The organism is Vibrio sp. D404a, assembly GCF_030248535.1.
Classification (GTDB): Bacteria; Pseudomonadota; Gammaproteobacteria; order Enterobacterales; family Vibrionaceae; genus Vibrio.
Map to the genome: position 1 here is coordinate 57,672 of NZ_JAHGAJ010000008.1, position 57,671 is coordinate 115,342.

The window sequence follows — 57,671 nt, forward strand, 5'->3', positions numbered from 1 at the left end:
TCAAAACTTACCTTAAAATTATTGTCATACGCTCGCCAACGCGAACTAAGCCTGAAAGTATATCTCAATAGCGACTGCGATTTCTTGTCTCAAACACATATTTCAACTGACAGTTAAATCAATAAATTCCACTTAAAGTGGGACTCATCATTAACTTATTGTTTCATTTATAAATGCCCGCCTTATTTGTGATATTCCTCCCATAAAGTGTCATTCTCTAGTGCTATTTTTGAACAAATTTGCAACAGGTTGTTCACCAACAACTTGCTTATAGGTTATCGACGGTCAAGATTTGATGTCTTTTAGTTTCGAAATATTCTCCAAAGCACTTATTACTACTGGTCTGATTTTACTTGTCTTCATTGTTGATCCCTTGGGTATTCGTAATTCGGCCGAAGACCATTACGAAGACCACATCCTTAGGCTATGGTCACCCTTTTTTAGTGACACTGTTTCCGATGAAATCGTGGTGGTGTTAATCGATGACCAGTACATCGACCAAACCAACACGTACCCCGTCAGTTATCGAAACCTCGCTCGGTTGCTCAAGACCATTTCTCGGTTCGAACCGCAATCCATGTTCTATGACATTCTTCAACACCATGAACACTCAGATAGCCTAAACCGCTGGCTAACGACATTGGACCGACAAAAATTCCCCATATTTATGGCCAGTAACACCTATTACGACACAGAGGCTCGTCTCAATGACCCTGAATCACTGAGACACAAAATCGCCAATGTTTCTGAGCTTGCTGCTGTGTCATGGAGTGGAGAAGGTCGCTATTACCCTCTTTCTGTTCCTTGGAATGACAAAAAGATGAACACGGTCGCCGCAGCAATGTACAAAGATTGGTGTCAGCGCACCACTGAATGCGATGAGACCCAAATGGACAACCTTGATGATTCCGTGATCGTTCAGTGGAGCAATAAACACGCACCAGACCAAGAAAAGTTCTTTCCGCTAGGAATGAGTTGCGGCGATGCCACCCTCAGCCAATGGCAACAACTCAAAGAGCTGCTGGTTGTTAGCCTGACTCAAGGCATTCAAGATCAAGATGATGTGGATAGTGCTCTTCGAAAACGTTGCCCACCTTTTCTCACCATTGCCGCCTCTAAACTCAGCGCTCCGGGAGCAGCAGGTTCTCCAGAGCTAAAACAAGCCATTCAAGGGAAAATGGTATTGGTTGGCTATCACGTGACTGGCGGTGTTGACCTAGTCGTATCGCCCGTTCATGGCACGCTGCCTGGTGTCTACTTTCACGCTATGGCGCTCGATAACTTGGTTACACTCGATGGTGAATACTGGCGCTCTCCCGACGATGCTGGCCTATTCAATCTGAGTATCGCTGACATGGTCGAAATCTCAGTACAAACCATCGTGCTATTCCTTGTGATTTGGTTTCGCTTCAACTTTTTGGATCAGCAAGAGACGCAACATTTCGACGAGCGACAAAAACTGTGGGGCGCTTTTGTTCCCATGCTGATTATCATCGCGGTAATCGCCCTTTCCGTCGCGATATCCCACTTTGTCCTCAATGTTGGTGCACCTAATTGGTATGGATTAATCCTGATTATATTCATTGATTTACCCATCTTTTTCTTCTTCATTTTTGAAGCTTTCAGACCAAAACTCCAATCTTACAAAGAGAGGGTCTGTCTATTCGCAAAAACCACAAAACATAAATTAAGAAACACACAATAAACAGAAAACACTCAGTAAATAAGGAACATTTATGAAATCGTTATCAACGTTAGTTTTAGGCTTAAGTTTTGGTCTCGCATCCTCTGCTGTCATGGCACAAGATCAAGTCAAGGTTATCGATTTTTTGGTCGATAACGTTTGGGTGTGTGACAAGGACAACAGTTGTGCTGATGTGCCGAAGAGTACTCTACCGGATCCTAAAAAGAGCGGCTTGGTGGTAGAAAACTATGACCAAGAAGAACAAATGGTGATGGTGAAAATCGACGGCCAAGAAAAATGGTTTGACCAAATTGAAGTGCAATTAAACAAGACAGCCGTGGCTAGCGTGGTGTGTAGCACGCAAAAAATAAGCGCCAAAAGCGACAGCGGTACATACGCTACATTGGGTCTTGGTGAGGGGTGTAACTAATGAAAAAGCTACTTTGGATTGCCGCTCCCCTCTTGTTATCTGGCTGTGCGGTCGACAGTATCAACAACATCATGGGCAGCAAATATGAGTCCTTTGATGGGAAGTTTATCGACCAACACCTCGGTGAAACGAACTCCCCCGCCAGCGAGACAGCCTCTACCGATGCTGCCACCAGCCAAGAGTTTAAGAACATCGTCAATACTCGAGCTGCAGCCGATAAAGATCTGGTCGCCAACCCTTACGTCGACAAGTACCTTGATGGCCTGTTAACTAAGATCCTCAAGCAGTGGGACCAACCGATTGATAAAGAGATCTCTATCATGGTGTCGTCTGACCGTAACTATTCCGCCTATGCAACACCCGACAGCATTGTAATTACTCAAGGTGTACTAGCGGATGCAGAATCAGAAGATGAGCTCGCTTTCATTATTGCTCACGAACTTTCTCATATTCTGTTGGGGCACAATGCCACCAATGAGTACTTTGCTAAGCAAAGCGCGTTGGTCAGTAAAACAGCCAATATCGCAATGAGCACGGCATTGATTACCGATATGAAAACGGAGAAAACTGCCAACGGCTACAAAGTCACGAGTCAAAATAAAGACTCGACCAAGAGCTTAATTCAAGACTCTTATCGAGCAGGCTTGACCATCAACAGACTGAGCCGCGATGTCATTAGCTCTTCAATGAGCCGCAGCGATGAAGACGAAGCCGATCTGCTCGGTATGGATTTGTTGGTGAAAGCTGGCTACAGCCCACGTGCATTTTCTCCAGTATTGGAGCGCCTAGAGAGCAGTCAAAACTTCACAGAAGCGCAACTAAAAGCCAAGAAAAAAGAGTTTCAGAGCTTTGTCACGTTGGCGAGTGACGCAGGCAAACATCTATCAAGCGATAACAAATGGAGTAACTTAGGCTATTTAGCAGCTAATGAAGCGGGAACACAGCTGCTGCAAAGCTTCTCTGCTCGACACGCCTCTCCAATGGATCGTAAGAAAGACTTGTCCGCTTACGTGAAACGAGAGTATCGCAAAGAGCGTAAGAGAAAAATGTCTCCCGGTGATTTTGAGAAGGTGGTGAAAAAAGGCAAAGGACAACAGATCCAAGAAAACTACTGGCATGCGTCTGAAGCATTCAAGGCTTTAGAGTATGGTGATGTCAAAACCGCGGAAACGCTGGCTAGAAAAGCGGTATCGGGCCCAACGAAGCACCATGCTTACCCAAGGTTAGCGTTTTACGGTGTTCGTAAGATGCAGAACTTAGACTCAAAAGCGCTGCAAAACTTGGCTCTGATTAAAAACTGGGACTACGCCTCGATCCAAACCTTTACTCTTGCAGCACAATCTTATCGAGAGCAGAAAAAGCCACAAAACTCGCTCAAGCTTCTTGCAAAAGGCGAGCAAGTTATTGGCACCCAAGTACCCTTTTTACCTGAGTACATTGCCGCTCATAAGGCTCTAGGAAACGAAACCGAAGTGGATAACCTGCTTACTAAGTGTAAAGGGTTGAGTGAAAGTAATATCGTTGCTCAATGCCACAATAGCGCTGGGGTAGCGATTCCACAGAGTAAGGAGTCCGGGAATAGTCTGATGGACTCATTTAGCTCCCTCACCGACATGGTTGAGCTCTAAATCAGCTAGGCACCAGCACAAACCATTTGCTGGTGCCATCCTGCTCATGCAGCATTTTTCTGCAGTTCACCCACCAGCCGGGGCGAACCCTATTGTGATTACTCTGGCAGGAACCACCAATATTGATTGGATGTTTCTGTTAACGCCGGTTTTAAGTGGCAGTTTGGCGCTAGTTTGTATTGGCGCTCTACTCAACAACAGTAGCAAAAGTCAGGCTTGGCCACTCTATTGGGTTGGAAATAGATATAGTTAAGCGATTGATTCTAATTAAAAAATTATCGCAACCCCAAAAAACACACCATTCTAGACAAGATAAATTTGACCGTCTGATGAATTAAGCTTACTATTAATCGTCTTTTAACGATTAGTAGTAAGCGAAACACCACTATGACAGCACTATGCGAAGCGAAGGGTAACTGCGGTACGCTACCACCTGGTAACAGCGAAGCAGAACAAGAGATGGCCGCCCTAGCCAAAGCACTTGCTCATCCTGCAAGAGTACGTATTTTAAGTATTCTCTCTGCTCTAGAGAAGGCCGGTGGTTGTTTGAATAGTGACTTGGTTAGCGAGTTGGGTTTGGCTCAATCGACGGTTTCTGAGCACTTAAGAATTCTGAAAGCCAGCGGTTTTATTACAGCGGAATCCATCCCACCAAAGATGTGTTACCGAATTGACCGCAATAACATTCAGCGCTTCGAATCTATCTTTAACAACATTTTGAAATAGCAGCCTTTACAAGGCTAACAACGAACAGCACGCTGAGTGAGAACCCGATAGGTATATCGCAGACGCGTGTATTTTTTTGCTTTAATCAATCGCCTTTCGACGATTTGCGATAACAAACAAAGAGAAAATAGTATGAAACCGAAGTTGAGTTTTCTAGATCGCTACTTAACACTCTGGATCTTCATCGCCATGGGGCTGGGTGTCCTTCTGGGTATCATGTTCCCACAAATTGAACAGTGGAATGAATCGATGTCAGTAGGTAGCACGAATATTCCCTTGGCCATTGGCTTGATTCTGATGATGTACCCACCATTGGCTAAGGTCAATTACAGCCTGCTCGGTACAGTTGTTAAAGATAAGCAAGCGATCAAGCTGTCACTTATCATGAACTGGATTGTTGGTCCAATCTTGATGTTTGTACTGGCTATCACTTTCTTGGGTGATCACCCAGGTTACATGGTCGGCGTTATCCTAATCGGTCTTGCTCGCTGTGTGGCAATGGTATTGGTTTGGAATGATATCGGTGGCGGTAACAAAGAATACGGTGCGGCGTTGGTTGCTCTAAACAGCGCATTCCAAGTGGTTAGCTACAGCTTCATGGCTTGGTTATTCATTAGCGTACTACCACCTGTATTAGGCTACGAAGGCATGATTGTTGACATCTCTATGATCGACATCGCGCACAGTGTACTTATCTACCTTGGTATCCCATTCTTAGCGGGTTTCCTTAGCCGTAAGATCTTGGTGTCGACAAAAGGTGAACAGTGGTACAACGATGTGTTCATTCCACGCATCTCGCCTATGACTTTGATTGCCCTATTGGCAACCATCGTTCTGATGTTCAGCCTAAAAGGTGAGATGATTGTTGAACTGCCAATGGATGTATTGTTAATCGCGATTCCGCTGACCATTTACTTCACAGTAATGTTCTTTATCAGCTTCTTTGTTGGTAAAAAGATGGGCATTGATTACGACAAGAACGCATCGATTGCCTTTACTGCAACGGGTAATAACTTTGAGTTGGCGATTGCGGTCTCTATCGCGGTATTCGGCATTAACTCTGACCAAGCGTTTGCCGGCGTTATTGGTCCACTGATTGAAGTTCCGGTTCTGATTTACCTGGTAAATGTGGCACTGAAAATGAAAGACAAGTACTACTCAGGTCAAACAGTAAAATCAGTCAACTAAGATTAGATGATGATTTGCAGGGCTCACCCGATATGGCGTGAGCCCTTTTTGTATCTGCTAGAAGCTTTTTGTATCTGTAGAAGAAAACCTAATCAAGCAGGTTTTTCAGTCCTTGCTCTAGCCACTTTAGCGCAGGTCCCTTGTCCGGTTTTTTGGAAAGAATGAGATCCACCGGCGGTGACCAAGTTTTATGGTCAAAGGCGATATCTATCTCCACCAACTGCTTTTTGTTGATCTCCTCTTTCACCAAATGTTCCGGCAGATATGCCCAACCAATATCACTACCTAGCACCATTTCACGAATCGCGATAAAGCTGTTTGACCACCATACCTTTCCTGCAATCAGGGGAAATTGGTCCATCAGTTTTCCTTTATCTCCCCTAAGCATTACCTGTCGGTGAGGCAATAGTTCAGCCACCCGCGCCGTCCCGACCTGTGCCAATGGATGCTGTGGATGACAAACCGCCACAAAAGGCAGGTGACCGATAAAGCAAGGCTCAGAGCTGATATCAAAATTGAGATCCGTAAACATCAAGCCGACGTCCGCCTTTTCATCGGTCACGAACTGATTCACTTCCGTCGTCGTACAGGCTATCAACTCAATCTCTGTTGCAGGAAATCGCTCGCTAAATTCTCCCAGAATTTTCGGTAAATTCGGCATTAAAAGCGCATCATCAAGTGCAATTCGCAGCAACCCTTCTTGCTTATCGCCAATCGCATTCACTGTGATATTGAGGTCTTCGATCTGCAATACGATCGCTTTGACCTGTTTATAGATCTGTGTGCCTTCGGAGGTTAAGGTTGGCTTGCGCGTCGAGCGGTCAAACAGCTCGACATTAAAGTCGATCTCTAAATTACCAATACCTTGGCTCACCGCAGACTGAACCTTACCCAGCTTTCGAGCACTCGCTGAAAACGACCCTAGCTCCACCGCATAAACGAACATCTTGAGCTGTTCAATGTTGTACATGTCACCCTACCTATCATCACTATAAGTGATAGTTACTATCTTTTTATTATCATCATAAAAGATATTATTGCCAACATTGAAGGGCAATAAAGCCCAAAGGAACACGAAATAAAGAGAGAACAACATGTCACACAAAGAACGAATCTTACATATGGTGCTATTTGAATTGGTTGCCTTGGTTCTAATGGCCGGACTGGCGACTTACATTACTGGCAACGGTGCAGGGAAAATGGCGGGGCTTGCATTGGCAATGTCACTGATTGCGATGGCATGGAACTACGTATACAACTACGGCTATGACAAGGTATTTGGGGCAGACCGCAGCAAGCGCACCAAGAAAACCCGCCTCTTCCACGGCCTAGGCTTTGAGCTTGGACTCATGACCGTCACGCTGCCAGTCCTAATGTGGGTGCTTCAACTGGACTTCCTAACCGTGCTTATCATGGATATCGGTCTGGTTATTTTCTTTGTTCTGTACGCAATTGGCTTCAACTGGGCGTATGACTCTGTCAGAGACATGCTAGTGAGCAAAGGTAAAGTGAAAGCGTTGGCTTAAACTGGAAGCGCAGAAGTATAGCGGAAGCGCTGAAGTAAAGCGGAAGCGCTGAAGTAAAGCGGAAGCGCTGAAGTAAAGCGGAAGCGCAGAAGTAAAGTGGAAGCGCTGACCTAAAGCGGAAGCGCTGGGCATACCTGGAGATAGTAACGCCACTTTGAAAAAGCACACTAAGAAGGGAAAAAGGGGCTAACTGAGAAAGAAGCAGTCGTAAAAAGGAGATAAATACGACTGTTTTACAACATAACTTGGACGGGTCAATATTCAGTTAGCCCATACACTTACTGTATCGAATGAAGCTGACAACCAGCTGTCACTCGCACAAATAAACACAACAAAATTCGCACGCTTGCGCCCTAGTGATTGAGGACGACAATTCGTTTAGCTCACCATAAACAAAGGCACAGTGGTTTTACCTAACAGCTTACGAGTCACCCCACCAAGTATTTGTTGATGCATCTTTTTATGGGCAAATGCCCCCGCTACAATCAAATCCGCGTTGAACTTCTCTGCATGCGCTAAGATCGCCTGTGGCGTTCGCGTTCTGCCCTCTTTGAAAGAGATGCACTCCGCATCAATATTATGCAGCCCAAGGTAGCGTTTGAGATCTTGCTGGCTCGGTTTCTTATCCAATGAGCGTTCGCTGGTCACTACAATAATATTCTTGGCTTGGCGCAATAATGGCATCGCTGCCTTCACTGCGCGAGCACCCGGATCATCTCCGTTCCAAGCAATCAAAACACATTCTGGGTTGAACTGTTTTTGCTCTCTTGGCATTAATAAAATCGGGCGACTGCCATGTTCCAACGCTACATCAAAGCTGACGCTGGTTTTGCCATGAAGCGGCTTTGGAATAATGATCAGATCTGAAACTTTACCGCGCTCCGAGACCACATCAGCACGATAACCCGATAAGTTGTGCCATTGCGCACTCACTTTCAAATTCGCTTCGTTCATCACCAGATCGTCAGAATCGAGCATAGGCACTTGCAAATGATCGCACAGCGACACAAACGCTTGTTCGGATTCATTCATATCTTCCGCCACATAGTTGTTCACCAACTGGTCGATACGATTCAACCATTTGCTCGGCAGTAGCTGACGCTCTTCCGGCATAAGTTGCTGAGGGCTGATTTGTGCATGCAGCACATCGAGATGCGCACCAAAGTAACGCGCAACATTCAGTGCTCCTTCTAGCCTCTCGTTGGCATTCGCTGTTGAGGCGAACGGCATAATGATGGTTCGAATAGTCATAATTTGTTCTCCTCAATTATCCAAGTGGCCATGGTAGGTCAACCGACTCTTGCAGTAGACCTATCGGCAGGTCGAGTACCATGAGATGGGTTAACCCCAGAAGGAATCCAGTCGCAGCCACTGTTACTGATGCCGACCTCGCCAAACTCAGTCCAGCCTTACTCATCAGGAACAGACAGAAGAATGCACTGATAGCGATAACATAGCCAACAAAATAGCAGCCCAAGATTAGAGCGCCTAACCAGTAGAGGTAGTGCATCATACTGATGCTGTTGCTATCAAAGGCGTAGCCTTGCTCGTACTCATTATCAAAGTAAATCGCATCACCCTCTGGCTTAGTCAGCAGTTGGAATAGAACAATCGCAGACAGTAGCCACATAATGCTTGAAATGACAATGGTAAATACGCCACCCAAGAAGCTCTGCTGGTAGCCGTCGTAAACCCCATACATAAAGGCGATGTTCACTAGGGCTGCAAAGATAATCTGAGGTTGACGATTTGCCGTTGGCTTACGAGTATTAGCTGTCGGTGACGCTTCTTGAGCTTGTTTCGCTTGTTGATTCTTCTTGGCACTTTGACGCCACATAAAGAACAGAGAAAACAGCGTTAGACCACCAATGATCATCACACCCGGGCGCATTAGGAAGCCAATGCCGTCGAACTGCACAGCTTGGTACAGGTAAGTTTCCATGCCACTAGCCAGTACAAAACCAATCAAGAATGCCGGACGCGGCCAATCGAAGCGCTTCATCAGCACACCGAGGACACCAATCGCTAACAGTGTGATCAGGTCACCCAGATCGCGCGTTGCTTGGAATGCCGCAAAGCAGATAACCATCACCATGAAAGGTGCAAGCAACGTATAACGAACCGTGGTTAGACGAGCGACCCAAGGCGAAAGCAGCATACAAGCACCCGCACCGAACACGTTAGCTAATGCCAGAGACCAAACAATCGTGTAGGTGATATCGAGATCCGTACTGACCATCGCAGGGCCCGGCTCCAAACCCACCAGCACCATACCACCTAGGAAGACCGCCATGCTGCCTGAGCCCGGAATACCGAACAGCAAAGTAGGAACAAGGCCACCGCCCTCTTTTGCGTTGTTCGATGACTCCGGCGCAATCACACCGCGTACATCGCCTTTACCAAACTCAGGTTTTCCTTTGGTGGTTTGCACCGCATGACCATAAGCAATCCAGTCAACCACGCTGCCACCAAGACCCGGTAGAGCACCGACAACACAACCAATCACACTACAGCGTAGCGCTAGCCACTTGTTGGCAAAGAAGTCACGCACACCGGCAGACCAGCCCTTGCCGAGCTTGCTCGCATTGGCGATCGGCTTGTTTTGTCTCAGCAGATCGATAATTTCAGGCAGTGCAAAGATACCCAAACCGACGACGACCAGAGGAATGCCATCCATTAGGTAGAAGTTATCAAAGGTCATTCGGTACTCGCCTGTTGCAGGGGCACTGCCCACGCTGCCTAGCAGAACACCCATACCACATGCAGACAGGCCTTTAACTAGGCTTTTTCCTGCTAATGCGCCGACCATACTTAAACCAAGTAGAGTCAGCATAAAGAGCTCACCCGAGCCAAACGCGAGAATCACCGGACGCGCAATCAGCACAAAGCCAGTCAAAATCACCGCGCCAAATAGTCCACCAAAAAGCGACGAAGTGAAGGCCGCAGACAAAGCACGAGCCGCTTCTCCTTTCTTCGCCATTGGGAAGCCATCAAGCACCGTCGCTTGTGAGCCACTAGAGCCGGGGATCCCCATCAATACTGAAGTGAAGGTGTCTGAGGTTGGGATCACCGCCACCAAACCGATCAACATCGCAAGAGCTGAGATTGGGTCCATACCGTATAGGAATGGCAACAACAGAGATAAACCTGCAATGCCCCCTAATCCCGGGAAGATACCAATCGCCAAACCGAGCACAACGCCACCAAGCATAAAGGCAATATGCTGGACGCTGAGTATGGTTTCCAGTGCTGCAAAGAGTTCGTTTAACATCATTGAATCCTTTCTGTTCATTCACTCGCTTCACCTTGAAAGGCCTGTTCACTGCTGGCTGGCCGTTGAACCCTGATATCAAAACGTCTTGAGTTAAGAGAGTATGAGGGACACGACTTGCAGGAAGGTGAGCGATATAAAAAGGAGTGAGCCACAATCTAACGCTGTGGTCTCACTACCGTTGGGCACTAGCCGAATAGAGCCAGTATTTTCTTGGACTTAGATAGTCGTATCAGAAACGGGTGTTGTAATTTGTGGTGAGCCAATTTCTGACCCAAGACAAGTTACTTTCATCTAGTGATAACGCAGCGTCGAGTGCCAACTGAGCTTGTTCGCCAGTGAGCTGAGGGTAATCTCCCAACACCTCAACAGAACGTTTTTGGAAATCAGGTTGGTTAACGAGCTCAGTCGCCGATGCACGCCACGCCGCCACGGTCTCTTCAGGTGTCGACTTCGGTACAAAGATCATTTTCTGAGCAGCAAAGCCTGCCATAAAGAATGAACGCCACACAGCATAACCTTGTGTCTCGGCCGCGTCTGGGTTGAACATTTGGTAGACCTCAGCGAAGTGCGGTAAGTCTGGGAAGTTAGGATCACGTTGCAGTTTGCCGTCTTCGCCCAGCACACCGAAGCTAAACAGTGGAGTCGCCTTGCCTTCATTCAGCAGCGGCGTCACTTTGTCGATGTAAGAGGAACTCGTTTGAGAATCTATGTTCACTTCACCACGCTCAAACGCCAATCTGCCTGCACCGCGACCTTGCATACCAAACACCGCTTGTACATCCAAGCCAAGCAGATCCATTGCCAACAGGGGTACTAGGTCAATCGACGTTGCACCTTGGCTAGCGTATTGAAATTTAATCTGGTCTTTCTTATCGAATAAGTCTTGAACATTCTCAATCCCCGTTTTCGGAGAGACATAAACAACACCACCAGTTGGAGAAGCCAAAATGACACTCCAATCTTTGTAGTCATAACGAACACGGCGATCTTTTAGAAGGTAGGGATATTGTGTCGATGCCGAACTCGCAAAGATATTGAGACCGTTGTCCTTAGCACGGCGAGCGAACTGGTTCGCGCCTTTGGTAGAGCCGCCACCCGGAATGTTTTTTACAACAACGACTGGGTTGCCCGGTAAGGATTGAGACAAGTAAGGTGCATAGAAACGTCCCCAAGTATCGGTGCCGCCACCCTCTTTGTAGGGCATCAAAAACTCGACTCTTTCACCTTTGAATGATACTTCTTCGGCTTGTGCATGCGTTGATAGTGCACCAACGCCAAGCAGCGTCACTAGCAATGTTTGGCAAAGCTTGAATTGAGAGAGCGTTTTCTTCACAACACGCTCGCTGTGGCGCTGTATTTTGCTCTGTGAATTCGATGGGGTATTGCCAGTGGATAGTAAGTTCAGCATTTTGCCTCCTAGTACCCTGATTACGTTTCGTCGTCAGTAACAGGGCTATTTTTTGTGGTTTCTGACAAATTAGAGGGCGAAACTGTCATTCAACTGACACGCTTCATTTTGATAACAAAAGTGTTACATAGATCGATATTTATTGGCGCTCGCAACAGTCCTGAAAACGAAAAAAGCCACGTTAATTCGTGGCTTAAATCTAAATAAATATATGTTCCATCTTAGGTAACACATTGATTTAATTCGGGTAAACAGCCCCTTTAAACAGAGGCCTTGCTGTTCTCACCAGTGCAGCCTGACGCACCTCTGGCTCCACTTCGCCCGCTTCAACTTGGATATTCACTTGAATCTGACCGCTTGGGTGCTCAATTAAAACCGTTTGAGACTGAATCCCTTCACACAACTCATGCGCAATGGTGCCCGGAATCACGCTGGCTGCTGCGACACAAATCGCTCCAGTCACCGCATGGCTGGCATGACAATTGTGCGGAACAAAGTAACGAGAAGTGATGTGACCTTCGCGACAAGGCGGCGACAGCAAAGAGACTTTTGGCACAACACTACCAGAGACATCGCCCATCCCCATTTTTTCGCCCGCTTCTAAACGAATAGATTCGATTCTCGCCAGCAATGCTGCGTCCCCATCAAGTTGTTGCTTGGTTTCCGTGCCGACTAGACCTAAATCTTTGGCATTGATGTGCACCATAGGTACCGCCGCATCAAGACAAGAGATTTCGATGCCTTGTATGGTGTCGCGCACATTGCCAGTAGGGAACAGTTTGCCCGTTTTGGCGCCGCCTACATTCAAGAAGTTGAGTAATACAGGAGACCCAGTGCCCGGCACACCATCGACTTTGACATCACCATCGTATTGCAATCGACCATTAGGGCTCTCAGCCGAGACTTCGATGATGGTGTTGGTATTGATATTTTTAACGCGTAGCTTAGTTGAGGGGCTACTTAAGGTAATCAGTTGGTTTTCGCTGGCAAACGCGACAATGCCTGAGAGAATGTTGCCGCAAGAGGGCTTAGTATCGACCTCTTTAGTTTCTACGCCGACTTGAGCAAAGAGATATTCCAGATCGGTGCCCTCTTCTTGAGAAGGCGACACAATCGCGACTTTACTCGTGAGGGTAGTTCCGCCGCCAATACCGTTGATCTGTTGGCCATCTCCAGAGCCCATTATACGAATCAAGAGTTCATCGCGCGCCTGTTCATCACTGGGTAAATCACTCGCCAAAAAGTAAGCCCCTTTTGATGTACCACCTCTAATCAACATGCAGGAAATATTATCGTTCATGACCGTTTCAACCTCTTTACGCTTGGAAGATATGAGCAACTCCGTGCTCTTCGGGTCTCAAGGGTAAAAAACGAAACTGTCACCTAACTGACTTGCCGATCAGTCATAGGTTTTTAATGCACTCTCCCACTCGGTAATAACAATATCGCGTTTGCTTTGGTCTGAGAAAATCAACAAGCTCACATCTAACGGCAGCGGTTTTAGTCGCTCTGCGTAATCTTGGCGAAGTGATTTGGCGGACTTATGGCTCTTAATATCACTCCTTACGGGGGGCATATTGGTCGCTTCCGCCATACGCTGCTGCCCAGAATAGGAGAACAGGTAATCGATGAATTTTTCGGCTTGGTCTGCTCTGGTTGTGGTTTTATTGATGAATGCGGTACGAATGACCACTGGGGTATAGTCTTCAGCCGCGACGATGACCACATCTTGGTGTTTGGCCTGCCATGAGTTGGCGTACGAACCCATGATGTTATAGGCCATCGCAATCTCACCTTCATTCAGAGCTTTTAGCATCGAGGCTGAACTGCCAAAAGTGCGCGCTTGGTGCAGATTAAATAACTCTAAAAACTGACCATAGTTGGTGGTTTGGGCACGTTCGAATGACCAGAGAAGGTAGCCAATTCCAACATGCCGAATATCAAAAAGACCAATTTTGCCTTTTAGTTCATCACTATGACGACGAATAAAGCTCAACAGCTCGACACGGTTCGAGGGCGTCTGTTTTCCCTCTAAAAAGGACTGATTAAATACAATAACAGCGGGCTCATAACTAAAACCAAACAGTTCATCACGCCATTGGCTCCACTGAGGAATGATCCCTGACTGCGCATTGTAACCGGGCAAATTGACTTTATGAGGACGCGCATAGCCATCGTTGACGAGACGGATCTGTAAATCCATCACCGAGCTAATGGTGATGTCCGGCTGAGGGAACGTGTTTTCTCGAATATGCGCATCAAGCACATTGCTGCTCATCGCTGTGTAGTCGACCTTGAGGCTTGGATACTTCTGCTCAAAGCCTTCCAAGACAGGTTTCATTTCAGACAGATAAGCCGCTCCATAGATCACCAAGCTATTGTCCTGATTGGTTTTACTGTCGCTGACTGATAAAGAGCTATCCGCGAATGAAGAACCATTCACCAACAAAGAACTACTAGTAATCAGAGACACCATGAGTAAAGTATTTTTGGCTGGAATGAACGATAGCGATCCTGTATTTTTGTCCATCAACAAGTCTCCGACCAATGGGGATGTGGGAACTGAATTTTCACCGTTAGCCCTTTCTGTTGTTGCTGTCCTTTTTGGCTTTCAGTACCTTCTAAACTATCAGCACCTTTGAGGGTAGCCGTATCTTCTTGGCTATTGGTATCTTCGAGAGTAACTGTATCTTCTAGAGTTAATAGCGCATGGGACTGAATCGCAACATTTTGCGCTATGCTCATGCCAAGCCCAGTTCCATGGCTGGTTGCACGTGGGCTTCGATAGAATTTCTCGAACACAAATGGCTTATCTTGATCGGCAATCCCCGGTCCAAAATCTCGAATTAGCAACACGGCTTTGCTGCCCTGCTGAAGTATCTCTACCTCAATAACGTTGCCCTTTGGCGAGTATTTAATGGCGTTTTCAAGTAGGTTAATCAGCATTTGGCTAAGGGAAAACTCATCACCTTTGACGCTGAATTGAAGCGATTCTTGGTAGCAGAGCTCTATGTCTTTAATAAGTGCATTCATCGCTAAACTGCGGCACACCTCTTTTACCAAGCGGTTCATATCAACAGGCTTGGGTTCAATACTCTGGTAACGATGACGAATCGTGGCGTGGTTAAGCAATTGATCAACCGTACGCTCCAACACTGAGCATGCTCCAGTGACCTTGTGCAGATATTCAATCGTCTCTGCATCTTTGGTTTTGCTTCGCGCAAGATCTATTTGAGCGCGAATGCCCGCGATTGGGGTTTTGATTTGATGGGCGGCATGTCCGGTAAAGTTCTTGAGATTATTTAAGTTCTCATCGAGCTGGTTCATGAACACATTGATCGTATCCACTAAATGCCTCACCTCTTGAGGCGCATCGAGGTTGATCGGGGTTAAATCGAGTGTCGAACGTCTGCCCATCTTGTCGTTAATCTGGTTGACGGGTTTGAGCACTCGAATAATCAGTACAAAAATCACCAATAAGGCACTGAGTACCACCCCAGCCACCAGCTTAATCGCATGATCGGTCAGCGATTTTTCCCACACTTGCCTTGCTTGAGTTGTTTGCCCGACAAGCACAAACACATGCTGCGGCCCTTCTCGGGTATTAATGACATTGCTAACCAAAGCAAAACGAACCCACTCCTGTTTATAGTTGAGATAAAAATAGCTCGCTTCAGGCTCAAGTTTGATCTGGTAATTGGCGATTTGCTCTCGAACCTCTTCAAGTGCAAGAAGGTCTTTATAGCCGGTAATAAAGCGTTGAGATGCAGGCGTATCCTGCGCCGACACCGAATAAAAGACCTTGTCTCTGGCCGATTCTGCCAAGGATTTAAAAGCGGCGGTCGGGATATCCACACTAAAAGAGAAACCATCAAAGCGAACTTGTTCTATGATCTGCTGCGCAGCATTATCAAGCTGACGATCATAAAACATCTGCGTTGTTTGATAGGCGTAGCGCTTAACAGCGACCATCGTAAGCAGGCTGATCAACAATAACAGGCAAGTTGCTGAGAACAGCAGTTGAAATCGTAGCGATCGAGAAGAGAACTTTACCCAGCGAGAAGGAAAATTAAGACTCAAAGTCATAAAACACCTCCAAGCTACTGCCCTTTATCATTGAGCACATAGCCTAATCCGCGCAGAGTCTTTATCTCAACTTGGCTATCGGAGAGTGCTTTGCGCAGTCGCCCAACATAGGTTTCAATAGCATTGGTATTCGGCGGGTTATCAAAGCCGTATAGGTGGTCGATGATCTCTTCTTTACTCATGACTCGATTTAAATGAGTCAAAAAGATCTCGAGCAGTCGATACTCGCGCTGCTTAAGCTCGATCAGCTGCCCTTTTACTTTGACCTCACATGCAACACTATCAAAGATAATGTCGCCGAACGTGACTAGGTTTTGGTCGTTGCCTTGATGACGACGAACAATGGCACGGCAGCGAGCCTCCAATTCCCCAAAATCAAACGGCTTGGTCAGGTAATCATCAGCACCGAGATCGAGCAGCTGAATGCGGTCGTAGACTTCACTACGAGCAGTCAAGATAAGAACGGGCGTATCTGAGGTATGGCGAATACGCTTGATGATCTGCTCGCCTGATTTGTTTGGCAGGTTTAGGTCGAGTATCACTAGGTCAAATTGAGTATGGCTCACCATGGCAAACGCGACTTCACCATCATAGGCACAATCGACACCGTGTCCTAAATCGACAAAGCGTTGCTCTATGGCTTCACTGATCAAACGATCGTCTTCAACTACCAGTATTCTCATCTTACCCCCACCTAAAGAAGGTGATTGTTCTCAAGACAGGAAAAGATTTCAATAACAAGATTAACAATAATAAAACAAACCTCCGCACTACATCACATTTAGAACATTCTGTTCAGTACAGCGTTAATTTGCGTGCGATTTAAACACTTGTTCGGCTAAATTTCCGTCATCAGTGCAGTCGCTTCACAAAATCAAAACCCTAACTTGTCGTACCAGTTGTGCATTACCGCGCATACGAGTAGTTTTACCCCACCTCAAGCATTCGAAACCATCACCCTCCTTTCAAATGCGCATCCTTTGTGAGCAAAGTTGCGTTAATTAACATTTACCTCGCCTTTAATTAACAAATTTATGCTCAAACGCTCATTTTTAATGTTCGTTTGTTTTCGGGTTCGCAAATTTGTGCACAATACACGTGCTAGATAATAACAATAAACAAGGACTTGAAAATGACGACGAATAAACAACCCACCCTACTAGGACAATGCATCGCCGAGTTTATCGGCACCGGATTACTGATCTTTTTCGGTGTTGGCTGTGTCGCTGCCTTAGTGCTGGCTGGTGCTAGCTTTGGACAGTGGGAAATCAGTATTGTTTGGGGCTTTGGTGTATCCATTGCTATTTACTGTACTGCTGGTGTCTCTGGCGCGCACATTAACCCAGCCGTGACCATTGCCTTGGCGATGTTCCATGGTTTCGAGAAATCGAAAGTCGTGCCTTACATTATTGCTCAGCTACTTGGGGCATTCTGTTCTGCGGCATTGGTATACAGCCTTTATAACAACCTGTTTACTGACTACGAAATTGCACACAACTTCGTTCGCAGTAGCCAAGATGCACTATCTACTGCTGGTATCTTCTCGACTTACCCACACGCTTCCCTCTCTTTCTTTGGCGCTTTTGCTGTGGAATTCGTGATTACAGCTGTACTGATGTTCGCGATTTTGGCACTGGGTGATGAGAACAATGGTGCTTCTCGTGGTGCAATGAACCCACTACTTATCGGTATTCTGATTGCGGTTATTGGTGGCTCTCTTGGTCCACTAACTGGCTTCGCGATGAACCCAGCACGTGACTTCGGTCCTAAGCTATTTGCTTACTTTGCTGGTTGGGATTACGCACTAACGGGTGCTCGTGATATCCCTTACTTCATCGTACCAATTCTTGCTCCAATCGCTGGTGCATGTTTTGGTGGCTGGCTATACCCGAAAGCCATTGCAGCTTACCTGCCATCAACAGGCCAAGGTTGTACTATCCCGAATCAATGTGAAACAGAAGAAGAAGCTGAACAAGCTCGTGCTTAAACCCTAAGCCTTCCAACATTTACTAAAATATAAATAACGAAACAAAAAGGATTCTTACCATGACCGAGCAAAAATACATTGTGGCGCTAGACCAAGGTACAACAAGCTCTCGCGCTGTTATCCTCGACCATGATGCGAACATCGTTAGCTCTTCTCAACGAGAGTTTACTCAAATCTATCCAAAAGCGGGCTGGGTAGAGCACGACCCAATGGAGATTTGGGCAACGCAAAGCTCAACGCTGGTTGAAGCACTTGCTAAAGCGGGTATCCGCAGTGACGAACTGGCTGGTATCGGTATTACCAACCAACGTGAAACGACCATTGTTTGGAACAAAGAGACGGGCAAGCCGGTTTACAACGCGATTGTTTGGCAGTGTCGTCGTACTGCTGACATCTGTGAAGACCTAAAATCGCGTGGCCTAGAGGATTACGTACGCGACAATACGGGCCTAGTCCTTGACCCGTACTTCTCAGGTACAAAAGTAAAATGGATCCTAGACAACGTTGAAGGCGCTCGCGAAGACGCAGAAGCAGGCAAGCTACTGTTCGGTACTGTGGATACTTGGCTAGTTTGGAAGATGACTCAAGGCCGCGTTCACGTAACTGACTACACTAACGCCTCACGTACTATGCTATTCAACATCAACGACCTATGTTGGGACAGCAAGCTACTAGACGAGATGGGCATCCCTGCATCAATGATGCCAGAAGTGAAACGCTCTTCTGAGGTTTACGGCCAAACTAACTTGGGTGGTAAAGGCGGTACTCGTATCCCAATCGCAGGTATTGCGGGTGACCAACAAGCAGCACTTTACGGTCAAATGTGTGTGGAAGCGGGTCAAGCGAAGAACACCTACGGTACGGGTTGTTTCCTTCTGATGAACACAGGCCAAGAGAAAGTAACATCGAAAAACGGCCTACTAACGACACTAGCATGTGGCCCTAAAGGCGAACCAGCTTACGCACTGGAAGGTGCGGTATTCATGGGTGGCGCATCAATTCAATGGCTACGTGACGAAATGAAGCTTCTGGCTGATGCGAAAGACTCTGAGTACTTCGCAACAAAAGTAGATACATCAAACGGTGTTTACGTTGTTCCTGCCTTTACTGGTCTAGGCGCACCATACTGGGATGCTTACGCACGCGGTACTATTGTTGGTCTAACTCGTGGTGTTAACTCTAACCACATCATTCGTGCAACACTGGAAGGCATCGCTTACCAAACTCGCGACGTACTAGATGCAATGCAAGCGGACTCTGGCATCAAGCTAGCAAACCTACGTGTTGATGGCGGCGCGGTAGCAAACAACTTCCTAATGCAGTTCCAATCTGACGTTTTGGATACAGAAGTTCACCGCCCAGAAGTAACTGAAGTAACAGCACTAGGCGCAGCTTACCTTGCGGGTCTTGCAGTAGGCTTCTGGGACAGCATCGACGAGCTTCAAGGCAAAGCCGTTCTAGATCGCACGTTCTTGCCACACCACGATGAAGAGAAACGTAACCGCCGTTACAAAGGTTGGAAACGTGCAATCAAGTGTGCACAAGTATGGTCTGAGCTTCACGACGATGAAGAAAACGAAGATTAATGCGTTATAAATCGGGTGTGATTTAACCAAAATCACCAAACGAAACTCAAAAGAGCACGCCTGTCGTGCTCTTTTTGCGTTTTAGCCCCGATAACTCAGCATAGAAACTTCTCACATCGCGCCAATTCGCGCACAATAGAGCGAGTATATATTTTCGAAATTGGTGTTCTAGAGCAAGTTCTAGGCACATGGGAGCAGTAAGTGAAGCAGATACCAAGGCACCAGCAGATTGTCGATCTGGTGAAAACACAGGGATACGTCAGCACAGACGAACTCGTTGAGAAGTTTGATGTAAGCCCACAAACCATTCGACGCGACCTCAATGAGCTCGCAGACAGCAACAAAATCCGCCGCTACCACGGTGGTGCCACTATTCCTTTAAGCTCTGAAAATACCTCTTACAACACGCGTAAAACGCTAAACTTCAATGAAAAAGACGTCATTGCTGACGAGGTGGTGAAACACATTCCAGATGGCGCGACTCTGTTCATTGATATTGGTACTACACCGGAAGCCGTCGCCCGCGCCCTCAATAAAAACCACAAACAGCTGCGTGTTGTAACAAACAACATCAATGTCGCGACCATCCTGCTGGCTAACCCTGAGATCAAGGTAATCCTAGCTGGCGGTGAAGTTCGTAATAAAGATGGCGGTATCATGGGTGAAGCGACGCTCGATTTTGTTAAGCAGTTCCGTTTGGACTTTGGCATCCTAGGTATCAGTGGCATCGACTTCGACGGTTCACTGCTCGATTTTGATTACCATGAAGTACGAGTGAAGCAAGCGATCATCGAAAACAGCCGCAGCATCTTTATTGCGGTCGACCATTCGAAATTCGGTCGTAATGCCATGGTAAAACTGGGCAATATCAATCAAGCACACATGGTTTTCACCAACCAACAGCCACCGGAAGAGATTCACACCATTCTAAAGGAAGCAGAGATCCCACTCGAAGTGATTGAAACACAAACAAGAATTAAAGAGTAGCCGTTCACCTTTTCTCTGCGAACATTCAACGACCTCAAAATGTTCGCTTGCGCTAAAAAGGACGTCTATACTTAACAGAATTGTTAACAAAAACCTCTATTCGTATGAATTAGAGGTTTTTTTATGTCCAAATCACATTAAACGCGCATAAACGAAAATAAAACATGACCAAAAACGAAAGTTGATATAGGATTTAACCAGTTTCCAAAATGCTCGTTCGCTCACCAAGAGGTCAAAATCATGAGTGCTCAACAACAAAATACAAAAAATGGTTCATCCTCCACGTTAGATATGATCGTGATCGGTGGTGGTATTAATGGTGCTGGTATCGCTGCAGATGCTGCGGGACGTGGGCTGTCTGTCGGACTTTACGAAGCCAACGATTACGCATCAGCAACGTCATCTGCAAGCTCAAAGCTTATTCATGGTGGGTTGCGCTACCTAGAACACTACGAGTTTCGTTTAGTGTCAGAAGCCCTTGCCGAGCGTGAAGTCCTGCTACGGAAAGCGCCACACATTGCACAGCCAATGCGTTTTCGTTTACCGCATCGCCCATTCTTGCGCCCAGCGTGGATGATTCGCTGTGGCCTATTCCTTTACGATAACTTGGGTAAACGAACCACACTTCCAGCAAGTAAAACAGTTAACCTAGCGCAATCAGGCCTACTGAAACCTGAAATGAAAGTCGGTTTCGAATACTCAGACTGCTGGGTAGATGATGCTCGAATGGTATTGCTGAATGTACTTGCAGCGAAAGAAAATGGCGCCGAAACGCGTAACTACTGTCGCGTGGAAGCAGCACGCAGAGAAGGCGGTGTATGGGTCGTAACGATCCGCGACGTAATGACAGATCAAACATTCGAACGTAAAGCAAAATCCCTAGTAAATGCAGCGGGTCCTTGGGTTAAACAGTTCTTTGATAATGGTCTGGAACAAGCATCACCACGTAACATCCGTTTGATCAAGGGTTCACATATTGTTGTGCCACGTATTCACGATGAGCCTCAAGCGTATATTCTTCAAAACAAAGACAACCGTATCGTCTTCATGATCCCTTACCTAGACAAGTTCTCGATCATCGGTACAACAGATGTTGAGTACAAAGGCGACCCACGCGAAGTTGCAATCTCGGATGATGAAGTCGATTACCTAATCGATATTGTGAATCAACACTTTGTGAAACAGCTTTCCACAGATGACGTTGTGTGGACTTACAGCGGCGTACGACCTCTGTGTGATGATGAATCCGATTCACCTCAAGCAATCACGCGCGATTACACATTGGAACTGGATGCTGAACTTGACCAAGCGCCTTTGCTATCTGTTTTCGGCGGTAAACTCACGACCTACCGTAAGCTTGGTGAAGCGGCGCTGAAGAAGCTAGAGCCGTTCTTGCCAAACATGGGACCAGCTTGGACAGCGACCGATACGCTACCAGGTGGCAACTTTAGCTGTAGCCGTGAACAACTGGCCGAGATGATGAACTCTAAGTACCCTTGGGCTTCAAAAGGTCTGCTGCTTCGCTACATCACTCAGTTTGGAACCAAGACATGGGATCTACTTGATGGTGCAACTTGTGAAGAAGATCTTGGTAAGAAGTTCTCTGCAGAGGCTCACGGTGTCTACCAGCGTGAAATCGATTACCTGATCACACAAGAGATGTCTCAGACTTCAGAAGACATGCTGTGGCGCCGTACCAAACTGGGCCTCTACATGAGCCAAGACGAGCAACAGATGGTGACGGATTACCTAAAGACGACACTTGAGCAAAAAGTGGTGAGCTTTTCTCAAGTGAGCTAACAGCACCTAGCTAATTCGAGCAACCAAAAGCTTAGTCGTCCCTCCGACTAAGCTTTTTTATTTTCAACGAAATCTAAAGAGTGTTTTCACCAGCCCGTTAATTATCACCATTTCAAAACCTTGCTATGCTTTATCTCAACGAAACCAAACACATAAACGCTTGCTCACTCAGCGTTTCAATAAGGAATAGATACCATGCAAAAAGTTATTCTGATTACAGGCGCTACTGATGGCATTGGCTTTGAAACAGCAAAAACACTGGTTGAACAAGGTCATCACGTTTTGTTGCACGGTCGCAATCCACAAAAATTAAAAGACGTTGAACAAAAGCTCGCGAACATTTCAGACACAGCAAAGATTGAAAGCTATGTGGCGGATTTATCGATATTGGCGGACGTAGAAGCCTTGGCGAGCAAGGTATTGGCAGAGCAGTCTAAACTCGACGTGCTGATTAATAATGCGGGTGTCTTCAACACGTCAAACCCAATCACTTCAGATGATTTGGATGTGCGCTTTGTGGTCAATACTCTCGCACCATATCACCTAACTAAGCGATTACTACCACTGTTGGACAGCTCAAGCCGAGTGGTGAACCTATCTTCTGCAGCTCAAGCGCCGGTGAGTATTGATGCGCTAGAAGGTCGTAAACCACTGTCAGATGGAGAAGCCTATGCACAAAGTAAGCTCGCTATCACTATGTGGACTCGCGAAATGGCAAACGAGTTAGCAGGCGTTGGTCCTATGGTTGTGGCGGTGAATCCGGCATCACTACTTGGTAGTAAAATGGTAAAAGATGCCTACGGAATTGCGGGCGGTGACTTAAGCATTGGCTCGGATATCTTGGTACGCGCATCGCTATCCGATGAGTTTGCGAACGCTCATGGCAAATATTTCGATAACGATAATGAGGTATTTGCAAACCCACATCCAGATGCAACTCGTGGTAACAAGTCACAATTGGTTATTGAATCGATTGAACGCACTCTTGCTGAAAAGCTTGCTTAATCCAGTCATCAATTAATCACCTACAGATACTACAAAGCCCGCTATGATGCGGGCTTTTTACTGCTCTAAACTCAATTGTCCCAGTATGGTGGCGTTCCATAATGTTCCGAGAAGTAGTCAATAAAGGCTCTGACCTTTGGAGCCAGTAACCGCGAACTTGGGTACACCGCCCAGATAGAAGGCTCTGATGTTAATGGGTAATCATCGAGCACCCGAATCAGTTCACCACTTTTTAGCTTATCGTAAACACACCATGTTGAGGCAATGGCTAGACCAATTCCGCCAATAGCAGCATCTCTCAAAGCCTCACCATTATCAGTACGAAATGGACCATTCGCTTTTACGGTGACAGGCCCTGTCTCAGTCTGAAACGTCCAGTTCTCAAGCCCAATCAAACTATTACATTGATGATCGTTTAAGTCTTGTGGAGTGACTGGCTTACCATATTTGATTAGGTAATCAGGAGAGGCACAGATAATACGGTCATCCGGCGCAAGCTTTCGAGCAATCAAAGAAGAGTCTTTGAGTTCGGAGATTCGAATTGCGATATCGAAACCTCCCTCAACCATGTCCACCACTGTATCAGACAACCTCAAGTCAACCTTAAGCCCCGGATAAGCTTCCATAAAGCCCGACAGAGCCGGAACCAGATGTAGGCGACCAAATGACGCCGATGCCGTCACCCTGAGTGTACCTGTTGGAGAATCACTGCCTACTCCAATTGCCGAGCGAGCCGCATCGACGCTAGACAGCACCTCTTCTGCATGGGGCAGAAACGCTTGCCCCTCTTCGGTCAAAGAGACTTTACGGGTGGTACGATGCACCAAGCGCACACCCAAATTGTCTTCAAGCTTGCTAATGTGCGAGCTTGCAACCGCTGGTGACAGCCCTAGCTCTTGCCCCGCCATGCTGATGTTATGAGTGGAAGCTAAACGAACAAACAATTTCAGGTGTTCAATATTCATCTGATTACCAACAAAAACTTGAAAGTCATAATTTAATACTAATTATTATGCTTGGTTTTCGAAGTAATACAATCTCTATACCGTACAAGTTCTGCTACTTCAGACACAAAAAAAGCTCCCGAAGGAGCTTAGTCATTGTGTTTGCTTTATCACAGTCTTAGTTAGGCGGTTAGTCGCGCATAAAGCGAGTCTTTAAGCACTGAACGATCGTGCTTCATTTGGTGCATTTGACCATCTTCAATCGGCGAGCCGTTTAGCTCCAATTTACGAATCTCTTTATCTAAGTCGTTGTAGGTTTTCATGTCAGTTGCAAAGCTTTCATTCTCCTCTGCAAGCTGAGCAATTTTATCTTTCATTTCTGGGAATTCATGAACAAGTGAGTGGTTTTCACCTAGCATAGAGACCTCTTTCCTTTTGTAGAGCCTTCAGGCTGAAATTAGAGAATGTGTCATAAATACCTTAGCAACTGAGTGCTAAAAACGATGAGATCCAGCACACAGCGTCGAACAATATTTGGACACCAATAGTATTAAATTAGACGAGAGCGAACACGCTGCTCCCGCCTGTATCATTACCAAGAATAGGTTTGAATGATGTTTTGTGCAGCCATCGGGTTGCTATCGATCGCATGATTTACGCGGGCTAAGAATTGCTCGCGAGAATCCAACAAGTAGCCTTTTTGAGGAACAATATTGTTGCCATGATCGCCCCAGTAGAAGGTATCTATCTCTAGGTTTTCGAGTAGATATTTCTCTTCTTCAAGTATCTGCAATTGTGTCGGCATAATGAAGGTGCCGTCTTTAACCTCTTGCTCCATCACGGTTCCCGGTTGAATCGCAAGAGCCATAGGTGCGATATGTTCCGGTTTAGTGATATTCAAAATGCGCGTAGTCTCGATGATGTGTTCTTTAGAGCGTTCACGGCCACCTAAGCCAAAGATGAACGACAACAACACTTCAATACCCGCTTCTTTCGCCATCGCCATGCCTTCTATTGCCTGCTCTTGGCTCATGCGTTTTTTAATGCGGTCGAGCACCACAGGGTCACCTGATTCTAAGCCGCAATAAGCCATATCAAGGCCAGCACTCTTCAGCTCTTTAAGCTCAGCCACACTCTTACGACGAAAATCATTCAAGCCACTATATAAAGAGATTCTTTGGCTCTCAGGAAACGTCTGCTTGAGTTTAGTCAGCACCTTCAACAGGTAGTCAGTACGCGCTGCCATTACGTTGCCATCTGTTAAGAAGATAGACTCAACGTATGGGTATATCTGACGCGCTTCTTCAATATCTTTGAACACATCTTCGATATCACGCACCTTAAAGCGTTTGTCATCAAACATGCTACAGAACGTACAGGTATTAATGCTGCATCCCAGTGTGGTTTGAATCAGAATGCTGCGAGCCTCAATCCAAGGGCGGTATACTTTTCCCTCATATTGCATAGTGGTGTCTCCCGTTGCGCGCTCTGGTTATTGCCCAATTGGCGGAGCGCTGTTTTGTTGAGGGAGAGTTTAACGACATAGGAAAGCGTTGATAATAGGTGCAGATATAGAATCAGTTTATACATTTAAAATAAAATGCCCTCACAAAATCGAGAGGGCATTTATGTACTGCAACTAGAAAGGCTAGTGAAAAAGTTAGTGATCGCAGCCACCACCGTGTTCCCAATGATAGCTGTCGTCAGATGATGACGAACCTGTCGATTGACAGCCCACGGCAAAGAGTAAGGTTAGAGAAAGCAAAAACCATTTCATAATTTGACCTCCGTTTTCATTCCATAGATTTCGATGAAACATGTAAATCATAGACTCCATCTATAACCGACCCAACTAATCAAAGAAAACTTTCAGCCTTACCACAGAAGTTTAAATGGACTAACCTTTAGACTCATATAAGTCCGTTGGAACTTCGGTTTCACAACGCTCAAGATCATAATCTTGCGTTGTTCCGCTGTTACCTTGGAATCTCATACGCACGATCATACCTCGGTCTACGAACCAGCGAAGATCTTCGCAAGAAAAGCGGTAGCTCAACTCCATAATATGCGCTGTCGCCCATCTAGAATTGCCCGGCAGTGACTCAACGTAATAAATCACGCCATTTTCCGTAATCGTAATTCCTTTTACATCACTTAGGTGCTCGATTGCGGTATCAATCGTTTTCTGGTCAGCTGTTGGTTGCAACTCTTCAATTGGAACTGTCAAACAACCAGAGAGTGCCGTTACAGCCAGAGAAGCCAATAACATAGATTTAAGTTTCATTTTTATTCTCATTCAATTACATAGCCAAAATAACACTAGCCCGCAATTCTATTCATGAGGCAAATAAATGTGTACAGCCATAGCTACAAATTTATAAAAGATGTGATATAGAGTGCTTATTCAACTTAATTTTGAAGCTCATTAAACAAAAAGCTACAGGCGTCCAACTCGTAAAAGTGACATTAGCAACCTTATGAAATGTATAGTTTTTTACTTATCCTTCATCTTTCAGGGAATGATTGGCACGATCAGATAGATAGTTGTCGTGATCGGATGTCACCTAAATCAACGGGGAGCCTAATATATAGACACACCACGAGATAACGACATAGGGTAGCATCATGACACAGACAGTACTTATTACAGGCGCATCAAACGGCATCGGTCTAGAGCTTGCGAAAATACACGCAGAAAAAGGGCAAAACCTAGTGATTGTAGCGCGCTCAAAAGACAAGCTAGACGCACTGAAAAATGAACTAGAAGCAGCACACGCTATTCAGGTTGACGTGATTGCTACTGACCTTTCTTTACCGGAATCAGCGCAACAAGTGTTTGAACTTACTGAAGCGAAAGGACTTCAAATCGATACTCTCATTAACAATGCTGGGTTTGGCGGTCATGGAACATTTGCACAGCGTGCTCTCACTGATGAGCAAGCGATGATGCAAGTCAATATGGTGACATTAACCAACCTAACCCACCTTTACCTACAGGGCATGATTGAGCGCAACTACGGCCAAATTCTCAATGTATCTTCAACGGCTTCATTTATGCCGGGGCCATTACAAGCGGTTTACTACGCAACTAAGGCTTATGTCACGTCATTTAGCCAAGCAATTGCCGAAGAGGTCAAAGAGCACAACATCAGTGTCACAGCACTTTGCCCGGGAGCAGTGGATACTGGTTTTGTAAAAGCAGGCAACCTTGACGGCGTCGAGATCTGGAAAAACGCTAAGTCAGCCCGCTCAGTTGCAGAGTGTGGTTATCAAGCGATGCAAAAACGTGAGCTCGTTGCTTTCAATGAGGCACCGCTTAAATTTATGATTAATTGGATTATCCCTCTTTTGCCACGTAAGACCGCGCTTAAGCTTTCTCGTCAAGCGATGGAAAAGAACTAAACCAATTTTAAAGTGAGGCAAAAGAGATGAAGCGAGCCAGTAAGTTCATTATTCCACCGAATTGGAAAGTACTTTTTAATGACCTTGGCCTAGACGTAGACGAGATACTGGCTCATGCAGGCCTCCCACAAGGGCTATTCGACCAGCAGAAGGTACAGCTCACACCAGCGCAGTACTTCCAGATCTGGCATGGTATTGAAGCTGCCTCAAAGAGCATTGAAATACCATTGCTATTGGCCGATGTTCTGAGTTTTGAGTCGTGCGATGTACCGATTTATGCTGCGATGTGCAGTGATAATCTGAACGCAGCATTAGTCCGTCTGCGCGACTACAAGCCGCTGATTGGGCCGCTCATCCTCGATATCGAAACTGATGACTTTGCCACGCAACTTACTTTCGGGTGCTACGGTCATGAAGGGAAACTACCGAAAAACCTCAATCTCACCGAAATGGTTTTCATGACCCAGTTGGCTCGAATGGCCACTCGAAAGCACATTCAGCCTATAGTTGTCATACTGCCCGAATTACCCAACCAACTTGATGCGTACGAGGCGTATTTTGGTTGTGAAGTGAAGCGAGGGGAACAGGCTCAGATTCGCTTTAGAGCTATAGATGCACAAGCGCCTTTTTTGACGAACAATCAGGCGATGCTCAATATGTTTGATAATGAATTAAAACAGAGACTTGAAGCTCAACTGGCAGAGAGTACCACGCTCGACCGCGTCTCAACCGTCTTGATTGGCTCGTTACCTCAAGGGGAAAGCAGCATCGAATATGTGGCTAATCAACTTGCGATGAGCAAACGCACGCTACAAAGAAAGCTTTCTGACGAGAACTACAGCTATCAATGGGTGTTGAAAAAAGTGCGCCAAGAGCTTGCCGACTACTACTTACAACAGACTCAGCTTCCGATTATTGAGGTTTCATTCCTGCTTGGTTTTCAAGAGATGAATTCATTTATTCGCGCTTACAGCAGTTGGACAGGAACAACCCCAAGCCAAGTTCGAGGCTAACGCACGTTCCTTTATGAATTGCTCATAAAAAATGGGATAGCCATCTATCCCATCTTAAGAACACCATCAGTAGACTTGGCACCAATCTGACTTCATGTCGATCAAGACCCATTCATCACGCTGATTCGCCTCATCAAGTGCTTTATCTAATTTACCAACATGAGACTCGCGATCGTACTGCCACTCTCGCTCAGCATCGGTGTGATGAACAATCATAGCCATTGAATTTGGTTGGCTGGTTGCCCATTGCATCATCGCTTGGTCACCGTCTGAATTACCCACAGCTAAGATTGGCTTTTTACCAATAATATGCTGAATATTCGATACTTTTCCGGCTTTATCATCAATCGTTAGGATAGACGAATCCTTGGTCACGGTTGGCTTGCCATCGTTGTAGCTGTAATTGTATTTCAGTGCACTACCGATGATCTGCTCTGTGGGAATATTGTAAGCCTCTGGCGCCCACACTCGCATGAAGTCAACTCCGCCACCAGACACAATGTAGGTTTTAAAATTGTTATCTTGCAGATAAGTGAGCATCTCTTTCATTGGCTGATAGGTAAGTTCGGTGTAGGCCTTATTGAAACGCTCGTCTTTGGCTGCTGCTAACCACTCATCAACGTCTTGCTGATACTGTTCCACCGTCATTCCAGAGTGGGTCGCTAAAATAAGCTTGAGTAGCCCTTCTTCTCCGCTCGATAACACGCTTTTAATGTCATCTGCGAGCACAGATTTAAACGGCTCTTCCGTTTTCCACTCTGGATGCGCAGGCGCCATCTCTTTAACTCGATCCAGCGCGAACGCTAGTTGAAAGTAATACGGTTTTTCAGACCAAAGCGTACCATCGTTATCGAACACTGCGATACGATCTTCCACTTCCACATAGGTATCAGCCTGTTTATCATTCGTTTGCTCGACAAATTTAACAATGGCGGATTTACTCGGGCTATCCTTCCACGAGGGCAGCAGTGATGAATCACAATCTTTGGCAAAAGATGAAAAAGAGAGGCTGGATAAAATAGCGACTGACAGACAAGTAAGTTTCTTCATAGCAACGACCATGTTATTGATAAATTGTAGGGTTAACTTCCATTTATCCTAGTTCGTCTACTCTAGTTTTCCACTTATGAAGGCTATAACTAACGCTCATATGCCGCAACTAATGTGTCTATTCCAGCTAGCCGACTCCCCTCAAGAGCCGCAACTATCTTGTACTGAACGCCTATTTTCCCGGTTGACCCAATAAGCAATGCCCATGATAAGTGCCGAAAAAAGAGCGCAAAGATAGATAGGGTAAATAGGGTTAATCACCACACTAAATGCTAAGGCAGCAGCTAACCCGTAGCCTAGAGTATGAAACATGGAGATGTAACCCGCGACAGAACCCGGAGCTCGACTCAATTGACTGGTTGCTGAAGCTGTATAGGCAGGCACTAGCAACGCAGCACCGATGGCGGTCACAGTCATCGCCAATGAAAACATCACCAGATGAGGCACAACAAACAACAACATCCCACCCAACAACATCACAGCCCCCAAACGATACATGGTCGTTGGTGTCACTTTCTCTCTTTTTACCACCCAGACTTGCGTTAAAAGCGTAACACCAGCACTAATGGTCAATAAAACACCGATTGCATCACTTAACTTTTCAGAAGGCCAATCGGTGAAGGAGTGGATCAAAGGGGACAGACTGTATTGCAATAGGGCTACAGACGCACATAGAAACAGGCCACTAAATAGGTACGGAAATAATATCTTATTTGGTAACCAAGGCTCTTTCTTATTATTTGATGTTGTTACTTCCGCCTTTGGAATAGGTATAAATATAGCAATAATTAAGGCTAAAAATGGCAGAGCGACCATCAAAAATAACGGTGCAAATGGACTTAGTTTTAACGAAAAAATAGAGACAACGGGGCCTAACAATCGACCGCTGCTTAATCCAATACTCACTGCTGTAATTGCTCGTAATCTCTGTTGCTCTCCACACAATAATATTGCCCAATGTTGGCTTGCTGGCACCATGCCAGATACGGTGCAACCGTAAATAACCCGAGCAGCAATTAATCCTATAAAACATAACGTTACATTAATATCGTTTGTTTTGCTCACCATAGAAAACAGAGCCAACAGAAGAAAACTCACTGTCATGCCTGACAGGGCCTGTATCACAACTCGATTTGGGCCGTGTTTATCACTGTAGCGCCCCCAAAATGGCGCTGATGGCAAAAAAAGTAGACTACCAACCGCAATGAGCACAGACCAGGTTGGCAGATCGAAAGCCGACTGTTCAACCAGAAATGGCAGAGAAACAAGCAACCCATTTTGACCTATTCCCATTAGTGAAGAAATAAGCCCTATCGACATTAGCTGAAACTTTTTATTATTTATAACTGACATAATTAAGAGGCGTAAATAAGAGAAAATAAACTGGAAGTGAAAATCGCCATAGCTGAATATATCATTATTGATTATGTGAATAATTATCATTTTAAATTCGTTGTGCTAACATTAACGGCTCTTTACCTATAACTCAACTTCCTATTTCATTATGTATCAGCTTACCAATGCATCATTTGAAATCGACGGTAAGGCAATTCTTTCTCCTACGAGCCTGAATTTTGAACCTAAAAAAGTCACGACATTACTCGGCCACAATGGGTGCGGAAAGTCGACTTTAATTAAGTTATTAAGCCGTCAAAATAGCCCAACAAAAGGGCAAGTTTTATTCAATGAAAAGCCCTTATCTTCGTTTAGCCACCTTGAGTTTGCACACCAAGTTGCTTACCTACCGCAGCACCCGCCGATCACCGATGGTGTCACCGTGCGTGAGTTGGTCTGCTTTGGTCGTTACCCGTGGAAAGGAGCTTTTGGTCGCTACAGTAAAGACGATTACGCGATTGTCGATGAAGCGATTGAGAAGGTCGGCTTAACCCCGTTTTCTGAGCGCTTTGTTGCAACGCTATCTGGCGGTGAGAGACAGCGCGCATGGGTCGCAATGCTGCTTGCTCAACAGAGTCAATGCATCTTGCTTGATGAGCCAACCTCCGCGCTCGACGTCGCCCACCAGCATGAACTACTCGCACTCATTCGTGAACTAAACCAGTCGCTTGGATTGACCGTCATTATGGTTTTGCACGACGTCAACATGGCGGCCAAGTTTAGTGACCATTTGATCGCGCTGCACTCTGGAAAAGTCATTGCATCAGGCACCCCTCAAGAAATGATGACCCCAGAGACACTCACCAAGATCTATGGAATGGAGCTTGCGCTCTTCAATCATCCAGTCACTGGTCAACCCATCAGTTACATCCCCTAACCGAAAGGATTCTGTTGTGAAAAATATCATTACCCTCCTCGTGTCCGCCCTAACGTTCAATGCATACGCGTTGGAACTGACGCATGAAATGGGGACCGCCAACTTTGAAACCACACCAACAAAAATCATCGCTCTAGACTGGGCATTATCGGAAACGGTAATGAGTCTGGGCGTTGAGCTTGAAGGTATTGCTGATGCACCAGGCTATCAACAATGGGTGGTAGAGCCGCAGCTGAACGAGCACGCGGTAGATGTAGGCTCTCGACGAGAACCCAATTTAGAACTGCTCACCAAGTTACAACCTGATGTTATTTTAATGAGTAAACACATGGCAGCCGCGTATGAGCAACTCAACAAAATTGCACCCGTACTGGTTTACAGTATTTACAGCGAAGAGAAACAACCGCTTGAGTCGGCGAAATCGGTGACACGCTCGCTTGGCCAGTTGTTTGATCGTGAAGCACAAGCCCAAGAGATCATCACACAGACTGAGCAGAGACTGCTTGCTAACGGCGAGCGAGTCCACGCAGCCAATAACGATGAAAAACCGCTTCTGTTCACTCGATTCATCAATGACAAAACACTGCGTATTCACAGTGAGGGGTCACTGGCTCAAGACACTATCCATGCGATGGGCCTGCAAAACGACTGGAATGAAAAAACAAACCTTTGGGGCTTTAGCACCGCAGGAATCGAAAAAATCGCAGAACATCAAACAGCCAATGTGATGATCTTTGGTCCTCTGACCGATGACGAACGCAATCAACTGACTCGCTCTCCACTTTGGCAGGCAATGGCTTTCACTCGTACTGACTCAGTTTACGAATTACCTGCAATCTGGACATTTGGTGGGCTGATTGCCGCCCAGCGCTTTAGCGATCACATCACCGAGCAATTAACTCATCAGACCTTGACCCACAAACCATGATCACAGCCAACGCTTCAACGCCAAAGGTTGGCGTATTTAGATTCAAAACAGCAGGGCTACTCGTCGCTGCTGTTTTGGTTCTCGGTTCATTGCTTCAGATCACCGCCCCATACTCCCAAGGCCTGGGTCTAATTTGGGATACGCTGTTTGAGTATGATGCATCAAACTACCAGCACATAATCACTCACTTAACGTATCTGCCTCGTTTAACTGTCGCGTTAATTTGCGGATTTGCTCTAGCCGTCGCAGGTTGTGTGATGCAGTTTGTTTTGCGCAACCCTATTGCGTCACCGACCACATTGGGTGTCGCCGCCGGTGCTGAATTGGGCATGGTGTTAGGAATTCTATTGCTGCCTGCAAGCCTTGCTTTACCAAGCTTTTTGCCTGCGTTTATCGGAGGGTGTTTAGCGACAGGGTTAGTTTTCTTATTAAGTTCAACGCGCGGCTATTCGCCTCTGCACATGGTGTTATCGGGCATGATCGTAAGCCTGTTCTTGGGTTCACTCAACACCATGTTACTGATGCTTAACGAACAGAAACTCACCAGCTTGTTTGTTTGGGGGGCTGGCGTACTCAATCAAAACGATTGGACAAGCACCCAGATTCTTCTGCCGTTAGTCTGTATTCCGACCTTGCTACTACTGCTGCTGCAGCGTCCATTGGCCTCACTTCAATTTGGCGATAACGTCGCCACATCGCTGGGCGTTAACATCAAGCAAATCAAATTGCTGTGTTTATCATTGTCGATTTTCATCACCGCGGCTGTGGTCAGCGAAGTGGGTATAATTGGATTTATCGGTATCGTTGCCCCTGCGATTGCTCGCATGCTCGGTATTCGCGCGCTAGCAAAACAGATCATCGCCAGTGGGGTGATAGGCGGCGCTATCTTGCTAACGGTTGACCTGTTGATTCAGCCATTTTCGGGGGTCGGCGGTGAACTTCTGCCAACCGGAGCGATGACAGCTCTGCTTGGTGCTCCGTTCCTACTCTGGTTATTGCAACGTACTAAGCTCAACTCGGAATTGAAAAATCGCAGTGAGCACGTTGAGCATTTCAAACATGCCGCCACTGGCAAGGTGTTGTCTGCCATGTTGTTGGTGCTCATCCTAGTATGTGCAGTTTCAATCACGCTCGGGCGAAACCAACTGGGTTGGAGCCTAGAGTTAAGCCCATCTCTACTTGAACTTCGCTTACCAAGAGTGCTTGTTGCACTGTTAGCAGGTATTGGATTGGCGTTTGCTGGCACCATCATCCAACGAATATCTAACAACCCAATGGCAAGTCCCGAAGTCCTCGGTATCAGCTCGGGCGCGGCTTTAGCACTGGTGCTTGGTACCTTGATCGGTGGCGCGATTGGGCGTGAACAGCAGATGCTATTGGGAACATTGGGCGCAGCAACGGTCACGGGTATTGTTTGGTTGATGGGTCGTAAACACAACTTTGCACCAACCCAAACTCTACTTACAGGTATTGCACTCAGTGCGGGATTAGACGCTCTGCTGAGAATTGCGATGAGCTCTGGCAACGAAAACGCAACCGCACTTCTAACTTGGCTATCCGGTTCCACCTACCTCGTTGCCGAGCATGACGTTGTACTTCTCGCGATCGGTGTACTGGTTGTCGGTTCACTCGCCATTTCATTGAATCGATGGATAGAGTTGATCAATTTGGGTGATGTCACCACAACCAGTTTAGGCATGAACACAACATTGGTTCGCCTTGTTTTGCTTCTACTGGTCGCCGCTCTTACCACGCTATGTACGATTGTCATTGGCCCACTGAGTTTCATCGGGCTTTTGGCTCCGCATATGGCTCGATCACTGCACCAATATCGCGCTGTACCTCAAATGCTCACCGCGGCACTACTGGGTGCAATCATCATGGTTTGCGCTGATTGGATAGGCCGAACCCTTTGGTTCCCTTGGCAATTCCCGGCAGGACTGCTCGCCTCTTTGATTGGTGGAGGCTACTTCTTGTACTTGATGAGACGCTAACTCAACCGACAAGAACAGCTCAAACACAAGGCCCAGTGAACACTCAATCACTGGGCTTTTTTGATCTCCCCTTCGTATTTTGGCAACCAAAACACAATTTATGGTATTCATGCTAGTTTCTGTTTACCATAGGGTCTCAACTTACCTTGGGTAAAGCCGTTTACCTCGAGTAAAACGGTTTATCTCGGGTGCAACAAACCCAGAACAATTTTGGACGATATGGACACATCAGCAATCACAAGACTTCAACGCGATTTACTCTTCAAGGTAGTAACACGCCTCAAAGAGGAAAATGCCGTCGCCGGAAATAGCCTGAATGAATCCTCGCTTGCGCAGCAATTTGAGGTTTCAAGAACGCCGATGCGAGCAGTACTCAAGCACTTGTCCGATCAAGGTATCGCGAAGTCGGTTCCATACAAGGGATTTGTACTGCAGGTGAATGCCTGCGATATCGAAACCGATGATCAAAATAACCAAGAGCAAGCGCGCGAAGAGCAACTGTACTTGCGACTACTGATGGATATTTTCTTTGGCGAGATCAGCGATTCGTTTTCGGAAAATGAACTCCAACAACGCTATAACGCCAATCGAGGAGAAGTACAATCGGTGCTCAGGTTATTGGAAAGCGACGCGATTTTCCGACGCAGTCCTGGTTACAAGTGGCAACTGGATGGAGTACTCAACTCCCTTGAAAGACACACCGAAAGTTACCGATGCCGTCTGATTTTTGAACCTGCTGGTCTACTTGAACCCACGTGGAGGCTAAAACGCGACGCATTGGAAAAATGTCGTGAGCGCCATATCCATGCTATCGACAACCCAGACTCAATCACTGCAAGTCAGCTTTTCACCTTGAGCGCAGACTTCCATGAGATCCTTGCGGCAAGCTCTGGTAACCGCTTCCTACTCGGCATGATGCAGCAACAAAATCGACTGCGTAAAGCGACTGATTTGGTCTCTATGCACATCCAATCATCCGTTAGCCGTTCATGCCAACGTCGTTTAGATATCATGGAACTGGTTTTAGATGGGAATAACCAAGCGGCTTCAGAGAGACTCGCTCAGTTGCTTGAAAATGATGTTCGCGTGATGAAACGCACCTACCAAGACGTGATGAATGTATCTCAAGAGCAGCGAGAGCAAATCATCAATAGTATTTCTCTAAAAAACAACTGATTAATAGGGCGGCTACTCATCAAGCCGCCCTCCTTCACCGTATTATATCTACTAAATATAATCCTTTAAAATCAGCAATTTAAATCAAAACCAAGTTCAAAAAACCTCACTATCACCTGACCGACTATTGTTGCATTTGAAAATAAATCGCATTTACATATTGTTTTTTCGCAACAAAAACACAATAATAATGATTCTTATTTAGAATCAAATGCAAAAACAGGCACATGCTTGGTCTGGATCAACTCGTTTGATTCTCAATAAAAACAATAAAAATAAAGTCATCACGCCAAAGAAATGTGTGCAGCCTTTCATTGATAATTGCAGAGAATAAAATGAAAACCGAAAAAGGAAGTTTCAAACTTTCCACAGTCGCTCTAGCAGTAGCGGCGGTAAGTTCCGTATTCACAGCCCAAGCTCAAGATCACACCACCGACGAAAAAATGGTTGTTGTATCGAGTCGCACTCCAAAAGCCATTAGCGATATTCCAGGTACTGTTTGGTACATCGAACCTCAGCAGATTGAACAAGAATACCGAGGCGGCAAATCTCTAGGAGAAATCCTAGCAAGCGCTATCCCATCACTGGATGTAAGCAGCGGTGCCCGCACTAACTACGGTCAAAACTTGCGCGGCAGAAAAATGCTGGTGATGATTGATGGCGTATCGCTGCAATCTTCACGTCAAATCAGTCGTCATCTAGACTCTATCGACCCATTCAACATTGAACGAATTGAAGTCCTATCAGGCGCGACGTCAATCTACGGTGCTGGTGCTTCAGGTGGTGTGATTAATATCATCACCAAAAAAGCCGATGGCGAAGAGCTTGAGTTTGAGTCTTTTGTTGGCGGTACATCAGGTTTCAATTCAGGTGAAGATTTCGACTACAAAGTTGGACAATCGATCTCGGGCGGCAATGAAACCGTTCAAGCACGCTCGTCAGTGATCTACACAGAAACTCAAGGTTTCTTTGACGCGAATGGCGATATCGTTACGCCAGATATTTCTCAAGGTTCTCTGCAATTCAATAAAACCGTCGACTTCCTAACGACCGTTGGCGTTAATATCTCAGAGACGAAGAAGCTCAACTTCCTAGCGCAGTATTACGACAGCCAGCAAGACTCTCCATATGGTTTGTACATTGTTGGGCGTGACTTCGTTGATGTTCGCAAAGGTTTTGATTCTGATAGAGAACACGGCACCGAGCGTATCATGTTGAGTGCGTCATACATTGATGAGCAGTTCCTCGGCCACCAGCTGATTGCTGAAGCGTCATATCGTAAAGAAGACCAGACTTATACGCCTTACTTCCAATCTTCTGGTCAGCAAATCACTGATGTTCTCTCTCTAAAAGCGGCATTGGCGAAGGACTTCGGTCGCTTCAACATCGTTTATGGTGTGGATGCTTACCAAGACACTCTCGAGAGTAACCAAGCGCTTTACGATCCGACGATTGCCAATAACTCGGGCAACCTAATCAACAAAACATATGCTGAAGTCGGACGCTATCCGGACGTTGAAGTCGCGTCTATTGCGAGCTTTGTTCAAGCTGGTTTTGACATCACGAATGATTGGTCTGTAGAGGGTGGCTTCCGTTACCAATACATGAAAAACACCATTGACGACTTCGTTGGCTACCAACAGCAAAAGCAAATCGCAGCAGGTAACGGAACCAGCGCAGATGCAGTTCCTGGCGGTGAAACGGATTACGGTGTTGGTCTATTCAACTTAGGTACGGTTTATCATCTAAACAGTGATTCACAAGTTTGGGCCAACTTCTCACAAGGTTTCGATTTAGCCGATCCGGCAAAATACTACGGCCAAGGCAACTACACCCTAGTGGGCGATCACTGGCAACTTGATGACAGCATCAATGTGAACGACTCTAAGATGTCTGGCATCAAGACCAACAGCTTTGAACTTGGTTACCGCTTAGACACTGGCGACCTAAGCCTTCAATCAGCAGCTTACTACTCTCAGTCTGACAAGAATGTTAAGTACAACAAAAACACACTGTTGATCGAAGAGATCGACGACAAGAAACGTGTTTATGGCTTAGAAGCACTGGCTTCTTACTGGGTACATGAAAACGTTCAGCTGGGTGCATCGGGACACTACGTTGTCTCAGAGGTGAAAGGCGATGATGGCTGGGAAGACCAATCAGCAGGTGAAGCGAGCACATCAAAAGCCAGTGCATGGGCGGGTTGGTACGATGCTGACCTATCTCTGAAAGTTCAGAGCCAAACCATGTTTGACTACGAAGATGACAGCGATAACAAGCTCAATGGTTACACTGTCTTCGACCTTGTGGGTACTTACCAACTTCCAGTAGGTAGCCTAGGTTTTGGTATCCAAAACTTACTCAACAAAGACTACACCACTATTTGGGGTCAACGTGCACAGATTCTTTACGCGACACATTATGAATCAGCCGCTTATGACTACCGTGGCCGCGGCCGTACTTATACCTTGAACTACCAAGTGAAGTTCTAATCACGAACCCTGCTGTCGTTAAATAAATGAGCAGAGAACGAAGAAAGGCAGCGTACATAGCGCTGCCTTTTTATTATCACCAATCTACTTCCAAACGTGAGCGAAACGGCTTCACTCACAGATTGACCATTAGTGTGTGTTGCTCTTGCTTACCTTAGTAAATGCGGTCGATTTCCACTTGTCTGTTCTGACTTCTTCACCCGGCGTGTACATGCGAAGCACGGCATACCAAGGGTGATTAGGGATAGGCAGGAAGTTCGGATTGTCTTCATTCCCTTCCACATCACTACTCATAGTAATGGTGTAGCTCCCATCCTTGTTCGGTGTTAATGTGCGGTCACCTCGAGAGTGACGGTTCAGAGCGTTCTTCTCCATCAAACGAGTCTTGCCGCTGTAAGCCGTATATGACCAAAAGCCGCCCTCTTCAAGCGGTGGCGCATCGAAAGTCACGGTGTAATCATATTTACTGCCGTCTAACGCTACGCCTTCAGTATCAAAAAAGTCGCCACTGTACATGGTGTGTTTCGCAGGCAATCCCCATTGTCCCATCAGGGTGCCGTAGGCATGTTGATAGCTTGCAACTTTTGTCATCTCTTCACGAGTACCAAGCACATCACGCGAATCATCGAAACCTGCATTCTTGATTCGTTCTGCACCTTTTTTCTCGCCTAGCTCAATCAATTTCAACTGCTCATCACTCAGGATGTAGTCTTCATTACCCAAACCGAGTAAGTCGAACTGTTGCAGCAGTCTTTGATCGTGATGCTTCATGGTGCCTTCTGACAAAATGAAGTTGGTACGCTCTACCCAGTTCGAGTTTTGTGGATCGGGATACTCACGCTCAACTGGTTTAGGCCCTTTCTGGCCTAGATATTCCGACAGCGTTCGAATGTTCCATTGATCCATCAGCTTTTGAGCCGTTGCTGAGTCGTCACCACCGAGATCCATAATGCGTCCCATCATTTTCACCAATGGGTGTTCAACATAAATGACTTGATCGACACTCGCAGGAACCTCCCCTTGCCAGCCTTCCACCGCATACATAAAGCTGCCACCTTTTGTACCGCGCTGCGGAGAACCAAATGCGGAGTCAGTGAAGTGCTGCATGTTCATAGTGTGAAAAAGCCAGTATCGGTCTTCATCGTGATCTGGAATGGTGATGATCACAGGCTCAGCGCCCAGGTCCATCCAGCCCATCAAATGCAGGGTATCGTTATTGATCGTTGGATGGGCAGTGTAGGTGTCATCCGCTAAAACTCGAATGTTCTGAAAGCGGTTCAGTGGGTACTCTTCTTTAATGACGGTCTGATAAAAGTATTTGTACGCCTCATCAATCGAGTACGCGTATTCATAGGCCAGTTGCGCAAGCTGCTCTTTATCTTGTTCTAGCCAAGCTAGGCTCGCCATCTCAACCGGTAAAGTGTCACGCGTTATTTCAAAGGTGCTCTCAGCAGGTAACTCTGTTTGATTCGCTAGCGCATAAGCTGGCACTGAAACGAGAAAAGCACAGGCTAACGCTTTAATAATTCTGTTTTTATTCATCATTGTTGATCCTAGTTAGAAGCGAATCCGGAAGGTCATCCATGTATTGTTGTCCGTGTCGCCGCTCAAAATAATGACATTGTCATCATCGACTCGATAACCGAGTTGCATCTCTGTCGAGAACTCACGAGTGTGCCGCTGTGCAGCACACCTTATGTCTAGAAAAGAGAGTTAGTCGGCAGCGACTGATTTGTCTGCCATACCGATACCACCCGCTTTCTGTCTTGGTGGAAACGCTTTTAGGGATTTTTGATATTCAGCCGCCGCTTTTTGTAGCTTTGGTAATACCCAAGATTTCTCTTTCATCCATAGGAACCAACCGCGAGTATCTGGGCTACGCTCATACGGATCAGCTTTGATGTTCACCAGCATACCAAGCGGCCACGCCTCTGGTGGTGCAATCCACTCGGTCTTGGTTTTTAGGTGTACTTTCCAGTCATCAACACGGAATGCATTGAGGTCTTGTTCGTTATAGAAGAAGAATTCATGACGCTGGCTCGGCTCGCCTTTGGTCAACATATCCAGTTGGTTGTAGCCATCAAGGTGGACTTGGTATTTCTGTCCATTCAGCTCTTTACCCTTCAACAGATCTTGTTTGATCTCGGTGTCACCCACAGCAGCCATGATGGTTGGCACCCAGTCTTCAGAAGTCATGAAGCCATCTGTGTATTCGCCTTGAGGGATTTTATCTGGCCAGCTGACCAACATCGGCACACGGAAGCCGCCATCCCAGGTCGTTCCCTTTTGTCCTCTAAACGATGCCGAGCCAGAGTCCGGCCAATGGTCAAGGTTCACGCCATTATCCGAGGTGAATAGAATGATGGTGTTATCGATCTCGCCCAGATCTTCGAGCTTGTCGAGCAGCACACCGATTTGGTCATCAAGTTCGATTAAACCATCGTAATAGGTATTGATTTGACTCGCGCCTTGGTACTCCGGACGCACATGTGTTTTTTGGTGCATTCGCGTTGGGTTGTACCACATGAAGTAAGGCTGATCGTCGTTCTTTGCTTCATGCTTATCCAGCCAGTTCATGGCGAAGTCTAAGAACTCGCCATCGACAGTCTGCATGCGCTTGGCACCCAGCGGGCCTTTGTCTTCAATGGTCTGTTTACCAACAACACCGAACCTTGGATCTTCTTTCATATCCACCGTATTGGTCGCCACAGTGTGAAGCACATTGCGAGGACGACTTCTAAAGTTCGGGTCTTTAGGGAACTCCGGCTGCTCTGGCATTTCCATCACGTTAAGGTGATAAAGGAAACCGAAGAACTCATCGAAACCATGGACAGTCGGCAGGTGGCTGTTGTTATCACCCAAGTGGCTTTTGCCAACATGAACTGTGGCGTAGCCCTTGTCTTTTAGCATTTCAGCCAGCGTAGGATCTTCTTTTTGTAATCCCAACGATGAACCCGGCTGGCCTACAGACGTCAAACCCGTTCTGAATGGGTATTGCCCGGTGATGAACGCAGAACGACCCGCAGTTGAACTGCCCTGTGCATAGTAATCACTGACCATCATGCCGCGTTCAGCGATGCGGTCGATGTTAGGAGTATCAACCGCGCCTAGGCCACGGTGGTAAGCTGAGAGATCGGTTGGGCTAACATCATCAAGCATGATAGCCACCATATTCGGTTGGCTAGCCGCCTGAACGTTAACACTTGCCAACACCGAGAGTGCGAGCGCTGATTTAACAAAAGACTTATACATATATAACCCTCATGACAAAGAATAAACCGCTGAAATTGCGCGATAAAATGCACGTTCTCAGCGAACTTGTGTTGAGGTAAATGGTATAAGAAAGCCGCTAAAAAGAGCTTGATAGCCACTATTACATTTTTTAATAGCGGCAGTTTAGGCAAGGTATTCTTACTCTCGGATTAAGAGCAAAACTAAGGCTGAATCAGAACGGTGATTTCGCTCTGCAACCAATCAGTAAACGGGTTATTGCGATTGGCTTGGTGAGTAAACAGGGCTAACTCTCGGCGATAGGTGTCTTTTAGCAACTCAGATGGCAGCTCGACACAGCGATACTCTTCACCCACGTGCGAGCGACACTTATTGGAGGTGATGTAGATAAAATCGCTGTCTTTGACGATCTCTAACATCAGGTTCATGTTGTTGCTTCGAAGGGCGATGTGTTTATCCAAGTCGTACTTTTTAATCAGCATTTCCGATTTAGAAGGCTGAATATACCCAGGTATCATATTGATACATAATGGGTATTTCATAACATCCTCCAGTGCATTACCTTGCAGAGGATGGTCTTTGCGTAGCACTAGCATGAACTTATCAAACCCCACAGGCCTTTCGGCAAGGGTTTTGTTAACCTCCATCGGCAGGTAACTCACGCCCCAGCTAGTGCGATTGGTTTCCAAGGTTTGCACACCATTGTCCAGCCACGGAGAGCACTGAAAAGTGACATGTGGTGCGGCTTTGGTCAGCGTCTTCATCAGCGGAACCCCAATTGGCACAAGCAGTGGCGTGGGCAGCATGATTTGCACTTCGCCTTTGAGGTCGCTGAGGCTCCACTCTTTATCGGGAACATACAGATCATCTATCTGCTCCAATAAGGTTGGCAGGCTCTCAATCAGCTTCAAACATTTAGGGGTAGGTTCAAGGCGAGCTTTATCTCTGACAAACAGTTCATCATCAAACTGCTCCCTTAACTTACGCAGCATCACACTGATGGTTGGCTGGCTCACATTCAGTGCTTTCGCAGCCGTCACCGTTTGGCGCGTCTCGTTGAGCACCAGTATCAGTCGCAGCAAGTTAAGGTCTTTGGTCATCTTTAGTCGCACCTCATAAAGAAAGCGAATCAGTTAAACAGAGGGAAATAGGCGGGTGAGTAGCCCTTTTTCATCGCCTCTACCATAGGTAATAGCTTAGGCAGTGCATGGCGGAAAAACATCTTATACCCTTGGCATAGATGATTCATCGCACCGCCATCTTGAGTTGTGGCAATGCGATTCTTTGGACAACCACCCTGACACATCTCAACAAAATCACAGCTTCGGCAGGTACTGTTTAAGTCGTGATACTTGTTGGTACCAAACGCGACTTGCTGCGGCGACATCGCCATTTGTGCTAGCTTATCACTGCTCATAGAACCAAGTTTATGATCTTGATAGCCAAAATGGTCACAACTGTAGACCTGCCCATCATGTTCCACCATCAACTGCTGACCACAGGTTGCACTGTGATGGCACATCTGGCTAGGGTAACCCATCAAGATCATTAAGCAGTTCTCAAAAAACTGAATATAGACCTTGCCCACACCCGCAGTGCTCCAAGCATCAAAGAGGTCACATAGGAACTGCCCCCATTGCTCGCCCGTCAATGACCAATCGTGACCCGTTCGTCTATCTAGTTCATGGTCCATACACGGCTGAAACTGCATATAACCACTGCCATTTTCGACCAAAAATTGATAGATGGTTTTCGCATGTTGGTAGGTCTTATTATTGACCACGGTGAGCGTATTGAACTCAACATTATGTTTCTTCAGATAGGAGATGCCACGCATGGTGCGTTCGAAAGAAGAGTGTCCATTTTTATCGATACGAGCAATGTCATTAAGCAGGTTCGGACCGTCGATACTGATCCCCAACATGAAGTCGTGTTGAGCAAAAAAAGAGGCCCAGCGCTCGTTGATTAAGGTGCCATTGGTTTGCATGGTATTAACGATTTGCTTGTTCACTTTTTTGGACTGCTGAGCAGCAACCGCAGACTGATAAAACGCGAGCCCTCTCAGCATGGGTTCACCGCCATGCCAAATGAAATCGACCTGTGTAGCCTGAGCGGGTTGCGCCTCAATGTGCGAGTGGACGATCTGCTCCATCATGCTCTGTGGCATCGATGATCGCTTGTCGACATCTTGTCTGTTTAAGTAGTAGCAATAGCTGCAATCAAGATTACATTGCGCCCCTTCTGCTTTGATGAATAGACTGAAAGGATGAGTTGATGCGTTCATATTGCCCCCTTAATTTTGGGTCAACATATCAACCGCCAATCGAGCAAACAATAGCCCCTTGCGACGCCTCTCCTCCGTACTGGTTTACCGTCAATCGCTAGACATGAAATACCAATCAAAAACAAACACTTAAATAACAAAAATGACGTATTAACAATCTTAATATCGGCTATTACACTCCTTAATCACACTTCCTCTTATGCTCTGCATCATAGACTTCCAACAATATAGGTGTTCCATGAGAAAGCTGTTTTGTAAGAAAAAGGTACTGGCCACTTTGGTGTGTTCTTTGTCCAGTGTTGTGGCGATGCCATCTTTTGCTGAGCAACCAGTCACGCCAGAAGAGGAGCTTGCTTACAACTTAGGTGTGCAGGCATTCATTTATGGTACTGGTCCTCTCACGGTTGCTGCTGTCAGACAAACCACCACCTCGGTCGATGCCGCCATGGATAATGGCATGGCGCCTCTCAATGAGATGGGCAAGACACGCGCTTTGTCTGGGCCGCAAGAGCAAATCGTGCCAACCGTCAATAACGACACGCTTTACTCACAGGCACACTACGATTTAGACCTTTCCGGACCAATGGTACTGGACATCCCGAAAACCGATAACCGTTACTATATCGTGCAATTATTGGATGCTTATTCTGAATCGATTGACGATCTGCACATCAAAAATGCCGGAGACCAAGGTTCAAAAGTACTACTGGTCAACAAAGGCTGGAAAGGTGAGGTACCGGACGGTATTGATCGCGTCGTTGAATCACGCACCCCTATGGTTTGGTTGATTCACCGTACTGGCGTTTTTGGCGAACAAGACCTTAAAGATGCACTCGTGGTACACGACCAGTTCCTAAGTTACCCACTCAGCGAACTCGATAAAAAGCATACACCGGCGAAACTCAAGCATGCGAGTGGCGGTATTCCGCCGATGGCAAGACCGGAAGGGCTAGAGTGGTATGCCTTAATCGACCGTGAGCTCAGAAAGAACCCGATTCCAGAAGATGCCCCGATTGTCGAACAGTTTGAGCAAATTGGGATTGGCGGTGATACGCCGTTCAACCCAGAAACGCTTTCCCCTGAACAGCAAAAAGGTTTGATGCGAGCGATTGAGTCGTCTCAGAAGATCATTCAGTACGCAGGGCGTAGCATTGGCGATATTAACAATGGTTGGTCGATGATGTACGAAGGCGGTCGCTATGGAAACGACTACTTGAGCCGTGCCAGCATCAACCTTCGAGCTGCAGGGTTAAACGTACCTGAGCGAGCGCTCTACCCAAATCGATACACAGACTCAAAGGGAGAACAGCTATCTGGCAAGCATCAATACCGCATGACCATGCCTGCCGATGCGCCTGCGGAGGCCTTCTGGTCATTGACGATGTACGATGCTAAGAACCTGTTTATGGTTGAGAACTTCATTCAACGCTACTCCATCTCGACCAACCGTAAACAAGAACTTATTTACGCGGAAGATGGCACTCTGCCGATCTGTATTCAGTACAGCAAGCCAACCGATCCAACATGTAACTGGCTACCAGCACCGAAAGATGACTTTTATCTGCACATGCGTCTTTACGAGCCAACACAAGCGGTACTCGATAACCAATATCCACTACCGCAGGTAACCAAGCTCTAACACTGAAGAGCGAACCAGAAACACCCTACCCCCATTACCGCAGCGACGCCCCCCGCCGTCGTTGCGGTCAATCTCTCGCCAAACAACATGAGACTCTTGTTTTGAAAACTCCGTTAATCGTACTTCCTGTCATTATGGTTGGTGTACTCACCTCCGTCGCGCATGCAGGTGGCTTAAACCTCTCACAAATCGCGACGACCAAAAGTGTCGGCACCGCAGGCACCGGAAATGTCACTGCAAAGGATGCCTCTGCAGTGATCACTAACGCAGCCGCACTCTCTTCCATCGAGGATGACGCTTGGATACTTGGCGTACAATATCTGGATGTAAAGTCGACCTTTGTACGCAGCGATAGCCAAGCAGAAACCACCGGCAGTAGTAGCTCCGTGTTACCTCACCTCTCTTACGCGGCGCGGTTAAACGAACGCTGGGTTGCGGGTGCAGCTTTACATGCCGCCGGAGGGATCGGGGTTGAATATTCTCAAGGCGTTGGTGCGAACCCAGCCCTGCTTATCAAAGAAAACAGCATCGCAGCGGTTAACCTCACCTCGTCATTGTCTTATGAGTTAACGGATACACTCTCGCTCGGTGGCTCACTCATCTTGCAGCATGCCTCACTCAAGACAGAATCGATACAAGACCGTACGCTCGAAGGTGACAGCCTAGAACTCGGATTTGGTTTGAGTGTAAACCACCACATTACCGACACCACGCAACTGGGGATCAGTTACCAAAGCCAGTTTGACCACGACCTTGAACTCGATAAAGCCAATGCCTTTGGAATCAGCTCTGAGTTGACTTGGGTGCGAAGCTTGAACCTTGGGATACGACACGCTTTGAATGACGACCTTGCCCTGCTTTTAAGCACCAACCTAGAGACATGGCAGGACTACGATGAGAAATACTCAACCACTTATTCGCTGGGTATCGGCGTTGAATACACGTATGAAGATTGGTTGCTCTACAGTGGCATCAGCGGGGATACAAGTCCATTAGACAACCACAACCGAGACGTATTATTGCCACTCTATCAGCAATGGCGCATTGGCGTAGGTGCTGAGCGTAAAATTTCCAGCGACCTACATCTTGGCTTAAGTTACCAATACCAAGACCTTGGCAAAGCAGAGATTGATGCGAATTCTGGCCTGTTCCAGCCGACAGGCAGTTACTCAACCAACCAAGTGCACTTTATTACGTTATCGCTTCGTCATTAGCCTTTAATGACACCCTTTGTTCTATGATTGAGATTGCATCGTTGAGGCTCCCAAATTGAAGTTCAAAGTTTGAGGCCTCAACATTCAAAGCCCTTAGAAACAAAAATGTCAGCGTGTAATACGCTGACATTTTTGTTCAATTAAAGCATCACGTTATAGATACTTTTCAATCGGTAACAGCTGCAAGAACCCCGATTGCGCGCGCTCCCATTGGCCGGTTTCTGGCTCTTCGCTCCAGCTTTGGTCACTGGAGTACCAACGCACATCGCCGTCTTCCAAATCTAAACGCCAGCTGTTGTTTATATCCATCGCCTCGTTAATGGTGTCCGCCAATTGCGTTGCCACTTCAGGACTGTCGATCAGTAGCACCGACTCCGTGTTTAAGTACGTTGAGCGTAAGTTAAAGTTAAAAGACCCGATGCTCGCTACGCGATTGTCAAACACCACCGACTTAGCGTGCAGACCATACGCAGTGTTAGGTGCACACTTGTCTGCATCTTTGGTAGAGGTCTCACAAAGTCCAGAGTCAGGTCTCAGCTCAAACAGTTCAATACCATGTTCCAACATATCTTGGCGTCTGCCCGCATAGGCCGAGTGGTTAGTCACCAAGTCATTTGAAGCCATCGAGTTGGTTAACGCTTTAATTTCAACACCTTGCTTATTCAGCATCTGCCATTCATCAAGCTGACCGTCATCAAACACCAAATACGCTGACTCGAGCAAGATCTCTTGTTTTGACTGTTCTGCTAACTCACCCAAAATCACCGCCGTCTCTTTTGGCTGATCGGTTTCACCAGCATCTACAGGAATTGGGCGATCATAAACAAAATGCGCTTCGACCCATGTCATCTGCTGCGTTAGCTCGCTTAAGAAACGTTGAGACGCCTCTCGCCCATTAGGCAGCTCTGGATAATTTTTATAACGAGGCGTTACAACCTCATCGAGAAGAGAGAGGTCTGTGGAATCAGCATCACCCAGCATCTCCACAGGGTAAGACCATTCACTGTTCCAGTACTCTGCAAAGCTACCTTGGATCTCTGTCACCACCTCACCGCGCACTAACACGTCTCGATCTCGGAAGTTAATCTCGTCAGAGTAATCGAAATACTCATCGCCAATATTGCGTCCGCCGACAACCGAAAATACGCCATCCACTGTGAACGACTTATTATGCATACGTCGATTTAGACGAGAAAAATCAGATAGAAAGCTAAACCATTTAGAAAAGCCACTGCGGCTTGGGGTAGGGTTAAAGATACGAATCTCGACATTTGGGTGCGCGTCTAAGGCATTGAGTAGCGCTTCACGCTCGTTGAGGTTGATGTCATCCAGCATCACTCGCACTTTAACGCCTCGGTCCGCCGCCGCCAGTAAGCGACTCGCAAGATAACCGCCAGTGGTATCCGAATTCCAAATGTAGTACTGAATATCAATGCTGTATTGTGCGGCTTCAACCAGTGCCAAACGTTGAGACAAAGCATCCCAACCCGCCTCTTGAATCAGTACCGCGCTGTCACCGGCTTCATCAGGTTGAGCAGGATGTTGCTGGCTCACACTCCAAAGAACACCTTGTCGCGGTGCCACAACAGATTCTTGAGCATGATTTACCTGTTCAGGTAATGAAGAACAGCCACCTAATGTAGCGATGAGTAACAAAGAGACACTGATGCGTTTAAGCGCAAGCATTAATTCCATTCCTTAGTCGAGGTTGATCTGCAAGCCCTGACGATTCAGGGGAGAGCAAGTTTATAAGTCCTTATTAATGAAATATATACCAAACTTTGTACTTTCCCCCATTGATTACGTAATAAATGGGAGCCAATTGCTCAGCTCCCATGGTTTCACCGTACATGTAGCGCCTTATAACGACTGTGGAGCACTCAACCTCAAACTCTGATTGACGCCAGATTCGTGAACAAAGTCTTGGTCATGACTCACCAGAATATACCCGCCTTGATACTGCATCAGCGCCTTAGCGAGCATGACTTTCGATTCGATATCGAGGTGATTGTCTGGTTCATCAAGCAACAAGATAGGTTGGTTGAATTGATGGCTCACCATCAGCATCGCAAGCTTCATCTTTTCACCGCCACTTAGCACTTGAGCAATTCGATTGACGCTATTACGCCGAAAACCAATGCCTGCGAGCAAAGTTCGAGCCTCACTTTCATTGAGATGAGGGCACGCCTTTGTCAGGTTATCGAGCATTGAGAGCGACCGTTCAATCGCGCCGAAATGCTGATCGAGATAGCAGACTGGTGCACTAACCTGTAACTCACCATCAACTAGCGTTTGGTATCCACGTAGCACGTTTAATAAGGTTGATTTTCCGATGCCGTTCTTTCCTTCAAGATAGAGCTTACTGTTGGAGTACAGCTGAAAAGTAATCGGCTCATGCTCAGAAAATGGCAGCTTGCCCTGAATGACAGATAACACCCTTTTACTTCGTACATCACTCTGCCCCAAATAGAGAGATTGAGGTTTGCTTCTGGCGTATCTCGCCTCCAACTGTTGGGCTTTATCGTCCAAATGAGTGCGCCTTACACTCTCATTTTTGAGTCGATTCGCCATGTTAGCGGTCGCTTTGCCTTTCTTGGCGTCCATTAAGATCTTAGGCTGGCTTCCACTTTTTCTCTGTTTCGCCCCTTGCGCTGCTCGCTGTTCCGCTTTGTCGCGATTACGCTGCGCCTGCTTCTCTAGCAACTTTTGCTGTTTGAGGTTGTGATTGAGTTGACGTTCTACGGCCTTTTTCTCTGCCTCACTTTGAGCGGTGTAATCATCATAATTACCACCAAAAGTTCGTAAGCCTAAGGTAGATAACTCCCAGATCTCATTCATGTTTCTCAACAACTCTCGATCATGACTGATCAACAAGATCCCCCCTTCAAACCGCTGCATTGCATCCATAAGCCACTGCTTTGATTCACGATCTAGGTGGTTGGAAGGTTCATCCAATACCAAGAGCTCGCATTCACTATCAAAAGCTTTCCACAACAGCAGTTTTGCTCGTTGACCGCCACTGAGCTTTTCACACCGAAATTCCGGTTCTTGCGGTAAGCCCAATTGCAGCAAATCATCTTTCAATTGCTGTTCTAGACTCCAGCTATCCCCAACCACATCAAACCAATACGGGTCACAATCTCCAGATGCAATTTTCTTCAACGCATCCAATACCTTAGATACACCCAAGAACTCGACGATGGTTTCAATATCCTGAAAAGCTTGATCCGTTTGTTGTTGATAAAAGACAAAATCCTTGGGCTCTGACACTGTGCCTTTATATGGCGCAGCAAGTTTCAATAGGATAGATGCTAATAGAGACTTACCCGCACCATTTGATCCAATTAGGCCAACGCGAGAATGGGTCATAACACATGAAAGATTTTCAAAAATGACGTCGCCATTGCTGAATTGATGGCTGATATTATTTGCTTGTAAAAATGGCATATTTTGCCTCCTGTAAACAGGGACATCAGCCGCAGCAACACATTACGAGAGTGAACCGATAAATACACTAACCCCAAGCGGGAACATCGTTTAAGAACGACCAGTTATGAGATAACGGTTTGATTGATATGACGACAGTGAGCTACGCCTACTAACCCTGTAAATCCAAAAAAATGTAATAAGTGGATGACAGGTTTAGTGATTCATATTGGCGTAAACTCCTCGAGAAATGATGGTTGTATTTTCACCACTTTAAAGAAAAAAATCAAGCCTAGTGCAAGCTATGCTCATCTCTAAAAGGTAGAAGTTCGTCAGAGCCTAACCGAGTTGTGATATTCTTGAGTGAGTCACCACACAACTCATTATTTCAAATAGTTAGGCTCTCATGGACGATAGATCGCAACTCTACTTAGACAACTTTCTCAATTCACTCCCAGAACAAACACGCCTTAAGTACCAATCTTTCAGCTCTGACTACTTTTGCGGCGACGAATACAATGCCAACTTGTGTGCTGAACTTATCAAGCAAGGTAAGAAAACCGCAACCTGCAGCATGGCTTACTGGTACGAGTCTGGCGAAGAGCCGATGCCTACAGTTGGTCACCTGCAAGTGGTCGTCGACTGGCACGGTAATCCGATTTGCATCATCGAAATAGACTCCGTAACCCAGTGCCCTTACAACAAGGTAACCGCTGAATTTGCCAAAGCAGAAGGCGAAGGTGATTTGTCTTTAGCATGGTGGCAAGAGGCACATTGGAACTTCTTCTCTAAGGAGTGTGCAGAAGTGGGTATTGAGCCCAAACAAGATATGACCTTGGTTCTTGAACGTTTCCATGTGGTATATCAATAAATAACAGAACAACCATCTGTTAAATCTGTGGATTTGTCAGTACCATTTGAGTCAATTTTTTGAAATGGTACTGGCCCTTATGAAACTTCTCGTCGATCACACTGGTGAACAATTTCTTGAAATCCTTGAAGAGAGAGGCGATGCACTGTTGGTCCAGTTCATCAGCAATGAAGGTATTCGTAAGGGTAAACCATTCAAAGATACGCAGAGCGGCTTATTTCTCACCGGATGGAAACCTCGAACAACGTCTACTGCTATTGGCTTAGAACGCTTTAAGCAAGGTAAGCTACAAGACCCAAAAGTCAGCTTCGCACTTCACCAACTCTACCCTCTAGGACGGGATGTAAAACTCCCAAGTGGAGAGGTTGCCACTATCGCCAGTTACGCCAACACTCACGCCGATGGCTACTACATGTTCGTTAGGCTAGAGGGTGAATTGAAGCGCCTGAGAATGACACCAGACTGGGAACTGCAACCCTCAGAAGTCAGACTCGCACTACCCTACTATCCTGCACCAAGAAGCCAGAAAGAACTCGACAACATTGATGAATTTGATGCTTGGGCTGGCGGGTTTTAGTATTTAACACCTATGTCAGCGAGTTCCTTAACGACTACTCAATAAGTATCCGAAAATAATTCAGACTCAGAGCTCACTCTATTCTGACTCCGATTACAAACTCAACCTTGGTTGTATAAAGTCAATAAAAGCGGAGATGCGTTTAGAGACAGAGGAAGACTTGTAGTACACCGCATTAATCGTTTCTCGCCCTGTGTTGATCAATTTCTCATTCTCTAATACAGGGATAAGCCGCCCTGCTGCGATGTCCTGTTGAACCATAAAGCCAGACAAGCAGGCAATCCCATTACCTGCAAGAACGAGCTGGCGCACCGTTTCTCCGTTACTGGCTGTGATAGTTGGTTCAACATAGTTGTGGTTGGGGAGTGGCCAGTGGTTTAGCACCTTAGCGCCCGTAAAACCGACAGTATGATGGCTAGAAAGATCATCGAACTTTTGAGGGATACCACGTTTAGCGAGATACTCAGGGGCAGCCACCATATAAAGCAAACTCTTGCCCAATGGACGAGCGTGCAGCGTTGAATCGGTTAACTGACCAATACGTATTGCCACATCGGTTCGTTTTTCGATTAAGTCCACAAACCCTTCATTGGAAGTCAGTTCAAGCTCAATATCTGGATAGGCACTATTGAATTCATTGACTAGAGGGACGAGTTGATGAAACACAAACGGACTTGCTGCGTCTACTCTTAGTCGGCCCTTTGGAAGCTCACCACGCGAGACTATCTCCTCTTCCGCATCTTGAATGATCTTTAGACCCGCTCTAATCGAATCAACAAACTGCCTGCCCTCTTCAGTTAACTCAACGCGTCGCGTCGTACGGTTGAACAGGGAAACGCCAAGCTGGTTCTCTATCTTACTAATACTGCGAGATACGCGAGCGACTTGAATATCAAGCACCTGTGCTGCCGCTGAAAAGCCGCCACTATCAACGACGGTTAGCATAATTTCTAGATCATCCGATCGTGTTAACACGGGAGCCTCCTGCGCCAAGAACAGAATAACTATTGCATTTATAACAAAAGTAATTTGTTAATCACACTGTTTTTAGCAAAGGCCACTTCTCTCATAATCCTCACCAACAAAACGAGTCATCACATGGACTCCACTTTAGAAATCACATTTTGAGAGAATGAATCATGCCTTTAGCTTTACTTGCATTGACGCTCAGCGCCTTTGCTATAGGAACCACAGAATTTGTCATCGTCGGTTTAATTCCGACCATGGCAACCGACTTAAATGTATCACTGCCATCAGCAGGCCTGTTAGTTAGCCTTTACGCACTGGGTGTTGCTATCGGTGCACCTATCCTTACTGCGCTTACCGGTAAATGGAACCGCAAACTGGTGCTGCTCAGCGTGATGTCTCTGTTTGTTGTCGGTAACTTACTGGCTTGGCAAGCACCTGGCTACAACACTCTTATTGCTGCACGCATATTAACGGGTTTGGCTCATGGTGTGTTCTTCTCGATTGGATCAACCATCGCAACAGGTTTGGTTTCAAAAGACAAAGCCGCAAGTGCGATTGCGATTATGTTTACAGGACTCACAGTAGCGCTCGTAACTGGCGTACCACTGGGTACTTACATCGGTCAAACTTTTGGCTGGCAAGCAACCTTCTTGATCGTGGCTTTACTGGGCTTAATTGCTCTGATCGGCAGTGCGTTATTGGTACCTAACAACCTAAAACAGCCACCAGCAACGAAGCTTTCTGCTCAATTGAAAGTGCTGACTCAACCAAGATTGCTACTGGTTTATGCAATTACAGCACTGGGATACGGTGGCACATTTACCGCGTTTACGTTCCTTGCTCCGATCCTAGAAAATGTGTCTGGTTTCGACTCAAGTGCAATCAGCCTAATCATGTTGGTCTACGGTGTTTCAGTCGCGGTAGGTAACATCTGGGGCGGTAAGATGGCTGACAAAATGGGGCCAATCAAAGCGCTGACGGTTATCTTTTCTGGTCTAGCTGCTGTACTGGTTGTGTTTAACTTCACGGCGGTTAACCCATACGCATCGGTGGCAACAATTTTGGTTTGGGGTGCTTTTGCCTTCGGTAATGTTCCGGGGTTGCAAGTCTACGTGGTTAAGCTCGCAGAGAAATACACGCCAGATGCAGTCGACGTAGCATCAGGCTTGAACATCGCAGCCTTCAATGTAGGCATCGCACTCGGTTCTTGGGGAGGCGGTATCATTGTTGCGGAGTCTGGCTTAATGAACACGCCTTGGATTGGCGCAGTGATTGTCTTAGTGGCATTGGCCTTAACTCGATTCAGTGGTCTGTTAGACAAGAAACAAACTCAGCAAGCCGTCCCATCTAGCATCTAATATTTTAGAAGAGTTAGAAACAACAAAGCCCGAATCTAAGTTCGGGCTTTGTCTATTTCATTATTCGGCTACTCATTATCAATTGGCTTTAATACTCGGCATGGGTTACCGACCGCAACCACATTGTCTGGAATATCTTTGGTCACCACACTGCCTGCGCCAATCACACTGTTCTTGCCAATGTTCACGCCCGGGCAAATGATCACGCCCGCACCAATCCAAGCATTATCACCAATCGAAATTGGCGTGCCGAACTCAACACCTTCGTCGACACGGCTCTTCACATCCAATGGGTGCCCTGCTGTTAGCACCTGAACATTGGGAGCGAACAGTACATTGTCGCCAATCGTCACTTCTGCCACGTCTAAAACGACGCAGTTAAAGTTGGCATAGAAGTTCTTGCCCAGTTTAATGTTTGAACCGTAGTCGCAGCGAAATGGCGGCTCTAAATACGCGCCCTCAGAATCCGGGATCAGCGTATCAATGGCCGAACGCCACTCTTCACTGTCTGGAATACTGCTGTTGAGTTTTTGTTGAACCTTGCGACATTCGATTCGTTCCGCGTACAGCTCTTCATCCCAAGCAAGGTAAGGCTCACCAGCCAACATTTTCTGTTTTTCTGTCTTCATAATAGTTTTGCTAATACTTGAAAATTTTGCCGATTATAGAGCGTTGATGTCACACAATTATCAACGCAGCGCACACTTTTTTGATTCACTCAGAGTGAAAGTTCAGTGCGTTCGATATCCAATAAGTAAGCTGAATTTACTCAGAAAAGTGGATAACAGAACATAATAGATATCCAAACAATTGATAATTATGCTTTTCGAAAAAGCGAGCTATGCTATCGCTATGATCTGTAAAAAGGACACCGTCATGAAGGCCATTACCTACCAAAAATCGAGTGATACATTCTCAGTGTCAGAACTTCCAACACCCAATTTAGAAAGTGAATTTGATGTCTTGGTTAAAGTTGTGGCTGTCGCGCTCAATCCCGTAGATGCAAAAATCAATCTTTGGCATGAAATGGTGCCAAACATGGACGATCAATTTGTCGGTGGCCTAGACGTTTCAGGCGAAATCATCGCGGTCGGCAGCAAGGTAGACAATTGGCAAGTGGGTGACAAAGTGCTTTATCACGGCAATATGCGCCGCACCCATGGTGGTTTTGCTGAGTTCGCGATTCAAGATTCACGCACGCTTGTAAAGCACCCAGCTATCTCAGCAGAATCGGCTGCATCCATTCCTTGTGCTGCTTGGACAGCTTATCGCGGATTGGTCGACAAACTGAATGCCAGCCATAAAGAGAGCATATTGATTACTGGAGGTTCAGGTGGCGTAGGCAGCTTTGCTATTCAGATAGCTAAAGCACTTGGTGTTAAAACAATCATAACAACCTGCTCCCAAGCAAACCATGAGGTTGTACGTCAACTCGGTGCAACTCATGTGATTGATTACCGCAACTCAGATGTCGTTGCAGAAGTGATGAAGATTACTCAAGACCAAGGTGTAGATATTGCACTGGATTGTGTCGGCGGCGATAACGACAAACTTGCCGCTGATGTATTGGCTTATGAAGGCGAGATGGTTGAGCTTGTTCAAGTCGTGACACCAGAACGCTACGACAACGCTTTCCTTAAAGCTCTCAGCTTCCACCAGCTTAGCCTAGGCTCAGGCCACGTGAATGGGCCTAAGGGCATGAAGACCTTGGTTGATGCAGGCAACGCCGTTAATGCTTTGGTTGAGTCAGGAGACGTCGTCATTCCAAACCTCAAAGTGATTACTCTCGATGAGGTTGGTGATGCTCTGCTTGATATCCGAAATCAGCGTACGGTTGGCAAAATCATCGCCAAGCTCACCCACTAACCTCAACTCTCTATCGAACATCCCCAGCCTAGAAGTGATTCAATCAAAGAACCTTCTAGGCAACCTTCTGTATCCGTTTTTAACGACTCTTCACTGAATCGCGCAGCACTAAGCTGCCGGTAGTGTTGATGGCCGCAGCTTGTTCAGCATCACCAACAATTTGCAAGATAGCTTTTTGCGTCATCTGCTCCAGCGGTACGCTGACAGAGGTTAAACTGGGTGTAAGGAACTCGCCCACTTTGCTGTTATCAAAGCCGACGATAGAAATATCTTGAGGTAATGAATATCCCAGCTCAGCCAACGCCTTAATCGCACCAATCGCCATGTCATCGTTTTCAGACAGAATTGCAGTGAAACTTGCTTTGCTTGCCACTAAAGCTTGCGCGGCACGGTAGCCACTCTCCATGGTCCAGTCGCCTTGAGCAACGTTAGATTGGTTTAGCTCAATACCATGCTTCGCGAGCACATCTTGATAAGCTTGATAACGTTGCTCATCGGTCGACGAGCCAACTTTACCACGGATAACCGCAATCTCTGTATGCCCCTGCTCGATGATGTGTTCAACCATCAAACAAGCACTTTGATAATGATCGGTGGTGATCGCGTGCTCTGGCTTTAAAGGCATTTCTCGGTTGAGCACTAGAATCGGTGTATCCGTGCTTTCGATGATTTGAGCAATTTCAGATTCACTCAAGCATTGCGGGTAAATGATGATCCCGGCGCATTTCATGTCGAGTAGGAAATTGATCGCCTTTCTTTCGTCTTCAGCGCTGTGTTTACCATCGGTGATCACCAACTGGTGATTCGATTTTTCGCTGTAAGAAGCCGCGTGATACATCAAAGATGAAAAGTAAGGACCATTAAACAGCTCATTGGTAATGACAAAGCCGATGAAATTGGTCTTCTTGGTCGCCAATTGCTGAGCTAACAAGTTTGGTCGATAGCCCGTTTCTTGAATCGCATCAAATACCTTTTTCACCACATCTGGGCGCACGATATTCTTGCCATTCAAGACACGAGAAACCGTCGATTTAGATACGCCTGCGCGGTTCGCGACATCAAGCATTGTGACCATTCACTTACCCTTCTAAAAAAATTAGCCGACCTAAGCCAGCTAATTGTATTGCTTAGTGAAACGGCAACGCTCGTTGCCGTTTAATTGCAGGCATTCTAAATAGAGGCACCGTTAGATGCAATCACGCCTTTGTACCACTCAAAAGACTTCTTGCGTTTACGCTCTAGTGTTCCTGACTGGTCGTTGTGTTTGTCTACATAAATGAATCCGTAGCGCTTTTTCATCTCACCGGTGGTGAACGATACTAAGTCGATACAGCCCCAAGGGGTGTAACCCATCAATTCAACGCCATCAATCGCAACGGCTTTTTTCATCTCTTTGATGTGATCGCCAAGGTAAGCAATACGGTAGTCATCGTTGATGCTGCCATCTTCTTCGATGGTATCAACCGCGCCAAAACCATTCTCAACGATGAACAGCGGCACTTCGTAGCGCTCATAAAGAGACGCTAAGCAGTAACGCAAGCCTGTTGGGTCAATTGGCCAGCCCCAATCGCTCGATTTGATGAACGGGTTTTCTACTGAGTTTTCATGACCACCGTCCATCGCTTCTTCTGTTGATTGGTGAGAAGACGA

General features: G+C 46.5%; 48 protein-coding genes and 1 pseudogene (1 of these 49 only partly in view). 25 read left to right on the forward strand and 24 right to left on the reverse strand.

The genetic code is table 11. From position 1 onward, the window contains the following. Positions 1-295 precede the first annotated feature (295 nt). The 6 genes and pseudogenes from KI655_RS05690 to arsB all read left to right on the forward strand — a co-directional run bounded on the left by KI655_RS05690 (position 296) and on the right by arsB (position 5,656). Positions 296-1,705 carry a CHASE2 domain-containing protein gene (locus tag KI655_RS05690; RefSeq protein ID WP_285402568.1) on the forward strand — a complete coding sequence of 470 codons (1,410 nt, stop codon included), beginning with the start codon at positions 296-298 and terminating at the stop codon, positions 1,703-1,705. A 31-nt stretch (positions 1,706-1,736) separates the two neighbouring features. Next, positions 1,737-2,114: a hypothetical protein gene (locus KI655_RS05695; protein WP_285402569.1), complete on the forward strand. Its 378-nt coding sequence runs from the start codon at positions 1,737-1,739 to the stop codon at positions 2,112-2,114. Beyond that, entirely contained in the window at positions 2,114-3,742 is a 1,629-nt protein-coding gene (locus tag KI655_RS05700; protein ID WP_285402572.1) for a M48 family metalloprotease, read from the forward strand. Before KI655_RS05695 ends, KI655_RS05700 begins: the two co-directional genes overlap by 1 nt. A 34-nt stretch (positions 3,743-3,776) precedes the next feature. Further along, positions 3,777-3,995 (forward strand): annotated as a pseudogene (locus tag KI655_RS05705) (HPP family protein); the annotation flags it as partial. Between the two features lie 134 nt (positions 3,996-4,129). After that, positions 4,130-4,468, forward strand: coding sequence for a helix-turn-helix transcriptional regulator (locus KI655_RS05710; RefSeq protein WP_285402574.1), 339 nt, complete (start codon positions 4,130-4,132; stop codon positions 4,466-4,468). 132 nt (positions 4,469-4,600) lie between these two features. Beyond that, the gene (gene arsB, locus KI655_RS05715; protein ID WP_285402576.1) at positions 4,601-5,656 is read left to right on the forward strand and encodes an ACR3 family arsenite efflux transporter; all 1,056 of its coding nucleotides are present in this window, start codon (positions 4,601-4,603) and stop codon (positions 5,654-5,656) included. A gap of 88 nt (positions 5,657-5,744) precedes the next feature. Here the strand turns inward: arsB and KI655_RS05720 are convergent, their stop codons facing one another. Then, on the reverse strand, positions 5,745-6,626 hold the full coding sequence (locus tag KI655_RS05720; RefSeq protein ID WP_285402577.1) for a LysR family transcriptional regulator: 882 nt from the start codon (positions 6,624-6,626) through the stop codon (positions 5,745-5,747). 124 nt (positions 6,627-6,750) lie between these two features. Here KI655_RS05720 and KI655_RS05725 point away from each other — a divergent pair, with 124 nt between their 5' ends. Further along, positions 6,751-7,182, forward strand: a complete 432-nt coding sequence (locus tag KI655_RS05725) for a PACE efflux transporter (RefSeq protein ID WP_285402578.1) — start codon at positions 6,751-6,753, stop codon at positions 7,180-7,182. Between the two features lie 378 nt (positions 7,183-7,560). Here KI655_RS05725 and KI655_RS05730 read toward each other — a convergent pair whose 3' ends face one another. From KI655_RS05730 to KI655_RS05760, 7 genes are all read right to left on the reverse strand, one after another. Then, on the reverse strand, positions 7,561-8,433 hold the full coding sequence (locus KI655_RS05730) for a universal stress protein (RefSeq protein WP_285402579.1): 873 nt from the start codon (positions 8,431-8,433) through the stop codon (positions 7,561-7,563). A 16-nt stretch (positions 8,434-8,449) separates the two neighbouring features. Beyond that, the gene (locus tag KI655_RS05735) at positions 8,450-10,453 is read right to left on the reverse strand and encodes a tripartite tricarboxylate transporter permease (protein ID WP_285402581.1); all 2,004 of its coding nucleotides are present in this window, start codon (positions 10,451-10,453) and stop codon (positions 8,450-8,452) included. 232 nt (positions 10,454-10,685) lie between these two features. Further along, positions 10,686-11,864: a tripartite tricarboxylate transporter substrate binding protein gene (locus KI655_RS05740; RefSeq protein ID WP_285402582.1), complete on the reverse strand. Its 1,179-nt coding sequence runs from the start codon at positions 11,862-11,864 to the stop codon at positions 10,686-10,688. 238 nt (positions 11,865-12,102) lie between these two features. Further along, complete coding sequence (locus KI655_RS05745; protein WP_285402583.1) at positions 12,103-13,164, reverse strand: 4-oxalomesaconate tautomerase; 1,062 nt, start codon at positions 13,162-13,164, stop codon at positions 12,103-12,105. Between the two features lie 99 nt (positions 13,165-13,263). Beyond that, positions 13,264-14,394, reverse strand: coding sequence for an ABC transporter substrate-binding protein (locus KI655_RS05750; RefSeq protein ID WP_285402585.1), 1,131 nt, complete (start codon positions 14,392-14,394; stop codon positions 13,264-13,266). Continuing rightward, positions 14,394-15,950: a sensor histidine kinase gene (locus KI655_RS05755; RefSeq protein ID WP_285402587.1), complete on the reverse strand. Its 1,557-nt coding sequence runs from the start codon at positions 15,948-15,950 to the stop codon at positions 14,394-14,396. The genes KI655_RS05750 and KI655_RS05755 overlap by 1 nt, the downstream gene beginning before the upstream one ends. A 14-nt stretch (positions 15,951-15,964) precedes the next feature. Continuing rightward, on the reverse strand, positions 15,965-16,633 hold the full coding sequence (locus KI655_RS05760; RefSeq protein ID WP_285402588.1) for a response regulator transcription factor: 669 nt from the start codon (positions 16,631-16,633) through the stop codon (positions 15,965-15,967). Positions 16,634-17,082: 449 nt separating this feature from the next. Between KI655_RS05760 and KI655_RS05765 the strand changes: the two genes are divergently transcribed. From KI655_RS05765 to KI655_RS05785, 5 genes are all read left to right on the forward strand, one after another. Further along, the gene (locus tag KI655_RS05765; protein WP_285402590.1) at positions 17,083-17,937 is read left to right on the forward strand and encodes an MIP/aquaporin family protein; all 855 of its coding nucleotides are present in this window, start codon (positions 17,083-17,085) and stop codon (positions 17,935-17,937) included. Positions 17,938-17,996: 59 nt separating this feature from the next. Continuing rightward, positions 17,997-19,523 (forward strand): glycerol kinase GlpK, encoded by a 1,527-nt coding sequence (glpK, locus tag KI655_RS05770; RefSeq protein WP_285402592.1) that lies wholly within the window; start codon positions 17,997-17,999, stop codon positions 19,521-19,523. Between the two features lie 201 nt (positions 19,524-19,724). Continuing rightward, on the forward strand, positions 19,725-20,510 hold the full coding sequence (locus tag KI655_RS05775) for a DeoR/GlpR family transcriptional regulator (protein WP_285402594.1): 786 nt from the start codon (positions 19,725-19,727) through the stop codon (positions 20,508-20,510). A gap of 240 nt (positions 20,511-20,750) precedes the next feature. Then, positions 20,751-22,310, forward strand: coding sequence for a glycerol-3-phosphate dehydrogenase (glpD, locus tag KI655_RS05780; protein ID WP_285402596.1), 1,560 nt, complete (start codon positions 20,751-20,753; stop codon positions 22,308-22,310). A gap of 195 nt (positions 22,311-22,505) precedes the next feature. Then, on the forward strand, positions 22,506-23,315 hold the full coding sequence (locus KI655_RS05785; protein WP_285402598.1) for an SDR family NAD(P)-dependent oxidoreductase: 810 nt from the start codon (positions 22,506-22,508) through the stop codon (positions 23,313-23,315). A gap of 71 nt (positions 23,316-23,386) precedes the next feature. Here KI655_RS05785 and KI655_RS05790 read toward each other — a convergent pair whose 3' ends face one another. From KI655_RS05790 to KI655_RS05805, 4 genes are all read right to left on the reverse strand, one after another. After that, positions 23,387-24,280 carry a LysR family transcriptional regulator gene (locus KI655_RS05790; RefSeq protein WP_285402600.1) on the reverse strand — a complete coding sequence of 298 codons (894 nt, stop codon included), beginning with the start codon at positions 24,278-24,280 and terminating at the stop codon, positions 23,387-23,389. A gap of 161 nt (positions 24,281-24,441) precedes the next feature. Next, entirely contained in the window at positions 24,442-24,678 is a 237-nt protein-coding gene (locus tag KI655_RS05795) for a YdcH family protein (RefSeq protein WP_285402602.1), read from the reverse strand. A 173-nt stretch (positions 24,679-24,851) separates the two neighbouring features. Further along, the gene (locus KI655_RS05800) at positions 24,852-25,724 is read right to left on the reverse strand and encodes a radical SAM protein (RefSeq protein ID WP_285402604.1); all 873 of its coding nucleotides are present in this window, start codon (positions 25,722-25,724) and stop codon (positions 24,852-24,854) included. 432 nt (positions 25,725-26,156) lie between these two features. Continuing rightward, complete coding sequence (locus KI655_RS05805) at positions 26,157-26,543, reverse strand: hypothetical protein (protein ID WP_285402606.1); 387 nt, start codon at positions 26,541-26,543, stop codon at positions 26,157-26,159. A gap of 341 nt (positions 26,544-26,884) precedes the next feature. Here KI655_RS05805 and KI655_RS05810 point away from each other — a divergent pair, with 341 nt between their 5' ends. Both KI655_RS05810 and KI655_RS05815 read left to right on the forward strand, forming a co-directional pair. Then, positions 26,885-27,661: an SDR family oxidoreductase gene (locus tag KI655_RS05810; RefSeq protein ID WP_285402608.1), complete on the forward strand. Its 777-nt coding sequence runs from the start codon at positions 26,885-26,887 to the stop codon at positions 27,659-27,661. 26 nt (positions 27,662-27,687) lie between these two features. Further along, positions 27,688-28,674, forward strand: coding sequence for an AraC family transcriptional regulator (locus tag KI655_RS05815; protein ID WP_285402611.1), 987 nt, complete (start codon positions 27,688-27,690; stop codon positions 28,672-28,674). 66 nt (positions 28,675-28,740) lie between these two features. On the opposite strand, the gene KI655_RS05820 is transcribed toward KI655_RS05815, so the two are convergent. Further along, a complete protein-coding gene (locus KI655_RS05820; protein ID WP_285402613.1) occupies positions 28,741-29,724 on the reverse strand; it encodes an HAD family phosphatase in 984 nt (327 codons plus the stop codon). A gap of 141 nt (positions 29,725-29,865) precedes the next feature. Then, entirely contained in the window at positions 29,866-31,077 is a 1,212-nt protein-coding gene (locus KI655_RS05825) for an MFS transporter (RefSeq protein ID WP_285402827.1), read from the reverse strand. A gap of 151 nt (positions 31,078-31,228) precedes the next feature. Between KI655_RS05825 and KI655_RS05830 the strand changes: the two genes are divergently transcribed. The 5 genes from KI655_RS05830 (at position 31,229) to KI655_RS05850 (ending at position 38,586) form a co-directional block, all read left to right on the forward strand. Further along, positions 31,229-31,996: an ABC transporter ATP-binding protein gene (locus KI655_RS05830; RefSeq protein ID WP_285402615.1), complete on the forward strand. Its 768-nt coding sequence runs from the start codon at positions 31,229-31,231 to the stop codon at positions 31,994-31,996. 16 nt (positions 31,997-32,012) lie between these two features. Continuing rightward, the gene (locus tag KI655_RS05835) at positions 32,013-32,924 is read left to right on the forward strand and encodes an ABC transporter substrate-binding protein (RefSeq protein ID WP_285402617.1); all 912 of its coding nucleotides are present in this window, start codon (positions 32,013-32,015) and stop codon (positions 32,922-32,924) included. Further along, positions 32,921-34,918 (forward strand): Fe(3+)-hydroxamate ABC transporter permease FhuB, encoded by a 1,998-nt coding sequence (fhuB, locus tag KI655_RS05840; protein ID WP_285402619.1) that lies wholly within the window; start codon positions 32,921-32,923, stop codon positions 34,916-34,918. Before KI655_RS05835 ends, fhuB begins: the two co-directional genes overlap by 4 nt. Before the next feature lie 219 nt (positions 34,919-35,137). Then, positions 35,138-36,094, forward strand: coding sequence for a GntR family transcriptional regulator (locus KI655_RS05845; RefSeq protein WP_285402620.1), 957 nt, complete (start codon positions 35,138-35,140; stop codon positions 36,092-36,094). Between the two features lie 335 nt (positions 36,095-36,429). Further along, positions 36,430-38,586, forward strand: a complete 2,157-nt coding sequence (locus KI655_RS05850) for a TonB-dependent receptor (RefSeq protein WP_285402622.1) — start codon at positions 36,430-36,432, stop codon at positions 38,584-38,586. Between the two features lie 129 nt (positions 38,587-38,715). On the opposite strand, the gene KI655_RS05855 is transcribed toward KI655_RS05850, so the two are convergent. The 4 genes from KI655_RS05855 to KI655_RS05870 form a co-directional block, all read right to left on the reverse strand. Further along, complete coding sequence (locus tag KI655_RS05855; protein WP_285402624.1) at positions 38,716-40,131, reverse strand: DUF1254 domain-containing protein; 1,416 nt, start codon at positions 40,129-40,131, stop codon at positions 38,716-38,718. Between the two features lie 168 nt (positions 40,132-40,299). Further along, positions 40,300-41,838: a sulfatase-like hydrolase/transferase gene (locus KI655_RS05860; protein ID WP_285402626.1), complete on the reverse strand. Its 1,539-nt coding sequence runs from the start codon at positions 41,836-41,838 to the stop codon at positions 40,300-40,302. A gap of 182 nt (positions 41,839-42,020) precedes the next feature. Further along, positions 42,021-42,917, reverse strand: coding sequence for a LysR family transcriptional regulator (locus KI655_RS05865; protein WP_285402628.1), 897 nt, complete (start codon positions 42,915-42,917; stop codon positions 42,021-42,023). Between the two features lie 29 nt (positions 42,918-42,946). Then, positions 42,947-44,101: an anaerobic sulfatase maturase gene (locus KI655_RS05870; RefSeq protein WP_285402630.1), complete on the reverse strand. Its 1,155-nt coding sequence runs from the start codon at positions 44,099-44,101 to the stop codon at positions 42,947-42,949. A gap of 238 nt (positions 44,102-44,339) precedes the next feature. Here KI655_RS05870 and KI655_RS05875 point away from each other — a divergent pair, with 238 nt between their 5' ends. Together KI655_RS05875 and KI655_RS05880 are read left to right on the forward strand one after the other, a co-directional pair. Beyond that, a complete protein-coding gene (locus tag KI655_RS05875; RefSeq protein WP_285402632.1) occupies positions 44,340-45,740 on the forward strand; it encodes a DUF1254 domain-containing protein in 1,401 nt (466 codons plus the stop codon). A 101-nt stretch (positions 45,741-45,841) separates the two neighbouring features. Continuing rightward, positions 45,842-46,954: an OmpP1/FadL family transporter gene (locus tag KI655_RS05880; protein ID WP_285402634.1), complete on the forward strand. Its 1,113-nt coding sequence runs from the start codon at positions 45,842-45,844 to the stop codon at positions 46,952-46,954. A gap of 153 nt (positions 46,955-47,107) precedes the next feature. On the opposite strand, the gene KI655_RS05885 is transcribed toward KI655_RS05880, so the two are convergent. Beyond that, positions 47,108-48,640 (reverse strand): phospholipase D family protein, encoded by a 1,533-nt coding sequence (locus KI655_RS05885; protein WP_285402636.1) that lies wholly within the window; start codon positions 48,638-48,640, stop codon positions 47,108-47,110. A 174-nt stretch (positions 48,641-48,814) separates the two neighbouring features. Further along, positions 48,815-50,401 carry an ATP-binding cassette domain-containing protein gene (locus tag KI655_RS05890; RefSeq protein ID WP_285402638.1) on the reverse strand — a complete coding sequence of 529 codons (1,587 nt, stop codon included), beginning with the start codon at positions 50,399-50,401 and terminating at the stop codon, positions 48,815-48,817. Positions 50,402-50,786: 385 nt separating this feature from the next. On the opposite strand from KI655_RS05890, the gene KI655_RS05895 reads away from it, so the two are divergent. Beyond that, positions 50,787-51,251 carry an ASCH domain-containing protein gene (locus tag KI655_RS05895; protein ID WP_285402640.1) on the forward strand — a complete coding sequence of 155 codons (465 nt, stop codon included), beginning with the start codon at positions 50,787-50,789 and terminating at the stop codon, positions 51,249-51,251. 79 nt (positions 51,252-51,330) lie between these two features. Continuing rightward, positions 51,331-51,828 (forward strand): hypothetical protein, encoded by a 498-nt coding sequence (locus tag KI655_RS05900; protein ID WP_285402642.1) that lies wholly within the window; start codon positions 51,331-51,333, stop codon positions 51,826-51,828. Between the two features lie 93 nt (positions 51,829-51,921). On the opposite strand, the gene KI655_RS05905 is transcribed toward KI655_RS05900, so the two are convergent. After that, a complete protein-coding gene (locus tag KI655_RS05905) occupies positions 51,922-52,803 on the reverse strand; it encodes a LysR family transcriptional regulator (protein ID WP_285402644.1) in 882 nt (293 codons plus the stop codon). A 164-nt stretch (positions 52,804-52,967) separates the two neighbouring features. On the opposite strand from KI655_RS05905, the gene KI655_RS05910 reads away from it, so the two are divergent. After that, positions 52,968-54,155: an MFS transporter gene (locus KI655_RS05910; RefSeq protein WP_285402646.1), complete on the forward strand. Its 1,188-nt coding sequence runs from the start codon at positions 52,968-52,970 to the stop codon at positions 54,153-54,155. Between the two features lie 68 nt (positions 54,156-54,223). Here the strand turns inward: KI655_RS05910 and KI655_RS05915 are convergent, their stop codons facing one another. Beyond that, the gene (locus KI655_RS05915) at positions 54,224-54,784 is read right to left on the reverse strand and encodes a sugar O-acetyltransferase (RefSeq protein ID WP_285402648.1); all 561 of its coding nucleotides are present in this window, start codon (positions 54,782-54,784) and stop codon (positions 54,224-54,226) included. A gap of 247 nt (positions 54,785-55,031) precedes the next feature. Between KI655_RS05915 and KI655_RS05920 the strand changes: the two genes are divergently transcribed. Next, positions 55,032-56,021, forward strand: coding sequence for a zinc-binding dehydrogenase (locus KI655_RS05920; protein ID WP_285402650.1), 990 nt, complete (start codon positions 55,032-55,034; stop codon positions 56,019-56,021). A 79-nt stretch (positions 56,022-56,100) separates the two neighbouring features. Here the strand turns inward: KI655_RS05920 and KI655_RS05925 are convergent, their stop codons facing one another. Then, positions 56,101-57,096: a LacI family DNA-binding transcriptional regulator gene (locus KI655_RS05925; RefSeq protein ID WP_285402652.1), complete on the reverse strand. Its 996-nt coding sequence runs from the start codon at positions 57,094-57,096 to the stop codon at positions 56,101-56,103. A 95-nt stretch (positions 57,097-57,191) separates the two neighbouring features. Continuing rightward, positions 57,192-57,671, reverse strand: the final stretch of a protein-coding gene (locus KI655_RS05930; RefSeq protein WP_285402654.1) for a 6-phospho-beta-glucosidase. Its footprint extends 960 nt past the window's final position; 480 of the gene's 1,440 nt are visible here — the last part of the coding sequence; its start codon lies beyond the right edge, outside the window; its stop codon occupies positions 57,192-57,194.

Excerpts from the sequence above, each read along its gene's own strand:
- KI655_RS05690 (WP_285402568.1), top strand. The coding sequence starts at position 296 with ATGTCTTTTAGTTTCGAAATATTCTCCAAAGCACTTATTACTACTGGT.
- KI655_RS05695 (WP_285402569.1), top strand. The coding sequence starts at position 1,737 with ATGAAATCGTTATCAACGTTAGTTTTAGGCTTAAGTTTTGGTCTCGCA.
- KI655_RS05700 (WP_285402572.1), top strand. The coding sequence starts at position 2,114 with ATGAAAAAGCTACTTTGGATTGCCGCTCCCCTCTTGTTATCTGGCTGT.
- KI655_RS05710 (WP_285402574.1), top strand. The coding sequence starts at position 4,130 with ATGACAGCACTATGCGAAGCGAAGGGTAACTGCGGTACGCTACCACCT.
- arsB (WP_285402576.1), top strand. The coding sequence starts at position 4,601 with ATGAAACCGAAGTTGAGTTTTCTAGATCGCTACTTAACACTCTGGATC.
- KI655_RS05720 (WP_285402577.1), bottom strand. The coding sequence starts at position 6,626 with ATGTACAACATTGAACAGCTCAAGATGTTCGTTTATGCGGTGGAGCTA.
- KI655_RS05725 (WP_285402578.1), top strand. The coding sequence starts at position 6,751 with ATGTCACACAAAGAACGAATCTTACATATGGTGCTATTTGAATTGGTT.
- KI655_RS05730 (WP_285402579.1), bottom strand. The coding sequence starts at position 8,433 with ATGACTATTCGAACCATCATTATGCCGTTCGCCTCAACAGCGAATGCC.
- KI655_RS05735 (WP_285402581.1), bottom strand. The coding sequence starts at position 10,453 with ATGTTAAACGAACTCTTTGCAGCACTGGAAACCATACTCAGCGTCCAG.
- KI655_RS05740 (WP_285402582.1), bottom strand. The coding sequence starts at position 11,864 with ATGCTGAACTTACTATCCACTGGCAATACCCCATCGAATTCACAGAGC.
- KI655_RS05745 (WP_285402583.1), bottom strand. The coding sequence starts at position 13,164 with ATGAACGATAATATTTCCTGCATGTTGATTAGAGGTGGTACATCAAAA.
- KI655_RS05750 (WP_285402585.1), bottom strand. The coding sequence starts at position 14,394 with ATGGACAAAAATACAGGATCGCTATCGTTCATTCCAGCCAAAAATACT.
- KI655_RS05755 (WP_285402587.1), bottom strand. The coding sequence starts at position 15,950 with ATGACTTTGAGTCTTAATTTTCCTTCTCGCTGGGTAAAGTTCTCTTCT.
- KI655_RS05760 (WP_285402588.1), bottom strand. The coding sequence starts at position 16,633 with ATGAGAATACTGGTAGTTGAAGACGATCGTTTGATCAGTGAAGCCATA.
- KI655_RS05765 (WP_285402590.1), top strand. The coding sequence starts at position 17,083 with ATGACGACGAATAAACAACCCACCCTACTAGGACAATGCATCGCCGAG.
- glpK (WP_285402592.1), top strand. The coding sequence starts at position 17,997 with ATGACCGAGCAAAAATACATTGTGGCGCTAGACCAAGGTACAACAAGC.
- glpD (WP_285402596.1), top strand. The coding sequence starts at position 20,751 with ATGAGTGCTCAACAACAAAATACAAAAAATGGTTCATCCTCCACGTTA.
- KI655_RS05785 (WP_285402598.1), top strand. The coding sequence starts at position 22,506 with ATGCAAAAAGTTATTCTGATTACAGGCGCTACTGATGGCATTGGCTTT.
- KI655_RS05790 (WP_285402600.1), bottom strand. The coding sequence starts at position 24,280 with ATGAATATTGAACACCTGAAATTGTTTGTTCGTTTAGCTTCCACTCAT.
- KI655_RS05795 (WP_285402602.1), bottom strand. The coding sequence starts at position 24,678 with ATGCTAGGTGAAAACCACTCACTTGTTCATGAATTCCCAGAAATGAAA.
- KI655_RS05800 (WP_285402604.1), bottom strand. The coding sequence starts at position 25,724 with ATGCAATATGAGGGAAAAGTATACCGCCCTTGGATTGAGGCTCGCAGC.
- KI655_RS05805 (WP_285402606.1), bottom strand. The coding sequence starts at position 26,543 with ATGAAACTTAAATCTATGTTATTGGCTTCTCTGGCTGTAACGGCACTC.
- KI655_RS05810 (WP_285402608.1), top strand. The coding sequence starts at position 26,885 with ATGACACAGACAGTACTTATTACAGGCGCATCAAACGGCATCGGTCTA.
- KI655_RS05815 (WP_285402611.1), top strand. The coding sequence starts at position 27,688 with ATGAAGCGAGCCAGTAAGTTCATTATTCCACCGAATTGGAAAGTACTT.
- KI655_RS05820 (WP_285402613.1), bottom strand. The coding sequence starts at position 29,724 with ATGAAGAAACTTACTTGTCTGTCAGTCGCTATTTTATCCAGCCTCTCT.
- KI655_RS05825 (WP_285402827.1), bottom strand. The coding sequence starts at position 31,077 with ATGTCAGTTATAAATAATAAAAAGTTTCAGCTAATGTCGATAGGGCTT.
- KI655_RS05830 (WP_285402615.1), top strand. The coding sequence starts at position 31,229 with ATGTATCAGCTTACCAATGCATCATTTGAAATCGACGGTAAGGCAATT.
- fhuB (WP_285402619.1), top strand. The coding sequence starts at position 32,921 with ATGATCACAGCCAACGCTTCAACGCCAAAGGTTGGCGTATTTAGATTC.
- KI655_RS05845 (WP_285402620.1), top strand. The coding sequence starts at position 35,138 with ATGGACACATCAGCAATCACAAGACTTCAACGCGATTTACTCTTCAAG.
- KI655_RS05850 (WP_285402622.1), top strand. The coding sequence starts at position 36,430 with ATGAAAACCGAAAAAGGAAGTTTCAAACTTTCCACAGTCGCTCTAGCA.
- KI655_RS05855 (WP_285402624.1), bottom strand. The coding sequence starts at position 40,131 with ATGATGAATAAAAACAGAATTATTAAAGCGTTAGCCTGTGCTTTTCTC.
- KI655_RS05860 (WP_285402626.1), bottom strand. The coding sequence starts at position 41,838 with ATGTATAAGTCTTTTGTTAAATCAGCGCTCGCACTCTCGGTGTTGGCA.
- KI655_RS05865 (WP_285402628.1), bottom strand. The coding sequence starts at position 42,917 with ATGACCAAAGACCTTAACTTGCTGCGACTGATACTGGTGCTCAACGAG.
- KI655_RS05870 (WP_285402630.1), bottom strand. The coding sequence starts at position 44,101 with ATGAACGCATCAACTCATCCTTTCAGTCTATTCATCAAAGCAGAAGGG.
- KI655_RS05875 (WP_285402632.1), top strand. The coding sequence starts at position 44,340 with ATGAGAAAGCTGTTTTGTAAGAAAAAGGTACTGGCCACTTTGGTGTGT.
- KI655_RS05885 (WP_285402636.1), bottom strand. The coding sequence starts at position 48,640 with ATGCTTGCGCTTAAACGCATCAGTGTCTCTTTGTTACTCATCGCTACA.
- KI655_RS05890 (WP_285402638.1), bottom strand. The coding sequence starts at position 50,401 with ATGCCATTTTTACAAGCAAATAATATCAGCCATCAATTCAGCAATGGC.
- KI655_RS05895 (WP_285402640.1), top strand. The coding sequence starts at position 50,787 with ATGGACGATAGATCGCAACTCTACTTAGACAACTTTCTCAATTCACTC.
- KI655_RS05900 (WP_285402642.1), top strand. The coding sequence starts at position 51,331 with ATGAAACTTCTCGTCGATCACACTGGTGAACAATTTCTTGAAATCCTT.
- KI655_RS05910 (WP_285402646.1), top strand. The coding sequence starts at position 52,968 with ATGCCTTTAGCTTTACTTGCATTGACGCTCAGCGCCTTTGCTATAGGA.
- KI655_RS05915 (WP_285402648.1), bottom strand. The coding sequence starts at position 54,784 with ATGAAGACAGAAAAACAGAAAATGTTGGCTGGTGAGCCTTACCTTGCT.
- KI655_RS05920 (WP_285402650.1), top strand. The coding sequence starts at position 55,032 with ATGAAGGCCATTACCTACCAAAAATCGAGTGATACATTCTCAGTGTCA.
- KI655_RS05925 (WP_285402652.1), bottom strand. The coding sequence starts at position 57,096 with ATGGTCACAATGCTTGATGTCGCGAACCGCGCAGGCGTATCTAAATCG.